Source organism: Lacrimispora struthionigena (genome assembly GCF_048627165.1).
Classification (GTDB): Bacteria; Bacillota; Clostridia; order Lachnospirales; family Lachnospiraceae; genus Lacrimispora.
Map to the genome: position 1 here is coordinate 2,521,763 of NZ_JBMBWP010000002.1, position 57,671 is coordinate 2,579,433.

The window sequence follows — 57,671 nt, forward strand, 5'->3', positions numbered from 1 at the left end:
AGCAATAGGAGCCACTATGAAAAAAAGAAAAGAAAAGGCCATTCTGGCCCATCTCCTGTTCGCCCTTCTTGTAGTGATCGGTGTCTCTGTTATGTACAATAACACCCATTATGGAGAAGGCATCGGATGGATTGCAAACGAAAGTTATGAAGATACCCCCGAGTTTGCAGGCCAGTTAAAATCCGATATTGATGATATTTTTAATTATGTAAAGTATAAGGAAGTATTTGAGACCAACGGAAAACTGGATTATTCCAAATTTATTATTCGGGTTGCTGATGGGCCGGGAACTACGAAAGATTTCACATTGGATGAGATGATCCGCCACGCCAAGTCAAAGGGTTATTATTTAAATGAACAGTTTAAAGTAAGTGGAGGTCACCCTAATAATAATACAGGTGAAGATCTAAATTATCAGGTCGTTTACCGGGCCTATGAACCTGACTTTAAGGCCGCAGAACCAGGTGACTCTTTTCAGTCCATCGATCAGCTCTCCTATGAGGTTCTCTCTCATTTGGGAAACTATTACCGGTTCTATTACCGGTTTATCCAAAATCCAGGGAACTTAAAGTTTGAAATCCAGTATCAGAATACAGACAAGGATTATAAACTCTATACCAATTTCCCAGGTAAAACCGTCGATGAGTTTAAATCCCTGGGCAAATATTTATACGTGACAGGTGAGGCACTCTATGTAGACTCCAACTTAACATCTGTTCCAAAGAACGTTTCGCCTGAGCTTGAAAAGATGAATCCCTATAACAATGGGAATTATCATATGTCAGTGGCTGTTAATACATCCTATCCTTACAAAGACGCCTACTTTCAGGCAGCTGAATCCTTCGATCAGATGCGCCTGTTTTTCATCGTTGGTATGATCTGTCTTGCTCTTGGAATCTTAGGATGCGCCGCAACACTTTACATGTTGATTCTACTTGCCGGTACTCCGGAAGAACAAAGTCCTTCACCTCTCGTGCAGAGAATGGATGGGCTTCCTGCTGAGATCAGTGTGATCTTATATCTGGCAGCTTGTGGGATTGCATTGCTGGCTTCACAGCTTATATTCTTTAAGATTATCCATCTGTTCCTTTCCACTGAGGTTTGGTACTATGGGGAGCTGGTTTTAAAAGTTCTCATCTTATATGTGACAGGAGTTTCTGCACTATTAAACCTCTTAAAACAGTATAAGACCGGAGTTTTATGGAAAAACAGCCTGCTAAATAAAGGGTTAAGAACCCTTTTACTCTATTTTAAGCATCACCGTTTTACAACCAGAATTATGATAACCTATTCGCTGTTTCTGATTTTTAATGTTGTGATGATTATGGCTTTTTCATTTTTACTCTTTACCTATAACGATTTAGAATCCCGGATTCTTATGGGAGCGGTAGCCATGCTGTTTATTCTTCTGGATCTGTGGGTATTTCACCAGATGTATAAAAATGCCTGGCAGACGGATCAGATCAATCAGGCGCTGATAAACATCTCCAACGGGAATACCACATATAAAATTGATACCAAACAATTTTATGGAAAAGAACGGGAGCTGGCAGAAAATATCAATCATATCAGCACAGGACTTGAAACTGCGCTGCAGGAAAAGGTCCGCAGTGAGCGGCTGAAAGCTGATCTGATCACTAACGTTTCCCACGACATAAAAACTCCCCTTACGTCGATCATCAATTATGTGGATTTAATTAAAAGGGAGAAAATTCAGGATCCTCGAATTCAGGGTTATCTTGAGGTTTTGGAACAGAAATCCCAGCGGTTGAAAACATTGACCGAAGATCTGGTGGAGGCTTCCAAAGCAAGCTCCGGTAACCTGAAATTAGATATGACAAGTATTGATTTTGTTGAACTGATCTATCAGACAAACGGGGAATTTGAAGAAAAGTTTGCACTGAGGCATTTAGAACTGGTGTCTACGCTTCCAGATGATGCTATGTTGATTGAGGCAGACGGACGGTACCTATGGAGAGTCCTTGAAAACCTTTACAACAATGCGTTTAAATATGCAATGGAACACAGTCGTGTTTATGTAGACATTACGAAAGAAGAAGAGAAGATTTTATTTACCATAAAAAATATTTCTGAAAACCCGTTAAACATCCGGGCGGACGAACTGACGGAACGGTTCGTCCGCGGTGATGTTGCAAGAACTACCGAAGGAAGCGGTCTTGGAATCTCCATTGCGAAGAGCCTGACAGAACTTCAGGGAGGGCAGTTTCAGCTTTATATTGACGGAGATTTGTTTAAAGCAACTGTTGCATTTCCCCTTAAGAAATAAGGTGAATTCGCTCCCACTTTCCGGTGAGATAACGGATCAGTGAGATGATGTAATTAGCGGTCCAGCCGATGGGTACTGCAAACCATACGGCCTGGACCCCGATTACAGGCGCCAGCAAAGCCGCTCCCGATACACGGATAGCCAGATTCACCAGATTGGCGGCCGTAAACACCACTACATCTCCTGCACCTCTTAAAAGCCCGTCTGTTATTGCCTTTAACCCAATAAAGATATAAAAGAACGATATGAAATGAACATAGCTGATTCCAGTGGCAAACGCTTCACTTGCACTGCTTTCATCTAGAAAGCTTCTGATAAATATTTCTCCAAAGCCCTCCATTATGATGCAGATAATCACTGCGAATACTGCTGCCATCATGCAACAGACACCATATCCCTTCTTAATACGATCTGTTTTTTTAGCTCCCATATTCTGAGCGGTATACGTAGACATGGCATTTCCGAGAGCCAGCATTGGTACAATGCAGATGGATTCAATCCTGGTTCCTGCTGCAAATCCTGCCATAACCGCAGATCCGAACCCATTGACAACCGACTGTACCAATAACATCCCAATGTGTACAATGGACTGCTGAAGCGTGGAAGGTATGGCTACCCGCATCATGTGGGCTGTCATCTTCCAGTCATATATATGGAATAATTCTGTGGTTTCATAAGCTTTAAGCCGCCTGATCAGAATGAAAAATGACAAAACAGCGGACAGTCCCTGTGCAATTAAAGTGGCTACTGCGACACCAGATACTCCTTTATGGAACTGTGTCACAAACACCAGGTCCAGCACAATATTTAACAACGAAGAAAAAAGCAGAAGATACAGCGGTGTTTTAGAGTCTCCCAGAGACTGAAACACCGCTGCCTGCACGTTATACATAAACAGAAATGGCAGACCAATAAAATAAATACTTAAATATACCGCTGCCTGTTCAAAAACATTGGAAGGTGTATTCATAAGTAATAAAATACGGTCATTAAATGCCAGACCAAGACCGCCCAGAATCACACCAATCGTCAGGAAATTAATCAGCGTTGTGGAAATGGCTGTCTTCATATTCCCTGTCTGCTTTGCTCCAAGAAACTGTGATACCACGACGGAACTTCCGATTCCTCCGCCTACCGCTATGGCAATAAATACATTGGTAATAGAGAAAGATGCCCCCACGGAAGCAAGGGCTTCTTCCCCAACAAAACGTCCTACCACAACAGAATCAATAATATTATAAAACTGCTGAAATAAATTACCAAGGATCATGGGAAGTGCAAAAAGGAGAAGCGACCTTCCCGGATGATCCGTAATCATGTTAATTTCTTTTCTCTGTTTTTTCATACCCATTATTCTAAACCGTTCCTATCCAAATATACGCCAGCCGCAGATAAAGTTGTTGCTCCACCAGGAGCTTAAAGACCGTTCTACCACACGTCCGTTACTGGAAGAAGCATCAATTACTTTTCCGCCGCCTGCCACGATTCCCACATGACCGCTAACCACGATAATATCTCCTGCCTGCAGACTGCCAAAGCTTGATATCTTCGTATATTTTCCAACGCTCCTCCAACCAGAAGAGGTAATATAACTCTGACGGACACCAGCCTGATTTAAAGACCAGTATACAAAACCGGAACAGTCAAAAGAACCTGATCCTTTTGCACCCCACACATAAGGGCTGCCCAGCTTGGATCTTGCAATGGAAAGGAGTCCGCTAACGCCAGAACCTCCCTTTACAGTTCCTCCCTTGACCGTATTACCGCCTGATCCGCCGGAACTTCCGGCAGATTTTACGCCGCTTCCGGATAATTTACTTAAGGTCATCTGACCTACAGCACCATCGGATGAAAGGCCGTTTCTGCTTTGGAATTCTTTTACGGCTTTTTCTGTTGCTTCCCCGTAATAGCCGGTTATGTTGCCTTTTGCCAGATATCCGTATTTATTTAAGAGCTGTTGAATTTTAGTTACAGAATCCCCCTGTTCTCCAAGTCCCATACCATTGGGCTGTGCCTCTGAGCTGTTTAAAGCAACTCTGGTCGAGGGTCCCAGGTAACCATCTACAACAAGGTCATTGCGTGACTGGAACTGCTTCACAGCAGTTACTGTATCATTTCCATAGGCACCATCCGGTTCGGTCATCAAATAGCCTAGTTCCTTTAAGCGCTGCTGTGAGGCAAGCACTACGTCACTCTTTTCTCCATAGGTCAGATAATTGGGACGGATCTCTTCACTGTAGAGCAGGTTGATCGTCTGGCGTCCAACCTTACCATCTACATTAAGACCGTTGACCTCCTGAAGTTTCTGAACTGCTACTTCCGTCTCATCACCGAAGGTTCCCGAAACCTGTCCTGCATTAGCAAGATATCCCAGTTCATAAAGACGGTTCTGAATCCTTGTGATATCATCTCCCTGAACCCCTTTGGCAACCGCGTAATATTTTGCTGAAGGAGACATAATTGAATTTAAGGTTTCCGGTCCCACTATTCCATCCTGAACCAGTCCGTTTTGTCTTTGGTAAGTCTTTATTGCTGCCTCTGTCACGTTTCCGAAATATTTGGTAGGTTCATCGTTATCCATAAATCCAAGATTCATCAGACGTTCCTGAAGGCTGGCCACTACCGGATGCTCCACACCATTTCTCAAAAACTCCGGTATAGGATTGTCCTTCAGCACCGGAACGTTATCAATATCTGGAAGCAATAATCCTCCCGGTGTCAGAATGTTAACTGACTGCTCTTTCTTTGCTTCAGAGACGGTAGCTACGGAAGGTGTAGCAGCCCCTGTTCCCTTGTTAATTCCACTCTCACTATTGCATGCAGACAGGCAGGCTGCAGTCACTGCGGCCAGTAAAACCGGCCCTGCAAAACGTCTGTTCCAGTCTTTATCTATGTTCATTAATCAATTTCCTTTCGTATGTAAAATCAGGTCTATTTTAACACAATTTTGTCGTAAATGGAAAGGGAATTTATTTCATTGCCACATTTAATGGGTTATGGTATAGTAAATGTAAGAAATGCAGGTTAGCATTTGCTAACTTTTTCTGATAGAAAGGAGGAATTTTATGACACCAATATTATGGGCTGCCGGAGGAACCGGCTTTACATTTTTGATGACAACACTGGGAGCTTCGGTTGTATTTTTCTTCCGTAAGGAAGTAAACCAATCAGTCCAGAGAGTCTTTCTTGGATTTGCGGCAGGCGTTATGATTGCAGCATCTGTCTGGTCTTTGCTCATACCTGCCATAGAAGAGGCGGAAGCAAAGGGCGGTATTGGCTGGATTCCTGCTGCCGGTGGATTTTTACTGGGCGTACTGTTTTTAATTGTACTGGATTCCTATCTGCCTCATCTTCATCCAGATATGAGCAGTCCCGGAGTGAATAAAGCGGAAGGCGTTTCGTCTTCCTGGAAACGAACCACACTGTTAGTCATGGCTGTTACACTTCATAACATTCCGGAAGGTATGGCAGTCGGTCTGGCCTTTGCTCTTGCAGCGCAGCACGGAGGTGATCCTGCGCTTTATACCTCAGCCATGGCTCTTGCCATAGGAATTGGTATTCAGAACTTTCCAGAAGGTGCTGCCATCTCCCTTCCCCTGAGACAGGAAGGGCTGTCTGCAAAAAAGGCATTTATAAAAGGAAGTTTGTCCGGAATCGTGGAACCTGTTTTTGGGATTCTTACCGTTATTGTTGCTGGAAGCATTGCACCACTAATGCCATGGCTATTGTCTTTTGCCGCAGGAGCCATGATGTATGTTGTAGTAGAAGAGCTGATTCCGGAGGCTCACTTAGGCGAGCATTCTAATGTAGGAACGCTGGGCGTTATGGCTGGATTTCTTGTTATGATGATTCTGGACGTTTCTTTAGGCTAAAAAACAGACCCTGGAAGGTTTTCACCAACCAGGGTCCATTCTATTAAAACGATTCGTTTTCCGTTTCTTTTCTGTCGCAGTACAGGTGGAAGCGCTCCACAAGCTGCTCTAAGTATGCCGCCTGACTGGACATCTCCTCGCTGGCTGCTGCACTCTCCTCTGCGGTAGCAGAATTGGTCTGTACCACTGCGGCAATCTGATTAACCCTGCCGGATACATTCTCCACTGACTCTGCCTGTTTTTCCGATGCCAGGGTGATGCGGTTAACCGTATCCACTACCTGATCCATGGTATCTCTCACCACATTCAGTGAGCGGGAAGTCTGCTCCGCAATACCCATTCCCTTTTCCACCGTGCTCACAGAGTTTTCAATTAAAACAGCCGTATTCTTGCTGGCTTCCGCACTCTTGCTTGCTAAGTTTCTTACTTCATCTGCTACCACTGCAAATCCTTTTCCTGCTTCACCTGCTCTTGCAGCTTCTACGGCTGCATTTAAAGCAAGAATATTGGTCTGAAATGCAATATCCTCAATTGCTTTCATTATCTTTCCTATCTCCTGGGATGACTGGCTGATCTCCCTCATGGCATCATTCATGGATACCATATGATGATTGCTTTCTTCTACTTCTGCCTGGGCCTGCTCCGTAAGAGAATTGGCCTTCTTTGCATGATCTGCATTGTCCCGGATCTGCTCTGAAATATGAGAAATCGCTCCTGTCAGATCCTCTAACGCAGTTGCCTGTTCCGTGGATCCCTGTGACAGCAGCTGAGCCGCATCAGAAACCTGATCAGAACTGACATCAACCTGGGCACTGGCTTCGTGTATATCTCCCAGTGTACTGTTAAAGCTCTTTAATATGGTAACAAAGGAGCTTTTAATTTCTGAAAAATCACCTACAAAATCAGTAATCTGATCTCGCGGCACCGTTAAGTCTCCCTTGGACAGCCGTAAAAGAATGGATGATATTTCTGAAATATAAGCATCCAGAGTCTTCATGGTAAGGCGGAGGTTTTCTGCCAGACCACCCAGTTCATCACGGGACTGGTATGTAATATAACGGACTGCCTTTAAATCTCCGTTTGCCATCTCCTTTGCCGCCAGATCCAGTTCCTTCAGTGGCTTTAAAATAGATTTTGAGAAAAAGTACCCCGTAACGCCGCATATTACAATGGTCATTACCATAGCCATGATACCTGCCATGAGATACAGGTTACTGGATCTGTTTGCTGCTCCCACAAACCCTTGCGCATCCTTTGCCACAAGATCACCCAGATTCACAGCCTGAGACCTGACCTCTTCAAACTTTGGTTCGTAAGCACTTTTTACAAGACTTCTTGCTTCATCAAGCTTTCCGCCCGAAGTCAGACTTAGTACACTCTCTCTGATCTTTGATGTCTCTGCAATACCAGCCTGTATTTTTGCCAGTATATCCTTTTCTTCCTGAGTTCTTAACTTCTGCCCCAGTTCTGCTACTGCTTGTTCGATCTCCTTACTATCCTGATCCATAACAGTCCTAGCTTCCTCAGTTGCTGAATTAAGATCAGTCTTTTTTTCGCTGGTCAGGCGGTAAAGGGCCATCTGACTGTCTAACAGTCCGCGGCGGATCTCCCATGTGTTCTGGGCTGCCGAATATGGCTTGTCATATAGATCCTGGGCATTGCCCGCAATCTTTTTCATGCCCATCAAAAGGCCAGAAAAGGCAAGTATTCCAAACACAATAATCATACCAAAAGCAGCAAAAACCTTGGCTCTTATCTTTAGATTCCTAAACACTACAACTCCTCCATAATCTATTTACCCTGTTATTTACAGGTTTTGTACTGTTTACTATAGCACCAATCAAATTCACCGTCAACCGCAGTACTTCCAATAAAATCCATATTTTTGGATAATTTTTCATACAAAAAAAGATACCCTTACAGCACTATCTGCCGTTCCCGGGTATCTTTTTTATAACTGTAATTTCCTGTCAGATCTCATATTTATGCTTGGTACGCAGTCTTGCCAGAGATCTGGCTAAGGATGCTTCAAAATGATGATGCTCCTGCAGGCTCTTGCCCTGTCTTAACTGTTCCTCGGCTCTCTCTCTGGCTTCTTCCGCACGGCGTTCATCAATATCCTGAGGAAGCTCTGCCGTATCCACCAGAAGAGTCACACGGTTGTTAACAATCTGAACAAATCCGTTTCCGACAACGGCGTGAATCCATTCTCCGTCTTCGTTCATCAGTCTCATCTCTCCGATGGCAACAGCAATTACCATATCTTCATGATGAGGCAGAACTGCTTTTTCACCATCTTCAAGAGGAATGATTAACTTTTGGCACAGTCCTTTGTAAAAAACCTTATCACTGGCAAGCACCTGAAGGAAAAATGTACTTGTACTCACTGGCAGCACCTCCAAGTTAAGCCTGTAATGTCCTGGCCTTTTCTATTACTTCGTCAATAGTTCCCACATTAAAGAACGCAGCTTCCGGATACTGATCCATCTCACCGTCGACGATTGCTTTAAATCCGCGGACAGTCTCCTTTAAAGGAACATACTTTCCTGTGATTCCGGTAAAGTTTTCTGCAACGGAGAAAGGCTGGGATAAGAATTTCTGAATCTTTCTGGCACGATAAACAGTGGTCTTATCGTCATCACCCAGTTCTTCCATACCAAGAATTGCAATAATATCCTGAAGCTCTTTGTATTTCTGAAGAAGCTCTTGTACTTTACGTGCTACTTCATAATGCTCTTCCCCAACTACATCAGGCTCTAAGATACGGGAGTTGGATTCCAGAGGATCAACCGCCGGATAAATACCCTGTTCCACAATCTTTCTGGATAAAACCGTAGTTGCATCCAGGTGGGCAAATGTAGTTGCCGGAGCGGGATCAGTCAGGTCATCAGCAGGAACATAAACAGCCTGTACCGAAGTAACAGAACCATTTCTTGTTGATGTAATTCTCTCCTGCAGCTCACCCATCTCAGTAGCCAGCGTCGGCTGATAACCAACCGCAGAAGGCATACGTCCAAGAAGGGCAGAAACCTCAGAACCAGCCTGTGTAAAACGGAAAATATTATCAATGAATAAAAGCACGTTTTTATGCTCCTCATCACGGAAATATTCCGCCATGGTAAGTCCTGTTTCAGCAACACGCATACGTGCGCCCGGCGGCTCGTTCATCTGTCCGAATACCAGGGCAGTCTTTGCAATAACGCCGGATTCTCCCATTTCAGTCCATAAGTCATTACCTTCACGGGAACGCTCTCCAACACCAGTAAAAATGGAATATCCACCGTGTTCTGTTGCGATATTATGAATCAGCTCCTGAATTAAAACGGTTTTACCAACACCAGCACCTCCGAACAAACCAACCTTACCACCCTTCGCGTAGGGAGCAAGAAGGTCGATTACCTTAATACCTGTCTCCAGGATTTCAGCTACCGGACTCTGTTCTTCAAATGGAGGGGGATCTCTGTGAATGACCCACTTAGGACCATCCTTTAACTCTTCTCCATTATCAATGGTATCACCAAGAACGTTAAATAAACGTCCTAAAGTCTGCTCGCCAACAGGAACTTTAATTCCTTCTCCCGTAGCGGTTACTTCCATATCCTTGCACAGACCTTCGCTGGAAGCCAGCATAATGCAACGGACTGTACTGTTACCCATGTGCTGGGCAACTTCCATTACGCAGCGTTTCCCGTCATTATCCACCTCAAGGGCGTCCTTGATGCAGGGAAGGTCGCTGCCCTCTAAAAATTCCACATCTACTACAGGTCCTAAGACCTGAACAATTTTGCCTTTATTCATAATCTGTTACTCACAGTCGTGAGGACTCCTCCTCTCTCAATTTATGGAAAATACGATATAGCCTAAGCCTTTTTCTGTTTCTTCTTCTGTGCCTTCGCACCGCTGATTACCTCGGTAATTTCCTGGGTAATTGCGGCCTGCCGCACCCGGTTATAAGTAATTGCCAGGCCGTCAAGCATCTCCTGGGCACTTTTTGTAGCCGCCTGCATTGCCATCATTCTGGAGTTCTGCTCGCTGGAATAAGATTCCACCAGTCCTCCATAAATAAATCCTGCAATATAGTTAGGCACAATTGCGTCAATTACTGCCTTGGGAGACGGCTTCATGGTGATTTCCTCTAAATGGACATTTAACGGAATACTCTGTCCGGTGCGGTTCTTGGGAATCGGCAGAAGCTGCCGTATTTCGGCTTCCATTTTCATCGCATTGACCATTCTGGTATAGATCATATACACTTCATCAAGTTTCCCTGACAGAAAATAATCAACAATCTTCTCTTCAATAATTCTTGCACGGCTCATGTTGGGTTTTTGTACTGTATAGCGGAAATCCTGTTCCACCGGTATTCCTTTTTTAGAAAAATACTGCTGTCCCAGATCACCTACTACAAACAGGGTGGGGTTTCCACCCTTGTCAATCTGTTCCTGTGCCAGTTTAAAAACATTGTGATTATAAGCACCTGCAAGACCCTTATCTGCTGTTACTACGATATATCCGATTTTACGATCCTCTTTTTTGATCTCTGGCCGGGTATCTAAATACTGGTCATCAATGTCGGGCGTATGCCTTATGATTCGGTCAATGGTTCTTTGCAGCCCGTAAAAATAAGGCTCCGTATCAGTCAGGGCTTTTCTGGCCCTTTTTAACTTTGACGAGGAAATGGTATACATCGCATTGGTTATTTTCATGGTACTCTTGATACTGTTCATCCTGCTTTGTATTTCTCTCGCATTTGCCATATCTTACACCCGTTTCTGTTTAAATTCTGCGACCCCGTCAAGAATCTTCTGTTTCAGCTCATCAGATAATGCCTTGGTTTCCTCAATCTCTTTGACAATCTCCGGATGAACACTCTCAAAGAAATCAAGTAAGTTTCTCTGGAATTCTTTCATCTTGGGAACTTCTACATCGAGTAAAAGGCGGTTATTGGCTGTTAACAGACTGATTACCTGCTCATGAAGACTTAATGGGTGGCATAATGGCTGCTTTAACAGTTCCGTTAAACCTCTTCCGAACTGAATCTGTTCCTTGGTAGCTGCATCAAGATCTGAACTGAACTGGGTAAATACCTCCATCTCACGGCACTGTGCCAGATCGATACGAATACTTCCTGCTGCTTTCTTCATTGCTTTTGTCTGAGCTGCACCGCCTACACGGGATACAGAAAGACCAACGTTAACTGCAGGTCTCATACCGGAGAAAAAGAGGTCACTCTCTAAAAAGATCTGTCCATCTGTAATAGAAATAACGTTTGTCGGGATATAGGCAGATACGTCTCCAGCCTGTGTCTCAATAATGGGAAGAGCTGTAATGGATCCGCCTCCCAGTTCTTCCTTTAAGCGGCTGGAACGCTCTAACAGCCTGGAGTGAAGATAGAAAACATCACCTGGGTACGCTTCACGTCCTGGAGAACGCTCAAGAAGCAGAGATAATGCACGGTATGCAACCGCATGCTTGGAAAGATCATCATATACAATCAGTACATCTTTGCCTTTATACATGAAATGCTCAGCAAGTGCTGTTCCTGAGTAAGGTGCAATATACTGCAGGGGAGCCGGCTCACTTGCAGTGGAAGACACTACTATTGTGTAATCCATAGCGCCATAATGAGTCAGAGTATTTACAAGCTTTGCAACTGTAGATGCCTTCTGGCCAACTGCCACGTAAACACAGATTACATCTTTGCCTTTCTGGTTTAAGATAGCGTCTACTGCAATTGAAGTTTTACCTGTCTGACGGTCACCGATGATTAACTCTCTCTGACCACGTCCGATTGGGAACATGGAGTCAATGGCAAGAATTCCGGTTTCCATAGGAACGGATACGCTCTTTCTGTCGATGATACCAGGTGCCTCATTTTCAATTGGACGGAAATCATCAGAAGGAATCTCTCCCTTTCCATCAATCGGTGCTCCCAGTGCATTTACGACTCTGCCCACAAACTGATCGCCAACCGGAATTCCGGCACGTCTTTTTGTCCTTGTAACCTTGCAGCCTTCCTTTATATCGCGGTCTGAACCAAAGAGAATACAGCCGATATCTTCTCTTCTGATATCCTGAACCATTCCCTTGACACCGTTATCAAATATAACAATTTCACCGTACATTGCATGGTCAATTCCGTATACCGTTGCAATGCCGTCTCCTACGCTTAAGACAGTTCCCACTTCCTGGTCTCTGGCATGAGCGTCATAATCCTTAATTTCACTTCTCAATATAGAAATAATTTCATCTGAATTGATGGAAGCCACGTTTTTCACCTCCGCATTATATTTTGTTCTAATTGTTTCAGACGTCCCTTTAAACTCCAGTCAGTCTCCACATCTCCCACACGGAGGATGAATCCACCGATTAAACCAGGGTCTTCGATCATGCAGAGTCTTACTTCCTTTTTCGCATATTTCCTGCAAAGCATGGTCTTAATCTCACGGATCTGTTCTTCATCTGGTTTTGTTACATAATAAAGCGTTGCTTCTAAAATGCCCGCTTCTTTACAAACTTTGGATCGCCAGGCTTCAAATATTTCATCTGCAAGATCCATATCACGGCGATCAACCAGCACCTTAAAAAAGATTCTGATCGATTCGTCAAATACCCGCTCAATAACCCGGTGTTTGCTGGTTTTGGGAACCACAGGGCTGTTTAAGACACGCTTAAGCTCCGGCACTGTTTTAAGCGCCAGAGCCGCATCCTCTATCACCTTCTCGGGAAGGGAGAGTTCATACAGCACCTGCCCGTAATTAATTGCTGCCTGCGTCATGGGAATCACCTGCTTCTGCTAAAAATGAATCATAAAGCGCCTGATTTGCTTTCGCGTTTGTTTCCTGGCCAACTACCTTGGCTGCTGCCGCAATCACCAGACCTGCAATCTGGGCTTTTGCTTCACGCATTGCTTTTTCCTGATCGGCTTCTGTCTTTTTCTGTGCTTCGCTGATCACGCGTCCCGCATCTTCCTGTGCATCCTTTAAGATCCTGTCATACTGGGCTTTCGCCTGGATTTTCGCTTCCTCAATCAGTTTAGCGCCCTCTTCTCCGGAAGCGGCCAGTTTTTCTTCATACTGCTTTTTCAAAACTGCTGCCTGCCCTTCCGAAGACCTTGCATTGCTGATGCTCTGCTCAATCATCGTTTGCCGTTTATTAATGACATTCATAACCGGCTGAATCAGGAAATGCCTCAGCAGAAAATACAGGACGATGAGATTCACGATATTCCACACAAAGTTCATATCCAGTCTAAGCATCTGTATCGCCTGCCTTTCTAATATTTTTTTCCATGTACATTCTGTCGGTATAAATTATTTAAGGAATAAAATGATAAGAATGGCTACAACGAAACCATAAATAGCGGTTGCCTCTGCAAGTGCACAACCAAGTAACAGCATTTTGCTGATCTTGCCTTCTGCCTCAGGCTGTCTTGCAATAGCGTCTGTTGCTTTTGATGTTGCGATACCGATACCGATTCCTGCTCCTAAACCTGTAAATACTGCGATTCCTGCTCCAATTGCTGCAAACATAATTATTTCTCCTTTTTCATCAATAGTTTTATTCTAATGCTTCTTTCATAAATAGACCTGTTAAAAATACAAATACGTATGCCTGAATCAATCCGTCAAAAATGTCAAAATACATGGTGAACGGAATTGGTACGATAAAACCCGCCACCTGCTTGATCAGTTCCATTACTACGAATGATCCCAAAACATTACCGAATAATCGCATACACAGCGACAATGGTCTGATAAATAGTTCCATGACATTCATTGGGGTCAACAGCGGCATTGGCTCTGCAAATGCCTTCAGAAAACCTTTTCCCCCTTTTTTATGAAAACCGGAGTATTCAATCAGCACAATGCTCATAACCGCAAGTGCAGCCGTGGAATTTAAATCCTTGGTGGGAGGCTTAAATCCAATGATGCCGATTAAGTTCGCCACTGCAATATAAATTGCCACAGATATCAGATAAGGGATATAACGTTTCCCTTCCTCACCGATCAGACTTTCAAAGAAATTGTAAAGCCCGCCGATGGCCATCTCAAGCACCTGCTGTTTCTTTCCAGGGTTCTCAACCTGTAGATTTCTAACCAGGATGATGGAAAGGACAGTCAATGCCAACATGATAACCCATGTCACCACTACGGACTCAGCGATTGGAATGCCGCCGAATATGGGAATGGTAAAGACCGTTTCGCAGTTCAGTTCCTCTAATAACTTCTCTGCCAGCTCCTCCGTAATGCTCACTTCCTTTCTTAGAGACTGTTTTTTCTCCTTTATGGTTCCCGATTCACAATATTGTACGCGTAAATATACAATGTTGCTCAGGTATACCGTGTATCATACTTTCATCTGCAAAAATTGTCAACTTTTTGACTGATTCATAACATCTTATTAATGCGCACAATTGTTTGAACATTTGGAACAATTTTGACTCCCTAAAATCTAAAATTATTATTAATTTTTTAACCTAAAATGTAAACAAATTGTAAAGTTAGTCTCTTTAAGCAAATTTTTCTAGGTTTTATGTAGAATTTTTTTCTAATATTTTGTGTAAATTGCCATGTATTTTTTTTGATTTTTTTAATTCATCGTCATAAGTAACTAACGATCGTCCAAATATAGTATTTAAGATGGATAAAAACCCAACTACCAATTTACTGTACTAAAGTGACGCTATCAAAACACACAAATGCTCCCACGTATAGAAATATAAATTTGATTCTCTCTCTTCTTATTAAAATGGATTAGAAATTGGAAGATACAGGAAAAGAAAATATAAAATGCTATTTTTTCAAAAAGGAGCACTAGCTGTTAAGACAAGTATTACATAATCTTTACCGTAATATTCTTGTTTAAATTTAATTTATCCAATAATATAAATTCATCACATTGTGAACGGAATAAGGAGCATTGTTATGGACGACAAGCAGCGGCTATTAAACAGAATTTTAGAAGGCCGGCATTTGACACCGGTATTCCAGCCAATTGTTTCCCTTGTAGATGGAAAAACCTACGGATATGAAGCATTAAGCCGAATTTCTCAAAAAGAACTGGAAATGAATATTGAGGAGATGTTTCTAACAGCATTTAAACATAATAAGTCCTGGGAACTGGAAACTCTGTGCAGGGTAAAAGCACTGGAACATTCCATACATATGGAGCGGGGTAAAAAGCTATTTCTCAATGTAAACTGTAATATTATTTATGATAACGCCTTTCGGGAAGGCTTCACCAAAGCATACCTTAATAAATTCGGTTTAAATTCCAATGACATCATTTTTGAAATAACAGAACGTGTATCTATATTGGATACCCATGCCTTTACATCTGCAGTTGAGCATTATCAAAAGCAAAACTACGGAATTGCAATTGATGATGTGGGCGCCGGTTACTCTGGACTTAATATAATTGCAAATGCCAGACCTGATTTAATAAAGCTTGACATGAATATGATCAGAGATGTACATAAGGATGAAACAAAACAGTTACTGATTAAGGCACTGTCTGAATTCGGGAAAAATGCAGGTATACTTGTAATTGCAGAAGGAGTTGAAACGGAATCAGAATTGGAAACACTGGTTAGTCTGGGAGTCGGTTATGGCCAGGGCTTCTTTTTAGGCTGCCCCGATCCGGATTTTAAAGATATTTCCAAAGATAAGGCTGATTTAATCAGACGCTGTCAGGCAAAAAATTACATCAGGAAAAACATAGCTTCGCTTTATCCTATGGCCGGGTATCTGTCACGTTCAGGGCATACTTTTTTCCCACAGGAAAAGGCTCTCAGAATATATGAAGAACTTCAAAATGATCCCTCAATTACGGAATTTACAGTGACAGAAGGCGGAGCCGCCATTGGTTTTATGACCAGAAATTCCTTAATCGAAAAATTCGGAGGAAGATATGGTTTCAGCCTTAACTCCAAAAGAAGCATACAGCAGCTGACCAGCAAAAATTTTCTCAGTGTAAATTACGATATGCCCGTGAACCAGGTTTCCAAGCTTGCCATGCAAAGACATTATGATCAGCTTTATAACCCAATTGTTGTGGAAAAAGAAGGGATGTACTGGGGAATTGTGACCATCAAAGATCTTCTAGAAGCCTGTACAAAGGTAGAGGTAGATACCGCCATGCACTCAAATCCACTGACAGGATTACCCGGCAACCTGTTAATTGACCAGGAGATCCTGTACAGGGTATTAAATGATTCTCCCTATTGTATTATATATTTTGATATTGATAACTTCAAATCTTATAATGACGCATACAGTTTTCAATCTGGTGATATGATGCTGATGCTTCTCGCAGATATCCTGAAAAAAGCCGCCTCCAGAAATGAGTTTATTGGCCATATCGGAGGTGATGATTTTATTGTAATCTGCGATTACCATGAAGCAGAGATCTATTGTGAAAAAGTAATTGAGTGCTTTTCTCATCGCGTTTCTTCTCTATACCATAAAGATGATATGGATCGGGGTTATATCATATCAAAAAACAGGAGGGGAATCACAGAAGAATTTCCAATCGCAAGCCTGTCCGTGGCAGGAATCTCAAACCGGATCAAGACTTATAAGGATATGGATGCTTTCTCGGCAGATATTGCTGAGCTTAAAAAGAAATGTAAAAGACAGAATGGAAGCTATTACGAAATAGAATAAATGTAAGACTTCTCCTTTCATACACCCTATAATAAGATAATTATGTATAAAAACACTTAAGAGAGAGGATACTGCCAGGCTGAAGGAGAAAAATGAAGTTTTATCTTTAGTTATGGGATTATCAGTAGTACAGTTACAAGGAAGGGAAAATGAGAATGAATGTATTTAAAGAACTTTTTTTATCAATTTATGATTTTAAAATCTATAAGGAATTTATTAAAAACAAACGCCGGAAAGTATTCTTGGCTGGGTTTGTTCTTATGGTATTGTATTTTTCACTGACCATGATAATTCCATTTTAAGATTTCAGTTTAAAACAGGAGGGTTTGTAAAAATTATAGAAGACTATATTCCTGATTTTAAATTGAGCGAAGGAACGCTTTGGGTTGAGAAGCCGGTCGAATATGAAGAAGGCGGTATGTATGTATACATAAACAACTCTCCGGATACCTCTTTTTATGATGCTGATGAGATCGGAGAATATATCTCAGACTATTATCAGGTAATCCTGATGGATTCACAAAAGGTTATTGTAAAGAACAAAGGCGAAATCAAAGGAAGTTACTTTTCCGATTTTGATTTTAATTTTAGCAGGGATTAGCTACAGCAGTGGGTACCCAGGGCCTATCTGATTGTTATAGCTTTTATGGTTCTGGCGTTTATATTTATGACGGGGTTGTTTTTCTTTGGTGTACTGGTGATTGCCCTTATTGGAATGATAGTCACCTCCTGTTTGAAGTACCGTCTTACCTTTGGACAATTGTACCAGATATCAGTTTATGCCAGAACACTTCCATTATTGCTTAACGCAATTGTATCCTTCCTGCCGTTTTCCATACCGATGTTTGGTATTATTAATTTTGGAATTTCCGTGCTGTTCCTTGTAGTTGCCATTCAGAAAATGAAAGAATCTGATCTGGCAAAACCCATAGAAATAGTTTCAGAACAAAGTGATTATTTTAGATAAAAGCTAAATGAGCAGCCTACGATCAGAGCGGGATTTGAGGTGCATATTTTTAATCGCAACTGTTGTACCCCCTTCCTGCTGTGCAGTTTGGGATATAACAGCGCACTTAGCATTATATTTCCTTTCTCGTATTTCGTCTACAATATTCAGTAAGAGGGGGGCTCTGTTTTCGAGAGCGCCCCTCTTTTGTATCTCAATTTTCCTCCCTGGTTGCCCGGAGCTGCTCTGGTCGGTAACTTGGTTGAGATACACTTTTACACTTGTAAAATTTTTCATTTATAATATAATTAAAATACTGAATTATTTATTTTTTTAAAAATACGCATTATGAGCCTAATATAATAGCAATAATGCGTAGCTCATAATGTACAATTGTTTATTAATCTGAGGTATTAATTCTTAACTTAAAGACTTGAGGTGGATGGGTGAAGCGAAAACTTTGGATAACAATGCTTTATATTATAATAACATTCATTTTATTTGTTTTTTTGTACTTTTATATTGTAGATTCAATTCAAGATCATAGATTAGTAAAACTAGCTACCGAAGCAGCGGAGAAGGCTATTGAGAGTAAAGATTTTTCTTTATACTACGGATTAGCAGAAAAATCATATATTTCAATTAAAGAGAAATTATATATAGTACTTGCTCTAAGTATAGCCGCATTATTAATTATTTGGTACATAATAATAACTTCAACTAATTTAAAGATAGAGAAAGATATGTCAGAAACTAAAAATGCTAATATCTTTACATTAAAAAAAACTTATATTATTATTTCAATTATTGGGTTAATAAGTTCTATCATATATTTATTAAATGCCATAAAGGATCATAAATCCATTGCTATTTCACTTATTCTTCCAATAGACATGCTATGCATATTATTCATTATGTATAATATTCGATACAAGTATATTAAGACATATGGCGAAGATATAGGTCACTTTTCTTCCAAAATTATTATAGTTGGATTATCAGTAATGTTAATAATTATTGATTTCTTACTATATAAGCTCATAGCAATAACAGGTATAGATATTATGAAGTGGCATTATTAAAGATTATAATCAACACAATCTTTCACAATTTTGAAAGAACCCAACTCCCCATTATATTTAAAAAGTGAATATATAAAACAAAATTTCTAGTACAAAAAAAGAAGTACTGTCCCCGACGTTCCCACCCGTCAAAGATAGTACTTTTTTTACCCCTAAGTCCTTCCCAAAGGACAAATAGATTCCGACCATTATTTTTACACAAAGGAAAAGCACCGACCCCGCAGCTCTCCGTCTGCAAAACCAGTACTTTTTTAGTGCGCCTTCAGGGACTCGAACCCTGGACAAATAGATTAAGAGTCTACTGCTCTACCAACTGAGCTAAAGGCGCTTGTCTTTCGTTTTTTCGGTGTGCTCTTGTCTCAAGCACGTGTGTAATTATATAACCGTATTCAGCAAAAGTCAACACCTTTTTTACAAAATATTTACAACTTTTTCGAATTTATTTATTATTTGTATTTTTTTTAATATTTCCACCCAGTGTTTTGTTCACTTCCACAAAAGATTTGTTCCATGCGAGCATTTTCTTATTCAGCTCAGTTTTATCGCTGGTTGCCTGCAAAAGCTTATTTGTTACCTTATCTTTCATTCCCATGGTACGCTCACCTGCCTCACCTTTTGCTTTATTATATGCAAAACCGGCCTCCTGGTTATAGAATGGAGACCGGTAATTATTTATTAATATTATCGACAGGCAATCAGCTTGTAGATAGGATTTCCTTTTGACGAAAACTTTTCTTCATATTCTGTCATCACATTCCCGGTTCCCATTTCGCTGTGATGTAAATCATATGTGAAGTCTTCAATCTTCCAGCCTGCTCTTGGAATGGCTTCCAGAGAATAATCAAACAATCCCCTGTTATCAGTTTTAAATTCTACTACTCCGTCCGGTCTTAAAATCTGATTATATACTGCCATAAATTCCTCAGAAGTAAGCCTGCGCTTTTCATGACGGTCCTTAGGCCATGGATCCGAAAAATTAAGATAGATTTTTTCGACCTCTCCCGGCGCATAAATTTCAGCCAGATTCTTGGCATCAACGCACATGAAGTAAATGTTATTCAACTCCAATTCTGCCCGTTTCTGTAATCCTCGCAGTAAAACACTGGGATACCGTTCAATACCGACATAATTAATATTCGGATGAAGTGTAGCCAGTTCCATAATAAAACGGCCTTTTCCCATACCGATTTCTATTTCTATTGGGTTTTCATTACCAAATACATCCTTCCAGCATCCTTTTTTCCCAGACGGGTTCTGGATTACATAAGGACTCGCAGCAATTTCCTCTTCCGATCCGGGGATGTGACGTAGCCTCATATCTATATTCCTCCAATTAATCATCTTTCCAATTCAATTCACAGCCTTGTTGGCATATGGCAGATAGATTGTATCATATTGGATATAAAATGTGCAAGTTACTACTGATTTTTATATATAGGGATTCCTTTAATTATGGTACTCCCTGTATATTTTTTAATTTTCTCTTACGACGTTCTATGTTTTACTCTGTCTTGTAGATATCGTTTTCATGTGCTTGTTGCGTCAATTTTTTCGAATATTTGTTCTTTTTGCTGTTCTTACAAAAAATAACAGTATCATTTTAGTATCATAAAGGCGTGTCCGGTATACCGGACACCCGCCTTTATTTATTCCATATACATTCACTCTATTTGCAATGCCTGAATAATTTTGTAGTACCATTTTAGTACCGCCTAAACATCATCACGTTTCTTTATAGCTTGCTTGGCACTCTCTGGCAGAAAACCATAAATTTCATCTATTTTCTTAGGCTCAGTTATCATCTTTTCAATTATAAAATTTAAAACTTCAAATAAAGTTCTTGCAACATTAGGTTCATCATTTAGATCAATAGTCCCAGGGTGCACTGCATTATTTCCAATTATTCGTATTGAATCTAATGCTTTTTGCACACTGCAAGGTAACCCTTTTTTTACAAGTGACTTAATATCTTCATTTATATTATCGCCCTTTTCTCCTAAATGCTTGCACAAATTTTGTAGACCTAATCTCAATAAAGCCGCAGAAGCTCTTGGGGATTTTGAATATATTTCTTTAGCTTCATTATATACTTGCCTTACTGATTCCGGCATATCCGCATTTGCTGATGGAAGTATTGTTGATGAAGGAAAAATCATATTTCTATTAACCCATATTTGAATATTATTACATGCTGCACATGCAACAACATCTATCTCATCTTCATAATCTATGTAATCCAGGTTATCATCATATGAAAGCAGAAAATCTCCATTTTCTTTTATAATAGCATATATATGACTCCAACGCATTTGAGACACAGTTCCACAGTGTGGACATGTATACACGGCTTTAGCATATTCGGCTTCATTGTAATCACCCATAGTCAAACCCTCATACCATTTTCTTCCATAATACACCAAAATATCTTAAAAGAAAACACCCATCTTTCGACTGGTGCTACGATCTATATGGATAATACAAAGTGAATCAGCATGTCTACACATTGAAGACTTACATAAGATTATATTAATTTTAGTACATGAATCATACATAAGAATATATTAAAAATATATGTAAACCATTGAAAAGAATAATACGATATGCTATATTAGAATTACAAAAGGAACAACCGCCCCTCCACAAGGGGTTGGCCAATATTCAGAATAGAAATCTCCCAATACCGACCAAGTATACAAGGGGGATTTTCTATTGCCCATTTCTGGGACTTTATAGAAAAACGTTACTTACAATTTACGAAAATAAAGGTAAGTAATGCGATTATGAACATGCCAAAGGCCATAAGGTCTTTAAAGTCATATTTCATCCGCACCACCTCCCATCTATGTATGATGGAAGGCCAACGCCCTTGCAGTGACACGATTGTTCCATGCCACTATGGTAACATATCCCATTTCAATGTGCAATTACTTTCCCAGGCAGAGATGAAATAACGTCCCTTGATTTGCTGCCACTTTTGGCAACAGACGGCATGTCCATAATCCAAACAGATAGCGATTCGTTATTGAGTTATCCGGAGTCCTCATAGTTCTCGTCCAGCAAGACGAAAACCTCCGTCTATTAACCGGTTCAACTTTGAGCTCGTCCCCATGACGAACGGAAGGAGTCTCAATCTGCGATCCCGTTCAACATTAATGTTGAATACCTGGGGCTCAACTTCAATGTTAAACCCTACTTCAGGCTCGTCAACAAAGGCGAACGGGAATATAGAGTAAGCGCCCGTCCTGTTAAATCTGCAGGGCGTAAGAGAGGGGTATTCATTAAGTGAAGACCCTTTACAGCGCAACACTTCTATCCTTCCTGACCTGTTGCGACCGTCGCAACTCCTCAAGCCATCGTTTGTGCTCTTCCATTTGTTCTTCCAATTCTTCCCTGGCAATAACCGCCCTCTTCCGTAGAACTGGTCCAGGTTCTATTAAACCGATCCACACCGTTTCCAACAAGCCCCATACTGTAGATGCGATCTTCTTCCGGTAAGAACTGCCTTAACCTCTTTGAGTTTTTAGGCTTCCGCAGCTCCCTCATGGTCCGGGATGTATATTTTTTAATTTTCTCTTACAAATTCAAAATCAATAAAATAACAGGTGCGCAATTTACTATAATCTAGTATAATGTCTGTATATTGGGATACAACCGTTTTGCAAAGGAGGAAATATATGGGAACTACAGATAACAGTCTCTGGATCAAGATCCAGCAGGGTTTGAGGGAAACCGAGGCGCTTATGAACCAGAAGCAGTATAACATGGTCATGATCAAAGCTCGTCAGACTCTGGAATATATGATTCATTTTCTTGCCGAAAAGGCTTTGATAGTGGAAACCGATCTGGCTGACAGCATTGACCAGTTATATGAAGGACGATTTATTTCCCAGGCAGTCAAAGATCACTACCACCGGATCCGGGTACTTGGTAATAAAGCAGTACATGAAGGCAATGACAGTCCCTATGATGCTTCAGAGGCCTGTAAGCTGATTTCAATCGAAGTTACTGCCTTTACAAACGCATTTCATAAAAGCCATCAGGGCTCACAAGCTCAGAAACCACGTACTGCAGGTGTGCAGGCTGCCCCCATCGCGTCAAGAGCTGCCTCCCAGAGAACTGCAGCTACAGCAGACGAGCCCAAAAGAACAGGAACGCCTCAAAGGGCCAATACCGGTTCTTCCCGCAGAGCGCCACAGAATTCTGGTTCCAGATCAGGTCAAAGACCATCTCAGGGTACTGCCCCAAGAAATGACAGACGACCGGCTCCTCAAAACAGAAGCCGTCGCCGAATTAAAAACAGACGTTCTGACTTATCCGGTTTATTAAAGCCGCTTCTTATATTTTTAGTTCTTTTTGTTGTCGTGCTGATAATTGTAAAGCTGATACCAGGAAAAGATAAAAAGAATGAGACTGTTCCTACAGAGATTTCATCAGAAGTTACTTCAGAGCCAATATCTACTACTGCGGAAGTTGTCACTGAGCCTGCGGAAACAGAAACAGAGCCCCCGAAAGTTTATACGACTAAAAGTAAGCTTAATGTCCGGTCCAAACCTGCTTCCGACAGCACAAAGCTAGGAAGCCTTGCGTCTGGTACTGTTGTGGAGTATGTTGAAACCTATGATGATAAATGGACCGTTATCACGTTTGAAGGGAAACAGGCTTACGTAGCAACAGAATTTTTAACCGTCACGGAAGGAACTGGTAAATCAGAATCAGAATCGGCTTCCGAAACCACCAAAGCCGCAAGTCAATAATATTATGAAGCGAAGAATCAAAAGTAAGCTGCTTTTGATCTTCGCTTTTTTATGTATATAATGCATAAGTATAGTACGGTTGGCATACCTTATATTTATGTCAAAATTCAAACCACTATTTGTTTTTTTCCAAATTACTATGGAAATTTTTTTTAATTGTAGTATTATTAATAATTAGAACCATTTTATTTAGTTCACTATTCACAAAAGGAGGGCAAAAAATGGATGTTGTGATTGATAAAATATCTGAGATCGAATCAGCTGCCACTTCCATCATGGAGCATGCCAATGAACAGAAAAAAGCGTTTGCAAAAGAAATGGATGAACGCACTGCTGCATTTGATGCCCAGCTGGAACAAGAAACAGAAAAAGAAATAGAGAAACTGAGAGCAGGTATGGAAATCAAAATGAATCAGCGCTTAAAGAAACAGCGGGATGAATTGCAGGAAATCCTGAAGGCTATGGAAAAAAACTTTGAAGTCCATCATACCCAATATGCAGAGGAACTATTCAATAACATGATAAAGGAGTGATTCCATGGGAAATCTGTTATCCTACAGCGGTTTGACAACCAAGGTACGGGCGATGGAAAGCCATCTGATCTCCGACAGCCAGTTCCGTGATATGGCTGCTCTTGAAACAGTTTCCGATGCCGTGGAGTATTTAAGACATTTAAAAGCCTATGAGGGCTTGTTTTCCGATGTGGATGATGAAAAACTTCACCGGGGTGCGATTGAACAGCGGCTTATCCTGTCCCTGTACCAGGATTTTGCAAAGCTCTACCGTTTTTCCAACTTAACGCAGCGTAAATTCCTTGACTTATATTTTATGCACTTTGAAATCGATATCCTGAAAAAATGTTTCCGTAACGCCATGGGACGTAACCAGCTGGATATCGATCTTTCTGTATTCAGGGACTTTTTTTCCAAACATTCTTCATTGGATTTAATGAAGCTTTCCTCTTCCGCAAACTTACATGATTTTATTGCAAATCTGGAGGGCTCCATCTATTACGATCTTCTGATTCATCTGGAAGAGGGAACTGAAACCACACTGTTTGATTATGAAGTACATCTGGATTTGCTTTATTTTAAAACAATCTGGAAAGTAATGAGTAAATACTTAAACAAGAAGTCCCAGGAGCTTTTAATCCAATGTTTTGGCAGTAAACTGGATTTGCTCAATATTCAGTGGATATACCGTTCTCTTAAATATTACCACTTAAATTCTGCTGATATTTATGCACTTCTTATACCTTTTCATTATCATTTAAAAAAGGATCAGACTGCGAAGCTGGTAGAGTCCGGGACTATGGATGAATTTTTTACAGTCCTTAAAACTACCTATTACGGTCAGAAGGCAGATATGGATGTAAGGGAGAAACCTGATTTAGAGCAGCTTACCAGTGAGGTTCTTGATAAGATATACCGTTCCACTAGCAGACAGAATCCTTATTCCATTGCAACATTAAATTCCTATCTTTATTTAAAGGAGGAGGAAATTCAAAAAATAATAACACTCATAGAGAGTATTCGGTATCAGCTGAAGCCGGAAGAAATTATCTCCTATGTAGTTAAACAGTAAAGGGGGTAGCTTTTCCTGTGATTGAAAAAATGAAGTTTTTAAGTATTACCGGACCAAAAGAGGATATTGACCGGGTCATAGATACCTATCTGTCCAAATATGAGATTCATTTAGAGAACGCGTTGTCCGAGCTGAAAACGGTAAAAGATTTACGGCCTTATATCGAAACCAATCCACATAAGGACACATATCAGCGGGCCCAGGAGTTGTCCAGACTTCTTCCTGATAACATTACTGATACAGACGTAAAAGATGTATCAATTGAAGAAGCGGTTAAAACGATTGAGGAAATTGGATCTCAGGTGGAAGAACTGACCACAGCGCAGACAGAATATCAGGAAAAAATAGATGCCTTAAACCAGTCTCTTGAAAAAATAATACCGTTCACGGGACTTAATTATGATTTGAGTTCCATACTGCATTTTAAGTACATCAAATTCCGTTTCGGACGAATTTTACATGAATACTATAACAAATTCGAGAGCTACGTTTATGACACCATAGACACAGTCCTTTATAAGTGCCGGGAAGATTCAGAATACGTCTGGCTGGTTTACTTTGTCCCAGATACAATTTCCAATCAGATTGATGCTATTTATTCGTCCATGCATTTCGAACGATTCTTTGTGCCTGACGAGTATAAAGGTACTCCTTCCGATGCCATTCATACCCTGCAGGGTAAAATAAAGGTACTTGAGACGGAACAGAATGCCGTTAAAAAGAATCTGGAGCAGGTACTGGCTGCAAAACGGGTTGATCTGTTATCCGCACTAAACCGGCTGGAGACCTTTTCCACTAATTTTAACGTGAGAAAGCTTGCTGCCTGCACCAAGCAGAATATCAATACCTTTTACATTCTCTGCGGCTGGATGAGTTTCCGGGACGCCAGGGCATTCCAGAAAGAAATCTCCAATGATGAGAAGACTTTCTGCATCGTGGAAGATGACCACAGTAACATTATGAGCGATCCTCCCACAAAACTTCTAAATCCCCGGTTATTTCAGCCATTTGAACTGTTTATTAAAATGTACGGTCTTCCGGCATATAATGAGATCGATCCTACAATTCTCATTGGAATTACTTATTCGTTCCTGTTTGGTTTCATGTTCGGGGATGTTGGTCAGGGGCTTTGCCTCCTCCTTGGCGGATTTCTTCTTTTCCGTCTGAAAAAGGCCAGCCTGGCTGCCATCATATCCTGCTGCGGATTCTTTTCCACCATATTTGGATTCCTGTTTGGCAGCGTATTTGGATTTGAAGATGTAATACATGCCGTATGGCTGCGTCCAATGGAGCATATGACCAATCTGCCGTTTATCGGTAAACTGAATACCGTATTTATTGCTGCAATTTGCATTGGTATGGGGATTATACTTCTTACCATGATACTCAATATCATAAACAGCATCCGGTCACATGATCCGGAGCGAACGTTTTTTGATACCAACGGCGCCGCCGGACTTATCTTTTATGCAAGCCTTGTCCTTACTATTGTTCTTTATATGACAGGCAATCCAATACCGGCATCCGCAATCTTAATTTTAATGTTCGGACTTCCGCTTCTGCTTATATTCTTTAAAGAACCGCTAACCGCCCTGCTGGAGCGCAAAGCGGCGGTACTGCCGGAAGGCAAGGCTATGTTTGTTATACAGGGATTTTTTGAACTGTTTGAAGTTCTCTTAAGTTATTTTTCCAATACGCTTTCCTTTGTCAGAGTGGGTGCTTTTGCAATCAGCCACGCTGCCATGATGGGAGTTGTATTAATGCTTTCCGGAGCAGAGGCCGGCAACCCCAACTGGATTGGTGTGATCTTAGGCAACTTATTTGTCTGCGGCATGGAAGGACTGATTGTAGGAATTCAGGTCCTTCGTCTGGAATATTATGAATTATTTAGCCGCTTTTACCGTGGAACCGGCCGTGCATTTAAACCTTACGGAAAGAAAAATTAATTATTTCAGGAGGAAACCAATATGTCAACTTTAGTAAAAATTACATTAGCAGCTGCATTACTTTTAAGCATTGCAATCCCGTTCGGAGCATTTGCCATGGGGGAAAAATCAAAGGGGCGTTATAAAAAAGCGCTGGGAATTAACTTACTTCTGTTCCTTGGCACCATTGCTGTATCCGGTATTTTTCTCTTTAACGGCCAGGCACAGGCTGCAGAAGCTGCTGCAAATGCTTCTGCTAGCGTTGCAGGAATGGGATATCTGGCAGCCGCTCTCTCTACCGGTCTTGCCTGCGTCGGCGGTGGAATTGCTGTTTCCGCAGCAGCAAGTGCAGCACTGGGCGCCATCAGCGAGGATGGCTCCATACTTGGAAAATCACTGATCTTCGTAGGTCTTGCCGAAGGTGTTTGTCTCTATGGCCTGATCATATCCTTTATGATCTTAGGTAAATTATAATTTATGAAAATGTATCTGATCAGCGACAATGTTGATACCTGGACAGGTATGAGACTGGCCGGCGTAGAAGGCGCTGTCGTTCATGAAAAAGCAGAATTGAAAAGCCAGCTTGATAAGGTTCTGGCCGACAAAGAGATCGGGATCATCCTCTTGACGGAAAAATTCGGGAAAGCATTTCCTGACATCATTAATGATGTAAAATTAAACCGTAAGCTGCCGTTAATTATCGAAATTCCCGACCGCCACGGTACTGGCCGCAAGCCCAACTTTATCACGGACTATGTCAACGAAGCAATCGGATTAAAACTATAAGAAAGAGGTGGTCATCTTGACAACTGAGGAAAAATTGCAGCACTTCCTTGAGTTTTGTATGGAAGATGCCAGGTCCCGCAGTGCAAAGATGCTTGATGAATATACCACTGCCTTAGAGCAGACCTTTTCAGAACATCAAGAGGATGCAAAACGCAGAGCCAGACAGCAGGTGGCATCAGAAAGCGAACAGATCGAACGGGAGATTAACAAACAACTCTCCTTAGAGCAGATCGGCACAAAGCGTGAATTTGGAAAAAAACAGGATGAATTAAAAGAAAAACTGTTTCAGGAGTTACAGGAGATGGTGGATCATTTCAGAAATACCCCCCAGTATACAGAGCTGATTGAAAAAGAAATCAGGGAAGCAAAGGAACTGGCCGGAAAAGAATTTATTACCATCTACATTGATCCTGCTGACGAGGAAAAAATCAGAAGCCTGTCCTTACCGGAAAGCGCTGATATCCGGGTCAGTGAGTATTCCTTCATGGGCGGAACAAGAGCCGTGATTCCTAACAGACACATTTTAATTGATAACTCCTTCCAGACAAAACTGGCTGAAGCAAAACGGGATTTCCGGTTTAACATAAAAGATTTGATGGGAGGTACGGAAAATGACTAATACAGGCACCATTTCCGGCATCAATGGCCCCGTCATTTATTTAAAGGGCGATCCCGGATTCAGAATGAATGAAATGGTCCATGTGGGAAAAGATCATTTAGTCGGCGAGGTAATCGGACTTACGGACCGCCGCACCATCGTTCAGGTATACGAGGAGACCAGCGGTATAAAACCAGGGGAAACAGTCACAGCCACAGGGTATCCTGTTTCCGTAACTCTGGCACCCGGAATTCTTAACAATATTTTTGACGGTATCGAACGCCCCTTAAGCGAGATTGCAAAAACAGGAGGCGCTTATATCGACAGAGGAATCCACGTAGATTCCCTTGATACCGGGAAGCTCTGGCAGACACATATTACGGTTAAAAAAGGTGACCACTTACTTCCTGGCGCAATTATCGCAGAAGTACCGGAAACGCCTGCCATCGTTCACAAGGTAATGATCCCACCTGATGTGGAGGGAATCGTACTTGATGTGGCAGAAGACGGCAATTATACCATATCTGACCCAATCATTACACTAAAGCTTTCTGACGGAACAGAAAAACAACTGACAATGACACAGAAGTGGCCCATCCGGGTTCCGAGACCTACATTAAAACGATATCCGGCAACCAAGCCGCTGATCACCGGGCAGAGAATTATTGATACCCTCTTCCCCCTTGCCAAGGGCGGCACTGCCTGTATCCCCGGAGGTTTTGGTACTGGTAAAACCATGACCCAGCATCAGATTGCCAAATGGTCCGATGCTGATATCATTATCTATATCGGCTGCGGAGAGCGCGGCAATGAGATGACTCAGGTACTGGAAGAATTTTCTCAATTAATCGATCCCCGTTCCGGCAACCCCTTAATGGACCGGACCACCCTGATCGCTAACACTTCCAATATGCCGGTAGCCGCCCGTGAGGCCAGTCTTTACTCCGGACTTACACTGGCAGAGTATTACCGTGATATGGGATATCACGTGGCCATCATGGCAGATTCCACCTCCAGGTGGGCAGAGGCTCTTCGTGAGTTATCCGGCCGTCTGGAAGAGATGCCTGCAGAAGAAGGCTTTCCTGCTTACTTAGCCTCACGTTTATCTGCTTTCTACGAGCGTGCAGGCATGATGCAGAATATCAACGGTACAGAAGGCTCCGTTACAATTATTGGCGCAGTTTCTCCTCAGGGAGGCGATTTCTCAGAGCCGGTTACACAAAACACCAAACGTTTTGTCCGCTGCTTCTGGGGTCTTGACCGGAATCTGGCCAACGAACGCCATTTCCCTGCTATTCACTGGCTCAGCAGCTATTCCGAGTATTTAACGGATCTGGCTCCCTGGTACCTGGAAAAGGTAGATAAAAAGTTTGTGGATTACAGAAACCGTATGGTATTTATCCTGACACAGGAAAGCAGTCTCATGGAGATTGTCAAGCTGATTGGCGGAGATATGCTTCCTGATGATCAAAAGCTGATTTTAGAGATTGCAAAGGTCATCCGAATCGGATTCTTACAGCAGAATGCCTTCCATAAGGACGACACCTGCGTTCCTATGGAAAAGCAGTTTAAGATGATGGACTTAATTCTCTATTTATATAAAAAGTCCCGTTCCCTTGTTTCAATGGGAATGCCCATGTCTGTCCTGAAAGAAGATCCTGTCTTTGATAAGATTATATCTCTGAAATATGATGTGCCAAACGACAGACTGGATCTATTTGATGACTATAAAAAACAGATTGATAACTTTTATGATTCTGTCATAGAACGAAACGCATAGGAAGGAGGCAGACGATGGCAATTGAATATTTAGGCTTAAGTGCAATTAACGGACCCCTGGTTGTTTTAGAAGGTGTCCAGAATGCTGCCTTTGACGAGATCGTGGAAATGACAGTCGCTGGTAAAACACAGAAACTGGGACGTATTATTGAAGTTTATGAAGATAAGGCAATTATTCAGGTATTTGGAGGAACCGACGGACTGGCTCTTAGAAATGTCCATACAAGACTGACCGGACGCCCCATGGAGCTTGCTGTTTCCGAAGACATGCTAGGCAGAACGTTTAACGGGATCGGAGAACCAATTGACGGACTGGGTGATATCAACTCGGATATCTATCTTGATATCAATGGAAAGCCATTAAATCCTGTGACCAGAGAATATCCCAGAGATTATATCCGTACAGGAATCTCAGCCATTGACGGTCTGATGACCTTAATACGAGGTCAGAAGCTCCCCATATTCTCGGGAAACGGTCTTCCCCATGATGAGCTGGCTGCTCAGATTGTACAGCAGGCATCTTTAGGTGATGATTCCAAATCCGGTGAGAAATTTGCGGTTGTATTCGCAGCCATGGGTGTGAAATACGACGTGGCAGATTTCTTTCGGCGTACCTTTGAAGAAAGCGGCGTATCCGACCATGTGGCAATGTTTATTAACCTGGCCAACGATCCGGTGGTAGAACGTCTTATTACTCCAAAAGTGGCTCTTACTCTGGCAGAATACCTGGCTTTTGAAAAGGGGATGCATATCCTGGTTATTTTAACGGATATGACAGCCTATGCGGAGGCTCTCCGTGAGGTTTCTTCCTCCAAGGGAGAAATCCCCTCCAGAAAAGGTTATCCCGGCTATCTGTACAGCGAGCTGGCATCCATCTATGAGAGAGCAGGCATCGTAAAGGGGCGGCATGGATCTGTAACCCAGATTCCCATTTTAACCATGCCAAATGATGACATCACCCACCCAATCCCTGATCTTACCGGCTATATCACAGAAGGGCAGATCGTTTTGGATCGGAACTTATACGGACAGTCTGTTTATCCACCCATTAACGTGCTCCCGTCCCTAAGCCGTCTGATGAAGGATGGAATCGGAGAAGGCTTTACCAGGGCGGATCACCAGGGCGTGGCAAACCAGCTGTTTTCCTGTTACGCCAAGGTAGGAGACGCAAGAGCATTGGCATCTGTAATTGGTGAAGATGAGCTTTCCCCTATTGATAAAAAGTATCTGGTATTTGGTAAAGCGTTCGAAGACCGCTTTGTCGGACAGGGAAATCACTCCAACAGAAACATTCTTGAGACATTAACCATCGGCTGGGAGCTGCTTGGTCTGCTTCCAAGAGCGGAGCTGGACCGTGTCGATACCAGGGTATTAGACCAGTATTATAAGGAAACCACCGCTGAAGCTTCAGTCGAATAGGAGGGGTCAGAATGAATCCGAATACATTTCCCACCAAGGGTAATTTAATCCTTGCGAAGAACTCCCTGACATTAGCCAGACAGGGTTATGAGCTGATGGATAAAAAGAGGAACATCCTGATCAAAGAACTGATGAGCTTAATTGATGAGGCCAAGGGAATTCAGTCGGAAATTGACGTGACGTTTACTGCTGCGTACAAAGCACTTCAGAAGGCAAATATTGAACTGGGGATTAATTACGTGCAGGATATTGCCATGGCAGTCCCCATTGATGACAGGGTTCGTATTAAAACACGAAGTATTATGGGTACTGAGATTCCGTTAGTGGAGCATGAGGAAATGCCTCTTAATTTAACCTATGCTTATTATAGTACCAGGGAATCTCTTGATGAAGCACGTTACCATTTTGAAAAGGTAAAATTGCTTTCCGTAAAACTTTCCATGGTGGAAAACTCAGCTTATCGTCTGGCTAACAGTATTAAAAGGACGCAAAAACGGGCTAACGCATTAAAGAACATTACCATCCCCCGCTACGAAACTCTTACCAGAAATATTACGAATTCTCTGGAAGAAAAGGACCGGGAGGAATTTACAAGGCTTAAAGTTATTAAGCGCACCAAGAAAAGCATGTAAGACAAGAGAGCTGGGATGCCTGATTTAACGGCATCTCAGCTCTCTTGTTTATTAAATCTTTCGTTCTGATAATTGCTTCCACTTGACGCCAAGATCCGGGGTAGAATAATTTTTCATTTTTTCAATCAGACCCTGGGGTTGTGTATCCACCAGTAAAAGACCCTTGTTGGAAGGATTCATAAATCCTTCTGCAATCGCTGTATCTATCATATTTAACAGCGGATCAAAAAAATGGGCTACATTTAATAATCCTACCGGTTTTTTATGAATACCAAGCTGTGACAAGCTGAGAACTTCAAACAGCTCCTCATAAGTTCCAACTCCACCAGGCAATGCAATAAAAGCATCTGCCAGATCAGCCATTGTTTTTTTTCTTTCATGCATATCCTTTACTTCTATCAGAAGTGTCAGATCCTGATTGATGATCTGACCGGGAAACAGTCCGGTGGGAATGACGCCTGTCGCCTTACCCCCATTTGCCAGAACTTCCTGTGCCACTTCTCCCATTAATCCCACGTTGGAACCTCCGTAAATTAATTCCATACCATTTTCACTCAGATTCTTACCCAGCATTCTGGCACAATCTTTATATTCTTCTCTGCTTCCCAGATTGGAACCTGAATAAACACAGACTTTTTTCATGCGGTACCTCCCATTCGTTTTCTAATCATGAATTCGTTGACGTTGTGATCTGAAACTATTATAATCAGCTCATAGTCATAAGTAAAATAGAGATTAAATATGGGAGGTATATTAAAATTTTATATGTTAATTCCATTTGAACTATACCGTGTCTTTTATACCACAGCCAGACTTGGAAGCATTTCAAAAGCTTCCAAAGAGCTTTTTACCTCTCAGCCAGCTGTCAGTTATTCCATAAAACAGCTGGAGGAAAAACTGGGCGGGCAGTTATTTTTCAGAAATGCAAAAGGGGTGTCCCTGACTGCTGAGGGAGAGATACTGTACCAATATATTGAAAAGGGATGCTCTCTGATTCTCTCCGGCGAACGCAAATTTGGAGAATTGAAAGATATGACTTTGGGACAACTGCGAATTGCTGTCTGTTCTGCTGTCTGTAAAAACGACCTGCTAAAGCCCATTACCCATTATCATCAGCGGTATCCGGATATCCGCATCCACGTCAGAGATGAATCCAGTCATGAAATCTCCAGGCTTCTTGATACGGGAGATATTGATATTGGTATTATTAATTTTCATGAAAATGCTAATGAACAGCTGCATATAGTCAAACAAATAAAAAAAGAGATGTGCTTTGTTGCAGGAAAGAAATATGAGGCCCTAAGCACAAATCCCATCTCACTTCGCGCACTGACAGAAGCTTACCCCTTAATTGCACTTCACAAAGGCGGCAGTACAAGGAATGCTCTGGATCAATTTCTGCTCACACATGGAATTAATAAAAATCCCCAGATCGAGTTAAGTACATTGGAGCTGATTGTTGAATTTGCCATTAACGGTCTAGGATTCGCCTGCGTAACAAAAGATTATGTGGAAAAAGAACTGGCCGGTAAGAAGCTTTTTCTTATTCCTATTTTAGAGTCTCTTCCAAAAGTAAATCTGGCGGTTGTATTAAAAAAAGGCATGCCGGTCTCCACTGCATCAGAAAAGTTCTTAGAACTGATTAACCCGTAAGATAGCAGTCCCACATAAGCCGCTGCCTTCTTAATATCCCAGACTCTGATCCACAATAATCACTTTTATCCTGTCCTTTATAAACTGGCCTGTTATGAGGACGAAGTCATTGCAGAATCTATCTTTATGATTGCAGTCAATACACCTTCCTAAAGTTGCGCAAGGCGTTGATTTTCCCAGCCGCTTTGCATCCAGTGGTGCTGCAATCTGCCTGGTTCTTTTTATGGCTTCGTCCAGATTATCAGTGATTTTATTAACTCCTGCTACAACAATTACCTGACCAGGTCCATATAACAGGGGAGCCACTCTGCTTCCATTTCCATCTATATTAAACAGCTCGCCTTTTTTCGTAATTGCATTCACACCGGTAATAAATGTATCTGCCCGGAAATTCTGCAAATACAATTCCCTTTTATCTTTGCCAGTCAGAGAAGGTTGAAACTTATCCAGAAAATGAATATCCCGAATTCTCAAATGATCGAATACCCCAAGCTCATCCAGAGTCACTGAATCCCCGCAGCCTACGGTTTCTCCATCTTTGATCAACTCATCCAAAAGAGAAATCAACAGACCCTGTTGATCCACATAATATCCTGCCATTTTGTTTTTATTAAGATTCTTAATAACCTCTCCCACGTGCTCAGGAATGTTCTTGTTATCAAAAAGCATCAATAAACTCCTTTCATTCTATCAGTATGTCATTCAGATTTTTAATTATTGTAAATCCCATATGTCAAAAAAGCAAATAAAAACTGCCGGAATTCTAATACCCGGCAGTTTAACTACGTTTTTTTGTTATTTATTTACTGATTCAAATTCCTTATAAATTTCATGATCAGGTTGGGGGGTCAAAAGCGATACGATAATGATTGCCCCGCATGCCACAGTAAAAGCCGGAAGAAGTTCATAGATGTTAAACACTCCACCCATAGGCCTCACCAGATATTTCCAAATAAACACCATTGCGCCTCCAGAGATCATTCCTGCAACAGCACCGTAAAAATTGCTTCTTTTCCAAAACAGTGCAAACAGCATTACAGGACCAAAGGAAGCTCCAAAACCAGCCCAGGCAAAGGAAACGATGGTGAATACGGAACTATTGGGATCCCAGGCAAGGAACACCGCGATCAGAGCGACTCCGATTACAGTCAGCCTGGCCGCCAGCATGGAAGTTTTATGACTTACTTTAAGTTTTAAAAAATCCTGCATAAGATTCTGGGATACTCCTGATGCAGCTGTTAATAGCTGGGAATCTGCCGTAGACATGGTACATGCAAGTATACCCGCAAGCACCACACCTGCCAACACGGAATAAAGAAAACCATGACTTCCCAAAAGCCCCGCCAGCCGGATAATCACTGTTTCCGCTTCCGATCCGGAGGTGAATACCGGAATACCGCCAGCCACAGAAACGCTGTAACCAATAATTCCAATAAGAATTGCTACAAACATGGATATCACAACCCAGGTAGACGCAATACGGCGGGAAGTTGTAAGCTTCTTCTCATCACTGATAGCCATAAAACGCAGAAGAATATGAGGCATACCAAAATATCCCAGTCCCCATGCCAGAGTAGATACAATATTTAATATACCGTAAGGGGATGATGTCTGCCCCGCCATATTATGGGTTCTGCTCATGCTTAGATAGCCTTCCAAAGCGCCAGCATTCTCTGTCACTCTGTCCCAGCCACCAGCTACTGATATTCCATAAAATACAATAATAATAAGAGAAATGCTCATAACAATACTCTGTACAAGGTCGGTTGTGGATACCGCCATGAACCCACCCATTACCGTGTATCCCACCACTACGATCGCACCAACAATCATAACAGTATGATAGTCTATGTGATACAAACTGTTAAACAGGGTACCTATTGCCTTAAAACCAGAAGCAGTGTACGGAATAAAGAAGACAAGAATAATTACTGCAGAAATACACATTAAAATATTTTTATCATCCCGATATCGTCGGGAGAAAAAATCCGGAATGGTAATGGTATTGCAAACTACAGAATACCGGCGAAGTCGTCTTGCAACCAAAAGCCAGTTTAAGTATGTGCCCGCTGCCAGACCGATTGCTGTCCAGCCAGCGTCAGCAATTCCAGTCATATAAGCAACACCCGGAAGTCCCATCAGCAGCCAGCTGCTCATGTCCGATGCCTCTGCACTCATGGCAGTTACTAACGGTCCCAGCTTCCTTCCTCCCAGATAGAATTCGTCCGCGGAGTCTCCCCCACCCTTCTTGCTGTAATAAAACCCGATATAGACCATTGCCACCAGATAAACCACTATGGCAGATAATATGCCTATTTGACCTATACTCATAACGTTCCTCCTTATTACTCACTTATTTCTGCTGTCAGCCTTATAACACAGCAATAATGGGTGTATTATAGCATCAACAAAAATAGAACGCAACGCAGAACGAAGTATAGACTAAATACCATACTTTTTCATTTAAAATATCATTATATCTATATTTTATAAGGATTTTTAACTGTACTCAGGTTAATTATAATTCTAATACAAGTATGTGTAATTTATTTTTCAGGCAGAAATCCACTTAGAAAGGAGGGCAGTACCGATGCACTGTATTGTCTCAGTGAATACTCTCCTCCGCACAGACACCAGTCATATAAAAACGCCCGTTCACAGAGAGCATAAAGCTTTACCATTTCAGTAACGCTCATTTTGGTTCCAATCTGTCCGTCTTCCTGTCCCTGTGCAATAATCTTTCTTAACAGCTTATAATAGGTGCGGTTATGATCCAGTAAATGCTTCTCCCCATTTGTTATAAGCTGAGTGGACAATAATCTTGCAAGAAGATCAATGGAGATACTATTCTCTATCATTGTAAATAGCTCACTGTTTAACCGAAGCAGCTTTTCTACAGCCGAAAGTTCAGGATCAAGCTGAGTTTTCAGCTCCTCATATTTATCATCAAATAGAACACTAAGTGTACTAAGAAGTGCATCCTTTCCATCAAAATAATGATAGAATGACCCTTTTGACGTCTTTGAAAGTTCTATGATTTCCTCCACAGTCGTATCTTCATATCCCTGTTCATAAAACAGTTTCCAGGCTGCGCTTACGATTTTACCCCTGGTATTGCGCACACTTTTTTTCGCCACGTAACAATTCCTCCTTAATTTTCATCCTTAGATGAAATTACATAATTCAGTATATCACATGAGAGGAAAAAACGTCCATGAATTAAATTCAGGTGGCGGATCCGTACTTGTGGTGACATGACGAAATCACTGTGTTACAATAATAAAAAACCGGCAAACTGCACCTTAGAAAGGAACGGTGAACAATGAACAGCCTGACAAAAAACATTCAATCCGAAGAGACTCTTCTTAACCTTATTCATCACGCATTTCCACATGCAATCTGTACAGGTATTGAAGAACTGACAGAAGGTTATTTTAATGTGGCATATAAAGTATCCCTGGAACATGCTCCCTCCTGCATATTAAAGATTGCACCCCCTGAGGATGCTCTTGTTATGTCCTATGAGAAGAATATTATGATGAGTGAAGTCCTGGCTATGCGCACTGTAAAGGAGCAATCTGATGTACCCGTTGCAAAAGTTTTATTTTATGATGACAGCTTAAGTCTGATTCATGCTCCGTATTTTTTCATGGAGATACTGGAGGGTGCGAGCTTCCACTCCATTATTTCCACTCTATCCCCAGATGTACAGTCAGCTATACGAACGGGAGCGGGCAGTTTGAACAAAAAAATCAACTCGATTCAAGGAAACAAATTCGGCTATCTGGGGCAGCCGTCTTTGCAGGGAAATGACTGGTATCCTGTATTTTCCACTATGACAGAGCTTGCTTTTTCAGATGGAGAGCGTTTGTCCATTGACTTAAAGATATCTAAAAATCAGCTGTTTAAGGATTTAGAAGCATACAAAGAACTGTTTGATGAGGTTAAAACCCCCGTACTTGTCCACTGGGATCTGTGGGATGGGAATATCTTTGTGAAAGACAACCGGATTACTGGTTTGATAGACTGGGAGAGAAGTCTTTGGGCAGATCCCCTGATGGAGGTTGGGTTTCGAACCTATAGTGCAGACACGAATTTCTTTAAAGGGTACGGCATTGACCACCTTACAGAAAAGGAATACTTGCGGGCGATATGGTATGACGTTTACACCATGCTCCTTGTTATCCAGGAATGCGATTATCGCCAATACGATACCCGGGATATGTATGAATGGGCTGCCGGCCATCTGACCGACAAATTTGCAGAGCTTCACCGAATCATACATGCCAGTTATTAACTCAGCGATTTATCTTCCACCTTACAGCCGTTACCGATGCCATCAGGGATACAATTGGAATTGTCATAACAACTCCCAAACTTCCTGAAATCCCCTGCATGATTTCAATTACCATGTTGTTGGAATTAATAATCTGCAGATAAGGCAGTTCATAGGCATAGTTTAACAACAGCGTACTGACTCCACTGCCAACAAATGCCAGGATTAAGGTATTCACCATGGTTCCCATGGCATCTCTGCCTACATTCATGCCAGAACGAAACAGCTCTTTTGTGGTCAGTTCAGGATTGTTGGTATGTATCTCAAATACAGTAGACGATATGGACATTCCCACGTCCATAACTGCGCCCAGAGCAGAAATCAGTAAGCCGGAAAACAGAAGTTCCCCCACACGGATTCCTCGTATGTTTTCCAGAACTGTCAGAGACTCAATATCAGATACATTGTAACCTGAGATATGAGATACTGCACCAAATACATAGGCTGACACACCCGCAATGATAACTCCGCTCACAGTTCCTGCCACAGCACACAACGTTTTTCCAGACCAGCCTCCCAGTAAATACATTGTGACAAAGGTAGTGATTGATGCAACCAGGACTGCTGCAAAAAATGGAGAATATCCTTTATAAATCATTGGTATATAAAGCCATACGATGCAGACGAAGGTAAAAATCAGTCCTACACAGGAATAAAAGCCTTTCCATCCTCCGATCACGCAGACAACTCCCAGAAAAAGCAGAACAAATCCAAGAACAGCCCACTCGCGATCTACGCTGTATACGGTATGAATAGCAATATCACCGGACACGCTTTGAATCACTATTACATTCATTCCCGGTTCACAGGCTGCTCCAAACAGATAGCCATTGTTGCTGGTTGCCTTAACCATTTTACCTTTCAGAGATCCGGAACGGATTTCAACCAAAACATTCTGCTGGCCGGTCCTGCTGCCGTCTTCCTGTAAATTATCCGAAAGAACCTCTATAACCCGGCCACGTTCAAAGGTTCTTCCCTGTGTGGATATAAGACTGGCTATATCTATCTGATTAAAGCAGATCAAAAACAGAGTAAATGCAGCCATAACAGCTGCAAATACGATCCACTGAAGCCACCTCTTTTCCTTTGTTATCCATGTGATTTTTCCCTGCTGCTCAAACTCCATATATGGTGGCTCCTTTCTCACCTGTTACTTTTTTCCGGCTATCCCCCGGGACATTCAGCCTCAGCCATATGTCCCGGAGTTCTTAAAAAACCTATTACCTTCTTGATGCGTTGGTCTTTTTTAACTCATAGGTATCATCAATTTTCTGAACCTTCCCGCCCGCAATTTCATAAGTATCAATTGCAAAGGTATTGTTGTTTATACGAATTACGGAATAAGTAGGATTCCAGTTCTGGCTTCTAGCAGCTATATAATCCTGTTTGCTTGGAATCAATTCATAAAATTTGCTTCCTGTTGCAGAATTGGCTTCCATATAAAGTGTTCCATCCCCATTTGTTACACCACCTGTCATTGAATTAGCAATGGTGTAACAACTGTTCTGAGCCTGGTAAGCTGGGTCTGTATAAGGAAATACATTCCCTGCCTCATCCTTTACATTATCCCAGTCATAAAAATTATAATTGGAATGAGTCTTAGAATCAGACTTTAATAAATAGCTTCTGGAATAGGTATGGTCATGCCCCTGAAGTACCACATCCACATCATATTTGTCCATTAAAGGAGTAAGCTGGGTTCTTAAGACGATTCCATCAGAGTCAGAGTGATCAAGGCCACTTCCATAAATATCCTGATGAATCATTACAATTCTCCAGGTTGTTTTAGGATACGCTTCCACTGCCTGGCGAATGGCCTGTTCATGTTCCGCGCAATTGTAATTATTCGTATTAAGCACAACATACAAAGCAGGACCATACTTATAAAAATAATCTCCTCCTGCGGTTGTTTTTCCCAGCTGGGTATTATTAGGATTATTAAAATGCAGACTATAGCTTTCATTGGTGGAGTCGTGGTTTCCGATAGTTGTAGAAACAGGAAGGGATTTCATCCAGTCCGCATTTAAAAATCCTGCATACTCCGTTTCATTTCCCATATCTTTTCCTTCCACATTTTTATTAATCTGATCTCCTGCAGAAAGTATAAAGCTGATATCCGGATTTGCAGTCATGGCGGTATTTAATGTCTTGTTCCAGCTAAAAGCATCATTGCGTGCTGCTGTATTAATCTCAGATTTGTTTTCCAGTTTATCGCCTCTGGAAGTGGTCTGCCCCTTTGAAGCACCAATCTGAGGATCTCCAACATAGAGCATGGAATAACTGTTAAAATTATGAGTCTTAAAAGAAGCCGTTTTGGAAGGCTGGCCGTTTTTAAAATACCGATAGTAATATGTGGTATTTTCAGAAAGAGAATCCACGGTTACCCGGTTGCTCTGATATCCCTCTACCGCCTGTACCGCATTCCCGTCGTATGTAACGGATTGGCTTAAATCACTGTTTTTTGATAATTCAATCCTGGGAGTTGCAGCACCATCCGTTTTTGAGTACCAGGCAAAATTTAATTTTGACTCATCTGCTCCAGGTGTAAGAGCTATTTTTTCGTAATCACGGCTCACCTCCCCTTCCCACTTCTGAGTCCACGCATCCCATGCCTGATCAGTAGTAGAATCAGAAAAGTGCTCCGTTGCCGCATATACGTATCCCCCCGCCAATACTGCTGCTATGGCAGCTAAAATAAAAGCAGCCCCATAATTCTTTCTGCTCTTCATACTTAATTCCTCCTTATGCTTGACGTTATTATATTCCGTCTGGATGTTTTTCTAATGAAGGCGCGTCTCATTTTCTAAAGCATAAATCGGCAGGTTATAATATTCAAGATACTTTGCCAAAGCTTTACAAACTATATCTGAAATTTACATGTAAACACCAAAGTGCCCGAAAAAAAAGCAGGCTTTTCAGCCTGCTTTTCTAAGGATTATTATCTTAAATCAAGGGGATTATACTCTTCTTCCTGCATCACACTCACATAAGCCGGACGTATAATCTTATCCATGTTAATCAGCTCCTCTATCCGGTGAGCGCTCCACCCTACGATTCTTGCTATTGCAAAAATGGGAGTAAACAACTCATTGGGAATGTCTAACATCGAATAAACAAATCCGCTGTAAAAATCAACATTGGCACTGACACCTTTGTAGATCCGGCGCTCTTCCCCGATTACCTTGGGAGCCAGCCTCTCTATGGCAGAGTAAAGGTTAAAATCTTCCATACGTCCCTTTTCTTCCGAGAGCTGTTTTACAAAACCTTTGAATATTTCCGCACGGGGGTCTGATTTGGAATAGACGGCATGTCCCATTCCGTAGATCAGTCCCTTCCTGTCATATGCTTCCTTGTGAAGCAGCTTTCTTAAGTACTCTTCAATTTCTTCTTCATCTTTCCAGTTGTGTACCTCTTTCCTTAAGTCCTCCATCATCTCAACTACCTTGATGTTGGCACCGCCGTGCTTCGGCCCCTTTAATGATGCGAGAGCTGCCGCTACTACACTGTAGGTATCCGTGCCGGAAGAGGTCACCACATGGGTTGTAAATGTGGAGTTATTACCGCCGCCGTGCTCCATGTGAAGAATAAGAGCCAGATCAAGAACATGAGCTTCTACTTTGGAATACTTCATATCCGGTCTTAAAAGTCTCAAAATATTTTCAGCCGTGGACAGTTTTTCATCGGGTCTGTGAATATACATGCTCCCGCCCCGCTCATAGTGATTAAAGGCATGGTAACCATAGACAGCCAGCATTGGCATGACACTGATTAACATCAGACTCTGCCGAAGGACATTTGGCACCGATATATCCCCTGCTTTTTCGTCATAGGCTGACAGGGTGAGAATACTTCTGGCAAGGGTGGACATCATGTCATGACTTGGTGCTTTCATCACTACATCCCTGACAAAATTGGTAGGGAGAGTTCTGCTGTAGCCCAGTGTCTGAGAGAAACGTTCCAGCTGCTTTTTATCCGGTAATTCTCCAAACAAAAGAAGATAGGCGATTTCTTCAAATCCATACCTTTCCTCTTTCACTACACCATTTACCAGGTCATAAATATTATATCCCCGATAATAAAGTTCCCCTTCACAAGGTACCTTCTCTCCGTCTATGGTTTTACTCGACAAGATCTTTGACACTTTGGTCAGACCGGCAACCACTCCGTTACCGTTCCTATCTCTAAGCCCCCTTTTTACATCGTATTTATCGTAGGATTCTAAGTCAATCCGTTCATCGTTTAAACAGATATCTGACCACTCCTGTACGTTTTTTTCAAATTCTTTCTGATCAATCATGCAAACACCTCTTTCTGAAAACAGATCATCAAGTTCCGCCGTCTTACCTAATGCCTACCCACTCCTTTCCCTCTGTAAATATATTCCAACTGTTCACTTTTGAACTTTTTCATATAATATATAATTTCAATAAAAAAATCAAGATATATTTTGTGAACAGCTGTATTTCTCACAGTTTTTGTATATTGACAAACACTCCCACAGCTTTTATACTTGCCTTAATTTCCCTACTTGAAATAATCGGAGGATATCCATGAAAATAGAATTATCTTTGCTTTTTTTTGTAGAAGCAGTTGGTACCATTGCGTTTGCCTCTTCGGGGGCCATGGTAGCCATTAAAAAACAGCTTGATTTGCTGGGAGTTATTGTTCTGGGGGTTACAACAGCAGTGGGCGGCGGTATGCTGCGGGATATTATTATTGGAAATGTCCCTCCTGCGCTGTTTAAGGACCCGATTTACGTATTACTTGCCTTTATTACGGTTATGCTTCTATTTATTACAGTAAGGATGAATCAGAAATTTATTTCCGGCCGTCACATGGAAACCTTTGAAAAGGTCATGAATATCTTTGATGCAATCGGTCTTGGCGCATTTACAGTGGTTGGCATCGATACTGCCGTTTTGGCGGGCTATGGTGATTATCATTTTCTCATAGTTTTTCTGGGTGTCATCACTGGTGTGGGCGGAGGCATCCTGCGTGATATCATGGCAGGCCAGACCCCTTATGTTCTAAAAAAGCACATTTATGCCTGTGCTTCCATTGCGGGTGCCATGCTGTATTCCGGTTTGATGAATCACATCAATGAAGATATTGCCATGCTGGCAGGTGCTGCAGCTGTCATAGTCATTCGTCTTCTGGCTACCCGTTTTTGCTGGAATCTGCCTACAGCCGTTAAAAAATAATAGAATCAGGAGGTTACACATGAACCGTTTACTGCAATATACGTTTGGTATCATTTTTTCCATCTGCCTTATGGTTGTACTGTTATTCACAGCAGTGGAGGCCGCCGTTTACTGGACTCCCGGGTATTTTGAAAAGGAATATAAAAAATATAATGTAACAGAGTCAGTTTCCATGAAAATGGACGACCTGATGGATGTTACAAACCAGATGATGGCATATTTAAAGGGTAACCGGACAGAGCTTCAGGTAAATACCACAATGGGGGGAGTCCGCAGAGATTTTTTCAGTGCCAGAGAAATTGCTCATATGAAAGATGTTCAGGGACTGTTTTTAGGAGCTATGTCGATCCGCAGAGGCTGCCTTATGGTAATGGTACTATGCCTTATTATCCTAATGTTATTGAAAATAAGCTGGAACAATACCTTTCCCCGGTCAGTTCTAATAGGAAGCGGGTTGTTTTTCCTTGGATCCGCTGTAATCGCAGGAATTATTTCTTCGGATTTTACCAGATATTTTATAATGTTTCACCATATGTTTTTTACAAATGATTTTTGGATGCTTGATCCATCTACTGACATGCTGATCAATATTGTTCCGGAAGGTTTTTTCAGGGACACTGTTTTTTATATTGGTTTTCTCTACTTTTTCTCGGTCGTGATACTATTAGCTTTATGCGTGTTTCTTATGCGTAAAAAGGGGAAAAATAGCAAATAAACTTTACTTGTTACTCAAAATCACCTATACTGTAAATTGACAAATTATCTGAAACTGAAACATAACTATGGAGAGATTATTGAGCATGACCCAATTGACTAAAAAAGTATTAAGTTTCTTCCTGTGTCTGTTTTTGTTCGCCTCTTCCTTTACAGTAACCGGGAAAGCAGCTGTTGACTGGCCTGACAATATATCGGTACAGGCAGATGGAGCGATCCTGATGGATGGGGATACCGGAACAATTCTCTGGGGACAGAATATACACAACCAGTATTTTCCTGCAAGTATTACCAAGGTAATGACTGCATTGCTGGTGATTGAGAACTGCAAACTGGACGACACTGTAACCTTTTCCCATGATGCTGTATTTAATGTGGAATCCGGAAGCAGCAATGCCGGAATTAACGAAGGGGACCAGCTGTCTGTAAAAGACTGCCTTTATGCTCTTTTACTAAAATCTGCCAATGAATCTGCCAATGCGTTGGCAGAACATGTTGCAGGAAGCAGAGAAGCTTTTGCTGATATGATGAATGCAAGGGCAAAGGAACTTGGCTGCAAAAACACTCATTTTGCCAACCCCAGCGGTTTAAACAACCCGGAACATTATACATCCCCCTATGACATGGCACTCATTGCCAGAGCAGCCTTTAATAATCCCATCTTTGAAGAGATCGATTCCACCACCTATTATAAACTTCCACCTAATTCCATTAACAAAGAGGGACTGGCCATCTATCCGGGACATAAAATGATGAGAAAAGGTTCTCCATATTACTATCCTGAGATAGTGGGCGGAAAAACTGGTTATACCACACTTGCCGGCAATACATTGATTACATGCGCCGAAAAAAACGGAATGAAGCTCATCACCGTTATACTAAAGGGGTCCACTCCCCAATACTGGGCAGATACCAAGAATCTTCTGGAATTTGGTTTTAATAATTTTACGTCTTTAAAAGCGGCTGAATACGAAAAAACCTATAGTTCCATTACCAACGATTTAAACTTCAGCGGTCTTTCCATCACAAAACCGGAAGCGCTGGTACTGGATCCTGACAGCCGCATTATATTACCAAAGACTGCCGACTTTTATGATGCGCAGCCAGAATTAAGTTATGACATATCAAACGATGATCCGGAAAATGCAATAGCCAAAATTAATTATCGTTACCAGGACAGAGTAGTTGGTTCTACCTTTCTGGAAATCAACGATTCCCTGGTAGCATCCGCAGTTAAATCAAAGCTTGATGATGCTCCTTCCACCAAAGCTTCTGAAACGTCTGAAGAGGCTGTAGACGCTCTGGCAGGAAGGGACGCAGCAAAGTTAAAAGCAGACCGGGCAGCACAGGATTATAGGGAAAAAGCATTAAGACCTTTTGAGATCCCCATGTCAGCCTGGCTTATCCTTGGATGTGTGGGAGCTGCCATTATCATCGGTGGCCTTATATCTTTTATGATTTTCAGGAAGCACCAGGAAGAACAAAACTCTCTGATACGGAGGGAACAAAGACTAAAACGTCTGAAAGAATCAGGCGTCTCGGCAGATGAATTTGATTCACTTCTTCAACAGCGCCGCGGTATCTATACCTCCAGAAAAAAAGGCTGGAGAAAAGGAAAATTTAAATTCCGGTAAATGGGAGGGGTTATGAAAAAGTCCTTGTCAAGAAAAGAACTGGTGTGGAACTTTCTGGTTACCATCTTAGCTCTGACCGGAGCAACCATTGTTGCCTATCTGCTGGTCTTTGTGGGCGGACACACCGCGAATGTAAGTATCGTATATATGATGGCAGTTGTTTTAATCTCTCGTTTTTCAAATGGATATGTACCGGGAGTCATCGCATCTTTCATCAGTGTAATCTGCGTAAATCTGGTATTTACGTACCCTTTTATGCACTTAAATTTCACCATGGATGGATATCCCATTACCTTTATTGCTTTAATGGTGATATCAAGTATTACAAGTGCCACCACAACACATTTAAAATATCAGAATAAAATTATCCGTGAACGGGAAAAGCTTTTAATGGAAGCAGAAAAAGAGACGATGCGGGCAAATCTGCTGAGAGCCATTTCACATGATCTCAGAACACCCTTAACCGGAATTATCGGTGCAAGCAACTCCTTTCTTGATGCTCAGGATTCCATGTCCGAAGAAGAAAAAGCAAATCTGATAAACGGAATCCGTGAAGATGCCAACTGGCTTCTTAACATGGTAGAAAATTTGCTGACAGTTACCAGAATCCGTGGAACCAAAACGCAGATAACCAAATCCCTGGAACCATTGGAGGAGGTAGCGTCCGAAGCAGTCATGCGTTTTCATAAACGTTTTCCTGGTACCGAGGTAAAGGTAACTGTACCAGATGAACTGGTCATGGTACCCATGGATGCCACACTGATTGAACAGGTGATTATCAACCTTCTGGATAATGCAGTGTACCATTCAAATTCCAAAGATCCTGTCAGTTTAACCATCTCGATTGAAGATGGTAACGCCCGCTTTGACATCCGTGATCACGGTGTGGGAATCGCACCAGAAAGACTTTCTACCATATTTGACGGATATACCCCTTCCCCAAACAGCAGTGGAGATTCTCATAAGGGTATGGGAATTGGTTTGTCCATCTGTAAGACAATCATAACCGCACATAACGGAACCATAACAGCGGGCAATGAATCACTTGGGGCAATTTTTACTTTTACATTACCATTGGGAGAGAATACTTGTGAATAAATTTACAATAGCAATTATTGAAGACGAAAAGAATATTTCGGGTTTTATTGAAAGCACCCTTCAAAGACATGATTATAAGGTCATCAGTGCAGTGAATGGAAAAGACGGACTGGCTATGATCAGTTCCAACTGCCCTGATGTGATCCTTTTGGATTTGGGTCTGCCTGATATAGATGGATTGGATATCATCAAGAATGTAAGAAGCTGGTCAACCATTCCTATCATTGTCATTTCTGCCAGAACCCAGGAACAGGAAAAGGTTACAGCACTTGATTATGGTGCTGACGATTATATTACCAAGCCCTTTGGCACCAGCGAACTTCTGGCCAGAATCCGTACAGCGTTGCGGCACGGCAAGTCTACAGTCAGCACAGTTGACGGATCTGTGGTACAGACTCCGTATCAATGCAAGGGTCTTGTAATTGACTTTGCCAAACGCCTGGTTACGTTAAATGGGCATGTGATCCATTTAACTCAGATTGAATATAAGCTGGTATCCCTTCTGGCTGAAAACTCCGGCAAGGTACTTACCTATGACTACATGATCAACCATATCTGGGGACCCTATGCAGACAGCAATAACCAGATTCTAAGAGTGAATATGGCACATATTCGGAGAAAAATCGAAATAAATCCCGGAGAACCAAATTATATCTTTACAGAAATAGGTGTTGGTTACCGAATGCAGGAAAGCGAATATTAAGAAGGGGGAATTGCCCCCTTCTTTTTGTTCAGCTTGCGGACTTTGGTTTTTTCCACCCGTTTTTTCTTGGCCTCGTCCTTTTTTTCATAGATTCCGCCAATTTCATCCTCTCCAATCAGCTTCATGGTCTTTACCACATAAACCATTCCCGCATCATTTCGCCTTAGCCTGATTTTCCCCTTTACATTACCATGAACAGGGCAGCATCCCAGTGCCGTATATACTTTCTGGTTTACAGAAAACCACCGGATTTTCTTCTTCAGCATCCGGTTGCATTTACAGCAGATCAGATCCGTTACCGTCTTATCTTCGATGGCAGCCTGCTTTGATTCAAAGGGCCTTGAGATGTATTTGGAATAACTGGGAAAGACCAGATAGATCTCTTCCTCTTTATTGACAGGCAGACAGTAATAATCCGTAGACCAGTATGCCTCCACCTTTTTAAAGTCCATTTTACTCATAATCCGCCCCGTATAATGAGCATCATCAAGAGCTCTGTGAAACGGACGTTCTTCCATGACTCCTGACTCAAAAACAGCTACATCAAGAGACACCCGGTCTTTTCCATCCCCCTCCAGGAGGCTGTATAGTTTTTGGATGTCGTAGTAAAGAAGGGGTTTTTTAAAGGGATCTGGCAATCCATAATAGGCGATGTTTCTCTGGAGCTCCGTTAGATCCATGGATCCCCATGTACAAAATACGGGATCGTCTCCACACCAGAGAAAAAACTCTTTCACAGCCTCCTCAAAGCAGATTCCCTCTTCCATCAGCGTCTGTTGATCCATGTGGGTCACTTCCAGGATCTTTTCATGAAGCTCAGTATAGACTCTGGGCTTAATCAATCTCCTGTATTCTCCCGTTTCTTCCATGGTCTCATTCAGCCTTACTGCTCCGATTTCAATAATCTCAAAGGGAAAATGGTCAACTGCTTCCTCCTTCCCTCCAGCGCTCTGGTTCCATTCCAGATCCAGTACAATGTAGTTTTTCATATATTCAAATCCTTTATTTTATGAGTCTGTTCAGTTTCTCACGCATCTTCTGTCTGCGCCGGTTTGTTTCTTCTCCATCAAATTGGAACGCTCCGTTTATTTTAAACAATACGTCCCCTTCTCTGGATCCTTTTGGGAGTTCCTTTAAAGGCAGCTTCACCATAGTTCCGCTTTCCTCTTCGCAGATCGCAATCTCCTGTTCGATCCGGTCTATGATATATTGCATGGTATTCCCCCTTCATGCCGGTTCTTTATGGATTACAGCTTTTACACGGCTCTAACCCTTGGTTAATCAGTTCTTCTCTGGTTCCAGTATATAGCTTCCGGTTCTCTTTTTTTATAGATTGTGCAAGCCTGCAATCCGGTAGGTGGAATTTGCCTGTATTGGTATTTATAATATAATCCTTGTGGGTATCAGTCTCATTTTCCCTGGTTTCCCCGGCAAGACTCTCCTGCTGCTCATCCTGCCCGGGAATCCGAAGCCCGGTTCCGTCACTTTCAATTACGACTGTTCCAATCTGATCCGTCCGCAGAACTTTTATTCCCTGCTTCTTAAATAAATCCATTGTTTCTTTGTGAGGGTGTCCGTAATCATTATTCTTCCCGCATGAGATAACTGCATACCGCGGACTAACCGCTTTTATAAATTCCGGGGTTGATGAGGTACTGCTGCCATGATGAGATACTTTTAAAACATCTGCTTTTAGAGGAAATCCACTTAGCAGCATATCCTGTTCGGCTTCCTTTTCCGCATCTCCGCATAAAACAAAGCTGGTTTTTCCGTATACCAGCCTCATGCCTATGGACCAGTTATTTAAATTATCTCCATAATCCCGGTTGGGGGAAATAATTTCAAAAGATGCCTCACCCAGACGGTAACTTTCACCTGCTTTTGGGATGGTAACCTTAATATTTTTATCTGCAATGGCATCAAGCATCCCCTCATAAATTCTTGTAGTATGCTCTTTTTCTGGAAGCATAACAGTTGTTACATCAAATTCACGGATAACCCCCTCCAAACCACCGATATGATCCGAGTGGGGATGTGTTCCGATCACATAATCAAGTTTTTTTACTCCCTGTGCTTTTAAATAATTAATAACTGTGTCCGTCTGATCTTTTTCTCCTGCATCAACAAGCATAAAGTGACCATTTGCTTCAATCAGGGTGCTGTCACCCTGACCTACATCAATAAAATGTGCAGCCAGTCCAAAGCCAGTCTTTTGATCATCAGTCTCATTTCGCACAGCAGTATTTAAATCATCTGTCCCGGTTGCTTTATATACACAGCCAGTCAGAAAAATCATACAAAGAACAGCTGCCAGTGCCAGAATCCTTTTTCCTTTGTTTCCAGCCAAATTTGTTGTCATTTCCATCTGCTCCTTCGTGTTATTATATGATAGAATTCCTCATTCTACAAGTATTTTCCACGTCCTGCCACAGGGCAATCCGTTTCTTTTGCATTAAAAACGGACTGCAATATGCAGCCCGTGCAAATATGATCCATCTTTAAGGTAGCCGAGCTCCGTCAGAACCGACTTTGGCACCGTCAGGAGTCGTACTGTCAGTAAGCATCTGTCCAGTCTGTGTGTCACAGTAATACTGTTTCCCATTCCAGTCGATCCAGCCTGTAGCCATATATCCCTGCGCGTTAAAGAAATACCATTTTCCGTTGATATTCTGCCAGCTGTTTTTTGAGTAACTGCCATCTCCATTTTCATACCAGCGGCCTGTCTGATCCTGCTTCCAGCTGCCTGCATAGTTTATAAAATTGGACTTGGCCTGTTCCCCACTGACAAAGTTTGAGGAAGATTCTACCCAAGCGCCTTTTTTCTCCGGATTCTTTGCGTTTACGGTGCGAACCTGGAATGTGTAGTTACCTTCTTTTGTCAGGAAGCCTCCCAGCTCCATACTTGTCTGATCCGTTGTTTTTGCAGTTCCTACACCTTTTCCATCACGATAAAGCTTGACTTCATAGCTTCCTGCCCCCACGCTCTTTGACCAGTTTGCCACATGACCATCGGTCCAGTTTAAGGAGCTGACTGGCTGGGTAAATTCACCTGCGGAAGGTAAATCTATGGTAACAATTACAGTCTGGTTATAATCTTCTTTTTTTTGCTTTACATAAGTCCCGCCCTCAATGGTATAACTTCCATCCTTAGTATCAAAATAATAATCATCCTGACAATGCAAGGTTACTTCCAGTCTTGGAACATCATTTTCATACCACTGAAATCCGTCATTGATAAATTCACACTGGTCCACTTCAATTTTATCGCCTTTTACCGTAACTTCTGCCTGCTGTTCAGAAATGTTTCCTCCCAACACTATGTCTGCAGTTACCGTCATTTTTACTGTAGTGATCTTCTTTCTGGAAGCAGCTGATGCAGTGGTACAGTTAGCCCCTGTAACCAATGCCGCCGTTAGCATCAGTGCCATAATCTTCCTCATATTCATGCAGCATCCCTCACCTTTCTATCTCTTTAATACAGTACAAAATTATGTATACGTGTACTCATTATACCTCATATAAGAGAATTTGTGAATGGTGATGAGCATTAATTCCCGTGAGATTTAATTCAGAGTATCTTCAGAGGGTACAGAAAAACAGGGCAACAGAAGAAAAGACCCGTTCTATTTCTTCTAATTGCCCTGTTATATACGCTATCATAGCTACTTTGCAAACTCCGCCAATGCCTGATTGAACTCATCCTTCTGATCATAGAACGCGCCATGTCCGCTGAATTCAAATGGCAGTAGTACTGAATTCTTAATATACTGATGCTGAATTTCCCCTAATGGGAAGGGTACTACTTTATCATGGATTCCATGAATAATCAGAGTTGGTACACAAATCTCTGTCAGATCCTGGAACAAAACCTCCTGAATCCATGTATTTGCAACTTTTGCCGTTGCCCAGCCGGCCGCCTGCAGTCCCACCTGGAAAAACCAATCGGAAAATGGTGCGGTTAAATGCTGGAAGAAGAATATATCTCCAAAGTTTCTTAGCATGTTGGGCCGGTCTTCATAAGTTCCGTTTATAATATCCGTTACGATCTGCACATCAACACCATAAGGAAAATTCTCCCGTTTAATCAAACTCGGGGCTGCAGCGGCAAACAAAGCCAGTTTCGATACACCATGCGCCTTATGCCTTGCCATATACCGGATTGCAATGGCACCCCCGGTTGAATGCCCCGCCAGTGTGATATTCTTTAATCCCAATGCATCAATTACTTCCCTTACATCATCTGCAAGTCTGTCGTAGTCATACCCGCAAAAAGGCTTATCCGAATCTCCAAATCCCCGTGTATCAATCCCTATGCAGCGAAATCCCATGGCCGGAAGCACATCAAACTGATACTCAAACAGCTTACGGCTCCCTGGCCATCCATGAAGAAACAGGATAGTGTTTTCGCAGTCCGGATTTAAATCTTCCACGTAAATGTTGACATTTCCATCAACAGTGACATAATAACCCATAATCTTATATCTCGACCTTTTTGATTTATACTATTCGAAAAAAGCTGGTCCGGTACACGATTATGTCATTTTTCTCTTCCAAATCAAGATACATTTTTATGATAATGGTGTTTTGCAATACTCACATTCACATACAGTTCCAGTCGTGACCTTATTTTGGGCCCCGCAGTTCTGGCAAATAAGAACTTTTGAACTTTCTGCTTTTGTTGCTTCATGCCTGATGTTTGTTCTGCTAAATCTATCCGACAGATAAATTCTACGATTATTGTCATATAGATAAGAATCCTCTAAATAACCCCCATCAATAATCTCCTGTATTTCTTTTATAGCCTTTGGAAAATCTAGAGCCATCATTGCTGCTATACGCTCGGTATTTGTTTGGTGATTGTCAACAATTAGCTCCATATATCTTTGATACCTGACTCCTGACTCCTTAACTTTTCGGGAACCATAAAACATATGTAAAGAAATACAGGTAAGCATAATTATTCCCGGAATTGCTTCCGAAAATTCAGCACCCGTTTTTACAAATTTAAACCAATAACAATAATAACAGTTTAGCAGCAAAACTATTATTCCTAAGAGAACCATAATCCTGCTGTTTATTTTAGCCCCCTCTTTATCTGTCTTCATTTTCCTATGAAATAATAAAAAACCGATAGGCATAAAAAGCAAGAACCAAAAAATAACTACAGGCCATAAAATAAACTTAGTTTTATGCTTCATTTTTTCTTCCAACTCAGTGGTGAGCCACAATACTCACACTCACCAACCTTTCCATTTATTATTTTATTGCTTGCTCCACAATTGTGGCATGTCACGGTAATAAAATTCTGTTTTTCTTCGATTTTTCTTTGAGATACCACTTTAGTTCCTGGTAAAATACATTCTGAAACAGTGTCAATATAGACATTCTTAAAAAATTTTCGCTTTATCATTAAATTTAGTTTTTTAATTACTTCTTCTTTAGGACTATTAATTGCATTGGCAAGAGATACAATAGAGCCTGAAGAACTCGTACTCAAAAGTATTTGATATCTTCTAAATTCATCTATTAGCTTTATTCGTTTTCTTCCAAAAACAATAAGTGATATTCCCCAGCCAGTAATTAAAAAACCTAAGATACGATACACAAAAGATAATTCTGGATGCATCATCACCGATAGGGTAAACGTACCAAAAATAAATGTATTAAAAATACCTAAGCCGATCATTGAATTAGCAATAAAATGTCCAAAGCTAATATGGGATTCCGAGCTTCTCACTGTTTCTCACCTTTACCTTTATATTATCTGGATTAATTGTATTATATCTAGGTGCCACTTATGATAATGGTGATCCACAGTATTCACATTCACTTATTGTTCCTGTGATAACCGTATTCTTTCCACCACAACTTTGACAAATGACTACCTTAGGATTCTTTTGTGTATCCTTCTCATAACTCCTGTTGGGCATTTCACAATTATTTTCCTGTTTATTCATATAAGTTGTTTGATTTTGAGTAAATAAAATTGTAGTCTGATTTTGGAAATCTTTAAAATCTTTCATAAAATCATCTGTCATTTTATTTAAAAATTCTTTACTTTCATTAATTGATGCAATTCGTTGCTTCTCATAGTAATCTGCTTCTTTTTTTAATAAAACTGCTCTCAAGAATATATAAAAATTAGGAAATAACATTATGATTAATACAGGGTAAAACGTTTTAATATCTTCAAAATTTATATGCGCACTCCCCAGCAGCCAAATATTAAAAACCATTAATATAACGCCAAATATAAACATAATTCTACAATTATGTTTTGCCCCTGGTTTGTCTATTTTGATTCTTTCATTAAGCTTATATATACCTACAGGCCAAAAGAATACAAACCATAAGATGATAGCCAGCCACCCAGGAAATCTATACTCCCTTTGCATTTTATTCTCCTTTAAAATATTCTTCTAAACAAATTTCTCCCCACATTCCGGACAGAAGTTTGACTTGCCATTCATTGTAGCACCACACTTGGAACAGGTAATGGTTATATTTTTACCGCACTCCGGGCAAAACCTGGCATTTACTGGTATGCTCCCACCACATCCTGGACATTTTTGAGATAAATTTTGACCGGTTGGATTGGTGAAATCATATCCGCAGGTACCACAGTATCTCTGATCATTTCTCTTAACAGAATGACAATTGGGGCATACTGCTCCCGACTCCTGTCCAAGATTCAATGACTGTGTCATAGTATTTAATGTGTTTCCAAAGCCCGTTCCCATACCAAGTCCCATACCCGCACTCATAAATGGCGCTGATATAGATCCCGGATTTCCAGCAACATGTTCCATTGTATCAAATGATCGTTCCTGCTGATAATTATAACCCAGTATATTCATCTCCGCTTTTTTAGCCAATGCATCTTTTAATTTCTTTACTGCAGTATCATCTTCAGGCACACTGACATCATTTACATAGAAACTAACTAATTCTATTCCATATTCAGACATAACCGGCATAAGTTGTTCTTTCAAAAATTGAGATAACTCGTCTATATACGCATTGATTTCTAGTACGCTGATTTGTCGTTTCAGCAAATAAGTGGAAATTGCGTCTTTCACTTTTGTAATATAGATGCCTCTAAAAAATTTTACCAGGCCAGGTTTGTCAAATGAGGGCAATGTTCCAACCATTTTCGTAAGAAACTCTTTCGAATCTGAAATCTTTATTCCAAATATACCGTTAGAACGTACTGGAATAAACAAACCAAATTTAGGATCCTGAATCTGTATTGGTGATGGAGTGCCCCACTTTATATCAAGAGAAGACGCTTTGTTCACATACCACACCTCAGCGGTAAACGGAGATTTACCACCAAAGGGAAGGTTTATAATCTTATTTAAAATTGGCACATTAGCAGTTTCCAGAGTATGAGTTCCTTTCTTAAAAACATCAAGGGCCTCACCACCCTTGAATAAAACTGCCTCCTGGGATTCACTGACGACAAGCTGCGTCCATGTACCCAACTCTTCATCTGGGTACTTCCATGCGAAGACATCTGGTTCTCCATTATATTTTATTACATTAAAAAGTGCCATTATTACCCTCCATGCTCTTTTTTAATTGTTTTTTATCGCTACATCTGAGTTTAATGATACCATATTTTTCCTTTTTTTCATAATAAAAGTAAAAAAAAGGTACCGAAATCCATTACGATTTCGATACCTTATCCCGTTCCCGAGGTGATTTGAACACCCGGCCTACCGCTTAGGAGGCGGTCGCTCTATCCAGCTGAGCTACGGAAACATCTCTGTGCTGCAGGCAGCCTGCAGCACAGTTCAAAACTTATTATATTCAAATATAAAGAATTCGTCAAGTCATTCTTGGATTTATTCCTCTGATTCCTTGAATTTTACAGTTCCCTGCATCCAGATCTGTCCTTTGAATCTGCGTCCGACTTCCGGTGTTCCGGTTAAGTCTTTTTTCGCGATACAGACATGGAAAATTAAATCACTGCATTCAAGAGTAAAATCGTATACCTCTTCTTCTGTAATATGGTTCTTCATCTCATCAATTTTAATAATTTCACCAATTACAGAATACTGATCGCATTCTACACCGCATGGCATAAAGCATGAATCAATAATCGAATACAAGTCTTCCTTCATCACCCGTCTTGACGCCTGGGAATAGAGATCAATGTCCTCGATGGTTAATGTCTCCATCGCATCTTCATCACCGTTCTTAGCCGCCTCTAACAGATTATTACGGTCCTTTGCAGCTACTCTTGCTTTTTCCCTTTGCTTATCTGACTTCTGAATGGGAAGAAGAACCTTACCGCTGACTGCAAGACCCGTAAGGCACGAATAACTGGTATCCATGGAATGATGGTCTATGATCCGTTCTCTGCATTCAAAGGAATTGTCTATATAAAAAATCAAAGAAATTCCAACTTTATATTCGTCTAAAAGCCCGGCGTAGGTTTCCCGTTCTGTGTGACGCTGTATGGAGCATGATACTTCTGAAGTTATATCACTGCTTTTTAAATATGGGTAATAGTACATTCTTTGAAACTTTCCATCCCGGTCCATCTCTCCATAGATGGCAATCCCCATTCCGGGCGCCACTTCTCTTCGGATTTCACACAGATTGGACTCTTCGTCAATCTGTATCCTTTTTACATCGGACAGATCTTCACAGAGCTTATCTAACAGCTTATCAATTTCCCTGTCTTTTTCATAAAGACTGAAACCTATGGTTCTTAAGAATTTATGCATAGAATCATCACCTGCTTTCTGTTTTTCTAAGATAATTTTCAGGAAAACAATAAGGCGAAGAATACTCCGCCTCAAGCCTTACGGTTTATTATATACTAAAACATTTGAGAATTCCAGTAAAATTTTTGATGTTAATAAATTCAGGTCCGTACCTTCCAAAAAAAGGTACGGACCCGGTCTTATACGATGCCCTGTGCCATCATGGCTTCAACTACTTTTTCAAAGCCGGCAATATTGGCACCTGCCACATAATTACCTTTTACACCATAGCGTTTTGCAGCTTTTGCAGTCTTCTCATAGATTCCTACCATGATGTCATGAAGCTTCTTATCCACTTCATCAAAGGTCCAGGAAAGTCTTAAACTGTTCTGGCTCATCTCAAGTGCAGATGTAGCCACACCGCCAGCATTGGCTGCCTTTCCAGGCATAAACAGCATGCCATTCTCAAGGAAGAAATCGGTTGCCTCTCTGGTGGAAGGCATATTGGCACCCTCTGCAACTGCAAAACAGCCGTTGGCCTTTAATGCCTTTGCATCCTCTAAATTCAACTCATTCTGAGTTGCACAAGGAAGGGCGATATCACATGGAATAGTCCAGATTCCCTTTCCTTCTGTATATACGGCAGAAGCAACTTCATCGGCATATTCCTTAATACGGCCTCTGCGTACTTCCTTAATTTCCTTTATTACTTCAAGACGAATGCCGTTCTTGTCATAGATATATCCGTTGGAATCACTTAAAGCCACAACCCTGGCTCCCAGCTGGATTGCTTTTTCAGAGGCATAAATTGCAACGTTACCTGATCCAGAAATTACCACACTCTTTCCTTCTAATTCCTTGCCATTATGTCTGAGCATCTCATCAAGGATATAAATAAGTCCGTATCCGGTTGCCTGGGTACGCACCAGAGAGCCTCCGTAGGTAAGTCCTTTTCCTGTAAGAACACCTTCATAAAGCCCGGTCATACGTTTATACTGTCCGTATAAAAATCCGATCTCTCTTGCTCCTACGCCAATGTCTCCGGCCGGTACATCCTGATCTGCACCAATATATTTGGATAATTCGGTCATAAAACTCTGGCAGAACGCCATGACCTCTCTGTCTGATTTGCCCTTGGGATCAAAATCCGATCCGCCTTTTCCTCCGCCGATGGGAAGACCAGTTAAAGAATTTTTAAATGTCTGCTCAAATCCTAAAAACTTTAAAATACCCTGGTTTACAGAAGGATGAAGTCTCAAGCCTCCTTTATATGGACCAATAGCACTG

57 protein-coding genes and 2 tRNA genes (2 of these 59 running past the window's edge) are annotated in these 57,671 nt (G+C 41.5%); 24 read left to right on the forward strand and 35 right to left on the reverse strand.

Features of this window, described 5'->3' with window-relative positions:
• A protein-coding gene (locus tag ACOAOT_RS20805) for a response regulator transcription factor (RefSeq protein WP_104433342.1) crosses the window boundary here: on the forward strand, positions 1–8 show its 3' portion. It extends 688 nt beyond the left edge of the window; the window shows 8 of its 696 coding nt (coding positions 689–696); its start codon lies off the left edge, out of view; its stop codon occupies positions 6–8.
• 8 nt (positions 9–16) lie between these two features.
• Positions 17–2,287 carry a sensor histidine kinase gene (locus tag ACOAOT_RS20810; protein WP_420218710.1) on the forward strand — a complete coding sequence of 757 codons (2,271 nt, stop codon included), beginning with the start codon at positions 17–19 and terminating at the stop codon, positions 2,285–2,287.
• On the opposite strand, the gene ACOAOT_RS20815 is transcribed toward ACOAOT_RS20810, so the two are convergent.
• Both ACOAOT_RS20815 and ACOAOT_RS20820 read right to left on the reverse strand, forming a co-directional pair.
• Positions 2,277–3,638, reverse strand: coding sequence for an MATE family efflux transporter (locus tag ACOAOT_RS20815; RefSeq protein WP_420218711.1), 1,362 nt, complete (start codon positions 3,636–3,638; stop codon positions 2,277–2,279). The two genes, ACOAOT_RS20810 and ACOAOT_RS20815, sit on opposite strands and share 11 nt — an antisense overlap.
• A 15-nt stretch (positions 3,639–3,653) precedes the next feature.
• Complete coding sequence (locus ACOAOT_RS20820; protein WP_420218712.1) at positions 3,654–5,186, reverse strand: peptidoglycan-binding protein; 1,533 nt, start codon at positions 5,184–5,186, stop codon at positions 3,654–3,656.
• Between the two features lie 166 nt (positions 5,187–5,352).
• Between ACOAOT_RS20820 and ACOAOT_RS20825 the strand changes: the two genes are divergently transcribed.
• Complete coding sequence (locus tag ACOAOT_RS20825; RefSeq protein ID WP_420218713.1) at positions 5,353–6,159, forward strand: ZIP family metal transporter; 807 nt, start codon at positions 5,353–5,355, stop codon at positions 6,157–6,159.
• Positions 6,160–6,202: 43 nt separating this feature from the next.
• Here the strand turns inward: ACOAOT_RS20825 and ACOAOT_RS20830 are convergent, their stop codons facing one another.
• The 9 genes from ACOAOT_RS20830 to ACOAOT_RS20870 all read right to left on the reverse strand — a co-directional run bounded on the left by ACOAOT_RS20830 (position 6,203) and on the right by ACOAOT_RS20870 (position 14,415).
• Complete coding sequence (locus tag ACOAOT_RS20830; RefSeq protein WP_420218714.1) at positions 6,203–7,933, reverse strand: methyl-accepting chemotaxis protein; 1,731 nt, start codon at positions 7,931–7,933, stop codon at positions 6,203–6,205.
• 196 nt (positions 7,934–8,129) lie between these two features.
• Positions 8,130–8,546 (reverse strand): ATP synthase F1 subunit epsilon, encoded by a 417-nt coding sequence (gene atpC, locus ACOAOT_RS20835; RefSeq protein ID WP_420218715.1) that lies wholly within the window; start codon positions 8,544–8,546, stop codon positions 8,130–8,132.
• 16 nt (positions 8,547–8,562) lie between these two features.
• Positions 8,563–9,957, reverse strand: a complete 1,395-nt coding sequence (gene atpD, locus ACOAOT_RS20840) for a F0F1 ATP synthase subunit beta (RefSeq protein WP_104433330.1) — start codon at positions 9,955–9,957, stop codon at positions 8,563–8,565.
• A gap of 62 nt (positions 9,958–10,019) precedes the next feature.
• The gene (atpG, locus tag ACOAOT_RS20845) at positions 10,020–10,916 is read right to left on the reverse strand and encodes an ATP synthase F1 subunit gamma (RefSeq protein WP_420218716.1); all 897 of its coding nucleotides are present in this window, start codon (positions 10,914–10,916) and stop codon (positions 10,020–10,022) included.
• 3 nt (positions 10,917–10,919) lie between these two features.
• On the reverse strand, positions 10,920–12,428 hold the full coding sequence (gene atpA, locus ACOAOT_RS20850; RefSeq protein WP_420218717.1) for a F0F1 ATP synthase subunit alpha: 1,509 nt from the start codon (positions 12,426–12,428) through the stop codon (positions 10,920–10,922).
• A 5-nt stretch (positions 12,429–12,433) separates the two neighbouring features.
• The gene (atpH, locus tag ACOAOT_RS20855) at positions 12,434–12,937 is read right to left on the reverse strand and encodes an ATP synthase F1 subunit delta (protein WP_420218718.1); all 504 of its coding nucleotides are present in this window, start codon (positions 12,935–12,937) and stop codon (positions 12,434–12,436) included.
• Positions 12,918–13,418 (reverse strand): F0F1 ATP synthase subunit B, encoded by a 501-nt coding sequence (atpF, locus tag ACOAOT_RS20860; protein WP_420218719.1) that lies wholly within the window; start codon positions 13,416–13,418, stop codon positions 12,918–12,920. The genes atpH and atpF overlap by 20 nt, the downstream gene beginning before the upstream one ends.
• A 54-nt stretch (positions 13,419–13,472) precedes the next feature.
• A complete protein-coding gene (gene atpE, locus ACOAOT_RS20865; RefSeq protein WP_097005478.1) occupies positions 13,473–13,691 on the reverse strand; it encodes an ATP synthase F0 subunit C in 219 nt (72 codons plus the stop codon).
• Between the two features lie 28 nt (positions 13,692–13,719).
• Positions 13,720–14,415 carry a F0F1 ATP synthase subunit A gene (locus tag ACOAOT_RS20870; RefSeq protein ID WP_349672366.1) on the reverse strand — a complete coding sequence of 232 codons (696 nt, stop codon included), beginning with the start codon at positions 14,413–14,415 and terminating at the stop codon, positions 13,720–13,722.
• A 671-nt stretch (positions 14,416–15,086) separates the two neighbouring features.
• Here ACOAOT_RS20870 and ACOAOT_RS20875 point away from each other — a divergent pair.
• The 4 genes from ACOAOT_RS20875 (at position 15,087) to ACOAOT_RS20890 (ending at position 18,854) form a co-directional block, all read left to right on the forward strand.
• Positions 15,087–16,826, forward strand: a complete 1,740-nt coding sequence (locus ACOAOT_RS20875; RefSeq protein WP_420218720.1) for a GGDEF domain-containing protein — start codon at positions 15,087–15,089, stop codon at positions 16,824–16,826.
• A 418-nt stretch (positions 16,827–17,244) separates the two neighbouring features.
• Positions 17,245–17,427: a hypothetical protein gene (locus ACOAOT_RS20880; protein WP_420218721.1), complete on the forward strand. Its 183-nt coding sequence runs from the start codon at positions 17,245–17,247 to the stop codon at positions 17,425–17,427.
• 66 nt (positions 17,428–17,493) lie between these two features.
• Positions 17,494–17,793, forward strand: coding sequence for a DUF1189 family protein (locus ACOAOT_RS20885; RefSeq protein ID WP_420218722.1), 300 nt, complete (start codon positions 17,494–17,496; stop codon positions 17,791–17,793).
• 425 nt (positions 17,794–18,218) lie between these two features.
• A complete protein-coding gene (locus ACOAOT_RS20890) occupies positions 18,219–18,854 on the forward strand; it encodes a hypothetical protein (RefSeq protein ID WP_420218723.1) in 636 nt (211 codons plus the stop codon).
• Positions 18,855–19,109: 255 nt separating this feature from the next.
• Here ACOAOT_RS20890 and ACOAOT_RS20895 read toward each other — a convergent pair.
• From ACOAOT_RS20895 to ACOAOT_RS20915, 5 genes are all read right to left on the reverse strand, one after another.
• Positions 19,110–19,182: transfer RNA gene (locus ACOAOT_RS20895), tRNA-Lys, on the reverse strand.
• A 111-nt stretch (positions 19,183–19,293) separates the two neighbouring features.
• Entirely contained in the window at positions 19,294–19,446 is a 153-nt protein-coding gene (locus ACOAOT_RS20900; RefSeq protein WP_170072621.1) for a hypothetical protein, read from the reverse strand.
• Positions 19,447–19,535: 89 nt separating this feature from the next.
• Positions 19,536–20,171 carry a tRNA (guanosine(46)-N7)-methyltransferase TrmB gene (trmB, locus tag ACOAOT_RS20905; protein WP_420218724.1) on the reverse strand — a complete coding sequence of 212 codons (636 nt, stop codon included), beginning with the start codon at positions 20,169–20,171 and terminating at the stop codon, positions 19,536–19,538.
• Between the two features lie 395 nt (positions 20,172–20,566).
• Complete coding sequence (locus ACOAOT_RS20910) at positions 20,567–21,235, reverse strand: DUF4145 domain-containing protein (protein WP_420218725.1); 669 nt, start codon at positions 21,233–21,235, stop codon at positions 20,567–20,569.
• Between the two features lie 964 nt (positions 21,236–22,199).
• On the reverse strand, positions 22,200–22,322 hold the full coding sequence (locus ACOAOT_RS20915) for a hypothetical protein (RefSeq protein ID WP_420218726.1): 123 nt from the start codon (positions 22,320–22,322) through the stop codon (positions 22,200–22,202).
• 206 nt (positions 22,323–22,528) lie between these two features.
• On the opposite strand from ACOAOT_RS20915, the gene ACOAOT_RS20920 reads away from it, so the two are divergent.
• From ACOAOT_RS20920 to ACOAOT_RS20965, 10 genes are all read left to right on the forward strand, one after another.
• Positions 22,529–23,608: an SH3 domain-containing protein gene (locus ACOAOT_RS20920; RefSeq protein ID WP_420218727.1), complete on the forward strand. Its 1,080-nt coding sequence runs from the start codon at positions 22,529–22,531 to the stop codon at positions 23,606–23,608.
• A 221-nt stretch (positions 23,609–23,829) separates the two neighbouring features.
• A complete protein-coding gene (locus ACOAOT_RS20925) occupies positions 23,830–24,141 on the forward strand; it encodes an ATPase (RefSeq protein ID WP_277409720.1) in 312 nt (103 codons plus the stop codon).
• A gap of 4 nt (positions 24,142–24,145) precedes the next feature.
• Positions 24,146–25,192, forward strand: a complete 1,047-nt coding sequence (locus tag ACOAOT_RS20930) for a V0D/AC39 family V-type ATPase subunit (protein WP_420218728.1) — start codon at positions 24,146–24,148, stop codon at positions 25,190–25,192.
• Between the two features lie 17 nt (positions 25,193–25,209).
• Positions 25,210–27,138 (forward strand): V-type ATP synthase subunit I, encoded by a 1,929-nt coding sequence (locus tag ACOAOT_RS20935; protein WP_420218729.1) that lies wholly within the window; start codon positions 25,210–25,212, stop codon positions 27,136–27,138.
• A gap of 21 nt (positions 27,139–27,159) precedes the next feature.
• Entirely contained in the window at positions 27,160–27,591 is a 432-nt protein-coding gene (locus tag ACOAOT_RS20940; RefSeq protein ID WP_420218730.1) for an ATP synthase subunit C, read from the forward strand.
• 3 nt (positions 27,592–27,594) lie between these two features.
• Positions 27,595–27,903 (forward strand): V-type ATP synthase subunit F, encoded by a 309-nt coding sequence (locus ACOAOT_RS20945; protein WP_104439578.1) that lies wholly within the window; start codon positions 27,595–27,597, stop codon positions 27,901–27,903.
• Positions 27,904–27,919: 16 nt separating this feature from the next.
• Entirely contained in the window at positions 27,920–28,522 is a 603-nt protein-coding gene (locus ACOAOT_RS20950; protein WP_420218731.1) for a V-type ATP synthase subunit E, read from the forward strand.
• Positions 28,515–30,281 (forward strand): V-type ATP synthase subunit A, encoded by a 1,767-nt coding sequence (locus ACOAOT_RS20955; protein WP_420218732.1) that lies wholly within the window; start codon positions 28,515–28,517, stop codon positions 30,279–30,281. The genes ACOAOT_RS20950 and ACOAOT_RS20955 overlap by 8 nt, the downstream gene beginning before the upstream one ends.
• A gap of 14 nt (positions 30,282–30,295) precedes the next feature.
• On the forward strand, positions 30,296–31,699 hold the full coding sequence (locus tag ACOAOT_RS20960; protein ID WP_420218733.1) for a V-type ATP synthase subunit B: 1,404 nt from the start codon (positions 30,296–30,298) through the stop codon (positions 31,697–31,699).
• An 11-nt stretch (positions 31,700–31,710) separates the two neighbouring features.
• Positions 31,711–32,331, forward strand: coding sequence for a V-type ATP synthase subunit D (locus tag ACOAOT_RS20965; protein ID WP_104439574.1), 621 nt, complete (start codon positions 31,711–31,713; stop codon positions 32,329–32,331).
• A 51-nt stretch (positions 32,332–32,382) separates the two neighbouring features.
• Here ACOAOT_RS20965 and ACOAOT_RS20970 read toward each other — a convergent pair whose 3' ends face one another.
• The gene (locus ACOAOT_RS20970) at positions 32,383–32,973 is read right to left on the reverse strand and encodes an LOG family protein (RefSeq protein ID WP_420218734.1); all 591 of its coding nucleotides are present in this window, start codon (positions 32,971–32,973) and stop codon (positions 32,383–32,385) included.
• Between the two features lie 99 nt (positions 32,974–33,072).
• Here ACOAOT_RS20970 and ACOAOT_RS20975 point away from each other — a divergent pair, with 99 nt between their 5' ends.
• A complete protein-coding gene (locus ACOAOT_RS20975; protein WP_420218735.1) occupies positions 33,073–33,984 on the forward strand; it encodes a LysR family transcriptional regulator in 912 nt (303 codons plus the stop codon).
• Between the two features lie 30 nt (positions 33,985–34,014).
• On the opposite strand, the gene ACOAOT_RS20980 is transcribed toward ACOAOT_RS20975, so the two are convergent.
• From ACOAOT_RS20980 to ACOAOT_RS20990, 3 genes are all read right to left on the reverse strand, one after another.
• Positions 34,015–34,653 (reverse strand): lactate utilization protein, encoded by a 639-nt coding sequence (locus ACOAOT_RS20980; protein ID WP_420218736.1) that lies wholly within the window; start codon positions 34,651–34,653, stop codon positions 34,015–34,017.
• Between the two features lie 126 nt (positions 34,654–34,779).
• Entirely contained in the window at positions 34,780–36,315 is a 1,536-nt protein-coding gene (locus ACOAOT_RS20985) for a sodium/proline symporter (RefSeq protein WP_420218737.1), read from the reverse strand.
• Positions 36,316–36,530: 215 nt separating this feature from the next.
• The gene (locus ACOAOT_RS20990; protein ID WP_349672340.1) at positions 36,531–37,121 is read right to left on the reverse strand and encodes a TetR/AcrR family transcriptional regulator; all 591 of its coding nucleotides are present in this window, start codon (positions 37,119–37,121) and stop codon (positions 36,531–36,533) included.
• A 185-nt stretch (positions 37,122–37,306) separates the two neighbouring features.
• Between ACOAOT_RS20990 and ACOAOT_RS20995 the strand changes: the two genes are divergently transcribed.
• The gene (locus ACOAOT_RS20995; RefSeq protein WP_420218738.1) at positions 37,307–38,281 is read left to right on the forward strand and encodes a phosphotransferase family protein; all 975 of its coding nucleotides are present in this window, start codon (positions 37,307–37,309) and stop codon (positions 38,279–38,281) included.
• 1 nt (position 38,282) lies between these two features.
• Here ACOAOT_RS20995 and ACOAOT_RS21000 read toward each other — a convergent pair whose 3' ends face one another.
• The 3 genes from ACOAOT_RS21000 to ACOAOT_RS21010 form a co-directional block, all read right to left on the reverse strand.
• Positions 38,283–39,446, reverse strand: coding sequence for a YibE/F family protein (locus tag ACOAOT_RS21000; protein WP_420218739.1), 1,164 nt, complete (start codon positions 39,444–39,446; stop codon positions 38,283–38,285).
• A gap of 94 nt (positions 39,447–39,540) precedes the next feature.
• Positions 39,541–41,049 (reverse strand): purple acid phosphatase family protein, encoded by a 1,509-nt coding sequence (locus tag ACOAOT_RS21005; protein WP_420218740.1) that lies wholly within the window; start codon positions 41,047–41,049, stop codon positions 39,541–39,543.
• Positions 41,050–41,258: 209 nt separating this feature from the next.
• The gene (locus tag ACOAOT_RS21010; RefSeq protein WP_420218741.1) at positions 41,259–42,617 is read right to left on the reverse strand and encodes a citrate/2-methylcitrate synthase; all 1,359 of its coding nucleotides are present in this window, start codon (positions 42,615–42,617) and stop codon (positions 41,259–41,261) included.
• Positions 42,618–42,870: 253 nt separating this feature from the next.
• Here ACOAOT_RS21010 and ACOAOT_RS21015 point away from each other — a divergent pair, with 253 nt between their 5' ends.
• The 5 genes from ACOAOT_RS21015 (at position 42,871) to ACOAOT_RS21035 (ending at position 47,670) form a co-directional block, all read left to right on the forward strand.
• Positions 42,871–43,521, forward strand: a complete 651-nt coding sequence (locus ACOAOT_RS21015) for a trimeric intracellular cation channel family protein (protein WP_420218742.1) — start codon at positions 42,871–42,873, stop codon at positions 43,519–43,521.
• 19 nt (positions 43,522–43,540) lie between these two features.
• Positions 43,541–44,236, forward strand: coding sequence for a TIGR01906 family membrane protein (locus tag ACOAOT_RS21020; RefSeq protein ID WP_420218743.1), 696 nt, complete (start codon positions 43,541–43,543; stop codon positions 44,234–44,236).
• Between the two features lie 85 nt (positions 44,237–44,321).
• The gene (locus tag ACOAOT_RS21025; protein WP_420218744.1) at positions 44,322–45,869 is read left to right on the forward strand and encodes a D-alanyl-D-alanine carboxypeptidase family protein; all 1,548 of its coding nucleotides are present in this window, start codon (positions 44,322–44,324) and stop codon (positions 45,867–45,869) included.
• Between the two features lie 12 nt (positions 45,870–45,881).
• A complete protein-coding gene (locus ACOAOT_RS21030; RefSeq protein ID WP_420218746.1) occupies positions 45,882–46,967 on the forward strand; it encodes a sensor histidine kinase in 1,086 nt (361 codons plus the stop codon).
• Positions 46,960–47,670, forward strand: coding sequence for a response regulator (locus ACOAOT_RS21035; RefSeq protein ID WP_420218747.1), 711 nt, complete (start codon positions 46,960–46,962; stop codon positions 47,668–47,670). The genes ACOAOT_RS21030 and ACOAOT_RS21035 overlap by 8 nt, the downstream gene beginning before the upstream one ends.
• On the opposite strand, the gene ACOAOT_RS21040 is transcribed toward ACOAOT_RS21035, so the two are convergent.
• The 12 genes from ACOAOT_RS21040 to gdhA all read right to left on the reverse strand — a co-directional run.
• The gene (locus ACOAOT_RS21040; protein WP_420218748.1) at positions 47,667–48,659 is read right to left on the reverse strand and encodes a 3'-5' exonuclease; all 993 of its coding nucleotides are present in this window, start codon (positions 48,657–48,659) and stop codon (positions 47,667–47,669) included. The two genes, ACOAOT_RS21035 and ACOAOT_RS21040, sit on opposite strands and share 4 nt — an antisense overlap.
• Before the next feature lie 13 nt (positions 48,660–48,672).
• Positions 48,673–48,885: a DUF3006 domain-containing protein gene (locus tag ACOAOT_RS21045; RefSeq protein WP_349670163.1), complete on the reverse strand. Its 213-nt coding sequence runs from the start codon at positions 48,883–48,885 to the stop codon at positions 48,673–48,675.
• Positions 48,886–48,910: 25 nt separating this feature from the next.
• Positions 48,911–50,029 carry a ComEC/Rec2 family competence protein gene (locus ACOAOT_RS21050; protein ID WP_420218749.1) on the reverse strand — a complete coding sequence of 373 codons (1,119 nt, stop codon included), beginning with the start codon at positions 50,027–50,029 and terminating at the stop codon, positions 48,911–48,913.
• Between the two features lie 139 nt (positions 50,030–50,168).
• On the reverse strand, positions 50,169–51,116 hold the full coding sequence (locus ACOAOT_RS21055; protein ID WP_420218750.1) for a cell wall-binding protein: 948 nt from the start codon (positions 51,114–51,116) through the stop codon (positions 50,169–50,171).
• 216 nt (positions 51,117–51,332) lie between these two features.
• Positions 51,333–52,142, reverse strand: coding sequence for an alpha/beta fold hydrolase (locus ACOAOT_RS21060; RefSeq protein WP_420218751.1), 810 nt, complete (start codon positions 52,140–52,142; stop codon positions 51,333–51,335).
• Positions 52,143–52,238: 96 nt separating this feature from the next.
• Positions 52,239–52,868 carry a hypothetical protein gene (locus tag ACOAOT_RS21065; protein WP_420218752.1) on the reverse strand — a complete coding sequence of 210 codons (630 nt, stop codon included), beginning with the start codon at positions 52,866–52,868 and terminating at the stop codon, positions 52,239–52,241.
• Positions 52,865–53,407 (reverse strand): hypothetical protein, encoded by a 543-nt coding sequence (locus ACOAOT_RS21070; protein WP_420218753.1) that lies wholly within the window; start codon positions 53,405–53,407, stop codon positions 52,865–52,867. Before ACOAOT_RS21070 ends, ACOAOT_RS21065 begins: the two co-directional genes overlap by 4 nt.
• Positions 53,408–53,465: 58 nt before the next feature.
• Entirely contained in the window at positions 53,466–54,065 is a 600-nt protein-coding gene (locus tag ACOAOT_RS21075) for a hypothetical protein (RefSeq protein WP_420218754.1), read from the reverse strand.
• Positions 54,066–54,089: 24 nt separating this feature from the next.
• The gene (locus ACOAOT_RS21080; protein ID WP_420218755.1) at positions 54,090–55,226 is read right to left on the reverse strand and encodes an SPFH domain-containing protein; all 1,137 of its coding nucleotides are present in this window, start codon (positions 55,224–55,226) and stop codon (positions 54,090–54,092) included.
• A 134-nt stretch (positions 55,227–55,360) separates the two neighbouring features.
• A tRNA-Arg gene (locus tag ACOAOT_RS21085) sits at positions 55,361–55,434 on the reverse strand.
• Positions 55,435–55,517: 83 nt separating this feature from the next.
• A complete protein-coding gene (locus tag ACOAOT_RS21090; protein ID WP_104439554.1) occupies positions 55,518–56,405 on the reverse strand; it encodes a DUF3881 family protein in 888 nt (295 codons plus the stop codon).
• A 179-nt stretch (positions 56,406–56,584) separates the two neighbouring features.
• On the reverse strand, positions 56,585–57,671 hold the 3' portion of the coding sequence (gene gdhA / locus ACOAOT_RS21095) for an NADP-specific glutamate dehydrogenase (protein ID WP_420218756.1). The gene runs 248 nt beyond the window's last position; only the last 1,087 of its 1,335 coding nucleotides appear in the window; its start codon lies off the right edge, out of view; the stop codon is at positions 56,585–56,587.

Excerpts from the sequence above, each read along its gene's own strand:
- ACOAOT_RS21030 (WP_420218746.1), top strand. The coding sequence starts at position 45,882 with ATGAAAAAGTCCTTGTCAAGAAAAGAACTGGTGTGGAACTTTCTGGTT.
- ACOAOT_RS21000 (WP_420218739.1), bottom strand. The coding sequence starts at position 39,446 with ATGGAGTTTGAGCAGCAGGGAAAAATCACATGGATAACAAAGGAAAAG.
- ACOAOT_RS20970 (WP_420218734.1), bottom strand. The coding sequence starts at position 32,973 with ATGAAAAAAGTCTGTGTTTATTCAGGTTCCAATCTGGGAAGCAGAGAA.
- ACOAOT_RS21020 (WP_420218743.1), top strand. The coding sequence starts at position 43,541 with ATGAACCGTTTACTGCAATATACGTTTGGTATCATTTTTTCCATCTGC.
- ACOAOT_RS21090 (WP_104439554.1), bottom strand. The coding sequence starts at position 56,405 with ATGCATAAATTCTTAAGAACCATAGGTTTCAGTCTTTATGAAAAAGAC.
- ACOAOT_RS21025 (WP_420218744.1), top strand. The coding sequence starts at position 44,322 with ATGACCCAATTGACTAAAAAAGTATTAAGTTTCTTCCTGTGTCTGTTT.
- ACOAOT_RS21080 (WP_420218755.1), bottom strand. The coding sequence starts at position 55,226 with ATGGCACTTTTTAATGTAATAAAATATAATGGAGAACCAGATGTCTTC.
- ACOAOT_RS20875 (WP_420218720.1), top strand. The coding sequence starts at position 15,087 with ATGGACGACAAGCAGCGGCTATTAAACAGAATTTTAGAAGGCCGGCAT.
- ACOAOT_RS21050 (WP_420218749.1), bottom strand. The coding sequence starts at position 50,029 with ATGACAACAAATTTGGCTGGAAACAAAGGAAAAAGGATTCTGGCACTG.
- ACOAOT_RS21015 (WP_420218742.1), top strand. The coding sequence starts at position 42,871 with ATGAAAATAGAATTATCTTTGCTTTTTTTTGTAGAAGCAGTTGGTACC.
- ACOAOT_RS21005 (WP_420218740.1), bottom strand. The coding sequence starts at position 41,049 with ATGAAGAGCAGAAAGAATTATGGGGCTGCTTTTATTTTAGCTGCCATA.
- atpD (WP_104433330.1), bottom strand. The coding sequence starts at position 9,957 with ATGAATAAAGGCAAAATTGTTCAGGTCTTAGGACCTGTAGTAGATGTG.
- ACOAOT_RS20810 (WP_420218710.1), top strand. The coding sequence starts at position 17 with ATGAAAAAAAGAAAAGAAAAGGCCATTCTGGCCCATCTCCTGTTCGCC.
- ACOAOT_RS20915 (WP_420218726.1), bottom strand. The coding sequence starts at position 22,322 with ATGGGGCTTGTTGGAAACGGTGTGGATCGGTTTAATAGAACCTGGACC.
- ACOAOT_RS20975 (WP_420218735.1), top strand. The coding sequence starts at position 33,073 with ATGGGAGGTATATTAAAATTTTATATGTTAATTCCATTTGAACTATAC.
- ACOAOT_RS20995 (WP_420218738.1), top strand. The coding sequence starts at position 37,307 with ATGAACAGCCTGACAAAAAACATTCAATCCGAAGAGACTCTTCTTAAC.
- ACOAOT_RS21060 (WP_420218751.1), bottom strand. The coding sequence starts at position 52,142 with ATGGGTTATTATGTCACTGTTGATGGAAATGTCAACATTTACGTGGAA.
- ACOAOT_RS20925 (WP_277409720.1), top strand. The coding sequence starts at position 23,830 with ATGGATGTTGTGATTGATAAAATATCTGAGATCGAATCAGCTGCCACT.
- ACOAOT_RS21055 (WP_420218750.1), bottom strand. The coding sequence starts at position 51,116 with ATGAATATGAGGAAGATTATGGCACTGATGCTAACGGCGGCATTGGTT.
- ACOAOT_RS20955 (WP_420218732.1), top strand. The coding sequence starts at position 28,515 with ATGACTAATACAGGCACCATTTCCGGCATCAATGGCCCCGTCATTTAT.
- ACOAOT_RS20960 (WP_420218733.1), top strand. The coding sequence starts at position 30,296 with ATGGCAATTGAATATTTAGGCTTAAGTGCAATTAACGGACCCCTGGTT.
- ACOAOT_RS20945 (WP_104439578.1), top strand. The coding sequence starts at position 27,595 with ATGAAAATGTATCTGATCAGCGACAATGTTGATACCTGGACAGGTATG.
- ACOAOT_RS21075 (WP_420218754.1), bottom strand. The coding sequence starts at position 54,065 with ATGCAAAGGGAGTATAGATTTCCTGGGTGGCTGGCTATCATCTTATGG.
- ACOAOT_RS20820 (WP_420218712.1), bottom strand. The coding sequence starts at position 5,186 with ATGAACATAGATAAAGACTGGAACAGACGTTTTGCAGGGCCGGTTTTA.
- ACOAOT_RS20885 (WP_420218722.1), top strand. The coding sequence starts at position 17,494 with ATGACGGGGTTGTTTTTCTTTGGTGTACTGGTGATTGCCCTTATTGGA.
- ACOAOT_RS21065 (WP_420218752.1), bottom strand. The coding sequence starts at position 52,868 with ATGAAGCATAAAACTAAGTTTATTTTATGGCCTGTAGTTATTTTTTGG.
- ACOAOT_RS20965 (WP_104439574.1), top strand. The coding sequence starts at position 31,711 with ATGAATCCGAATACATTTCCCACCAAGGGTAATTTAATCCTTGCGAAG.
- ACOAOT_RS21040 (WP_420218748.1), bottom strand. The coding sequence starts at position 48,659 with ATGAAAAACTACATTGTACTGGATCTGGAATGGAACCAGAGCGCTGGA.
- ACOAOT_RS20880 (WP_420218721.1), top strand. The coding sequence starts at position 17,245 with ATGTATGTATACATAAACAACTCTCCGGATACCTCTTTTTATGATGCT.
- ACOAOT_RS20900 (WP_170072621.1), bottom strand. The coding sequence starts at position 19,446 with ATGGGAATGAAAGATAAGGTAACAAATAAGCTTTTGCAGGCAACCAGC.
- ACOAOT_RS20985 (WP_420218737.1), bottom strand. The coding sequence starts at position 36,315 with ATGAGTATAGGTCAAATAGGCATATTATCTGCCATAGTGGTTTATCTG.
- ACOAOT_RS20930 (WP_420218728.1), top strand. The coding sequence starts at position 24,146 with ATGGGAAATCTGTTATCCTACAGCGGTTTGACAACCAAGGTACGGGCG.
- trmB (WP_420218724.1), bottom strand. The coding sequence starts at position 20,171 with ATGAGGCTACGTCACATCCCCGGATCGGAAGAGGAAATTGCTGCGAGT.
- ACOAOT_RS20815 (WP_420218711.1), bottom strand. The coding sequence starts at position 3,638 with ATGGGTATGAAAAAACAGAGAAAAGAAATTAACATGATTACGGATCAT.
- atpG (WP_420218716.1), bottom strand. The coding sequence starts at position 10,916 with ATGGCAAATGCGAGAGAAATACAAAGCAGGATGAACAGTATCAAGAGT.
- atpH (WP_420218718.1), bottom strand. The coding sequence starts at position 12,937 with ATGACGCAGGCAGCAATTAATTACGGGCAGGTGCTGTATGAACTCTCC.
- atpF (WP_420218719.1), bottom strand. The coding sequence starts at position 13,418 with ATGCTTAGACTGGATATGAACTTTGTGTGGAATATCGTGAATCTCATC.
- ACOAOT_RS20920 (WP_420218727.1), top strand. The coding sequence starts at position 22,529 with ATGGGAACTACAGATAACAGTCTCTGGATCAAGATCCAGCAGGGTTTG.
- ACOAOT_RS20910 (WP_420218725.1), bottom strand. The coding sequence starts at position 21,235 with ATGGGTGATTACAATGAAGCCGAATATGCTAAAGCCGTGTATACATGT.
- ACOAOT_RS20825 (WP_420218713.1), top strand. The coding sequence starts at position 5,353 with ATGACACCAATATTATGGGCTGCCGGAGGAACCGGCTTTACATTTTTG.
- atpE (WP_097005478.1), bottom strand. The coding sequence starts at position 13,691 with ATGTTTGCAGCAATTGGAGCAGGAATCGCAGTATTTACAGGTTTAGGA.
- ACOAOT_RS20980 (WP_420218736.1), bottom strand. The coding sequence starts at position 34,653 with ATGCTTTTTGATAACAAGAACATTCCTGAGCACGTGGGAGAGGTTATT.
- ACOAOT_RS21045 (WP_349670163.1), bottom strand. The coding sequence starts at position 48,885 with ATGCAATATATCATAGACCGGATCGAACAGGAGATTGCGATCTGCGAA.
- ACOAOT_RS21010 (WP_420218741.1), bottom strand. The coding sequence starts at position 42,617 with ATGATTGATCAGAAAGAATTTGAAAAAAACGTACAGGAGTGGTCAGAT.
- ACOAOT_RS20940 (WP_420218730.1), top strand. The coding sequence starts at position 27,160 with ATGTCAACTTTAGTAAAAATTACATTAGCAGCTGCATTACTTTTAAGC.